The sequence below is a fragment of the Neomegalonema sp. genome (assembly GCF_028688855.1).
GTDB lineage: Bacteria > Pseudomonadota > Alphaproteobacteria > Rhodobacterales > Rhodobacteraceae > Neomegalonema.
The window spans coordinates 1-48,738 of sequence record NZ_JAQTXI010000025.1 but is presented as its reverse complement, the minus strand read 5'-3'; the positions used below and the strand labels follow the sequence as shown (position 1 = coordinate 48,738).

Annotated in this window: 43 protein-coding genes; 33 read left to right on the top strand and 10 right to left on the bottom strand. The window is 68.4% G+C overall.

Annotated features, from left to right (window positions below; all coding sequences use genetic code 11):
• From PHN62_RS15230 to PHN62_RS15215, 4 genes are all read right to left on the bottom strand, one after another.
• The coding region (locus PHN62_RS15230; RefSeq protein ID WP_300152121.1) for a S9 family peptidase at positions 1-1,378 on the bottom strand (1,378 nt) is incomplete at its 3' end.
• A gap of 88 nt (positions 1,379-1,466) precedes the next feature.
• Positions 1,467-3,614, bottom strand: coding sequence for a malate synthase G (locus tag PHN62_RS15225; protein ID WP_300152119.1), 2,148 nt, complete (start codon positions 3,612-3,614; stop codon positions 1,467-1,469).
• 97 nt (positions 3,615-3,711) lie between these two features.
• Positions 3,712-4,902, bottom strand: a complete 1,191-nt coding sequence (locus tag PHN62_RS15220) for a surface lipoprotein assembly modifier (RefSeq protein ID WP_300152117.1) — start codon at positions 4,900-4,902, stop codon at positions 3,712-3,714.
• 100 nt (positions 4,903-5,002) lie between these two features.
• Positions 5,003-6,784, bottom strand: coding sequence for an SLC13 family permease (locus PHN62_RS15215; protein ID WP_300152115.1), 1,782 nt, complete (start codon positions 6,782-6,784; stop codon positions 5,003-5,005).
• 831 nt (positions 6,785-7,615) lie between these two features.
• Here PHN62_RS15215 and gndA point away from each other — a divergent pair.
• The gene (gene gndA / locus PHN62_RS15210) at positions 7,616-9,022 is read left to right on the top strand and encodes an NADP-dependent phosphogluconate dehydrogenase (protein WP_300152113.1); all 1,407 of its coding nucleotides are present in this window, start codon (positions 7,616-7,618) and stop codon (positions 9,020-9,022) included.
• A 24-nt stretch (positions 9,023-9,046) separates the two neighbouring features.
• Here the strand turns inward: gndA and PHN62_RS15205 are convergent, their stop codons facing one another.
• On the bottom strand, positions 9,047-11,017 hold the full coding sequence (locus PHN62_RS15205) for a bifunctional 2',3'-cyclic-nucleotide 2'-phosphodiesterase/3'-nucleotidase (protein ID WP_300152111.1): 1,971 nt from the start codon (positions 11,015-11,017) through the stop codon (positions 9,047-9,049).
• A 258-nt stretch (positions 11,018-11,275) separates the two neighbouring features.
• Between PHN62_RS15205 and PHN62_RS15200 the strand changes: the two genes are divergently transcribed.
• The 30 genes from PHN62_RS15200 (at position 11,276) to PHN62_RS15055 (ending at position 42,523) form a co-directional block, all read left to right on the top strand.
• A complete protein-coding gene (locus PHN62_RS15200) occupies positions 11,276-12,274 on the top strand; it encodes a BMP family ABC transporter substrate-binding protein (protein WP_300152109.1) in 999 nt (332 codons plus the stop codon).
• A gap of 78 nt (positions 12,275-12,352) precedes the next feature.
• A complete protein-coding gene (locus PHN62_RS15195) occupies positions 12,353-13,903 on the top strand; it encodes an ABC transporter ATP-binding protein (protein ID WP_300152107.1) in 1,551 nt (516 codons plus the stop codon).
• A 178-nt stretch (positions 13,904-14,081) separates the two neighbouring features.
• The gene (locus tag PHN62_RS15190) at positions 14,082-15,185 is read left to right on the top strand and encodes an ABC transporter permease (protein WP_300152105.1); all 1,104 of its coding nucleotides are present in this window, start codon (positions 14,082-14,084) and stop codon (positions 15,183-15,185) included.
• A 16-nt stretch (positions 15,186-15,201) separates the two neighbouring features.
• Positions 15,202-16,170 (top strand): ABC transporter permease, encoded by a 969-nt coding sequence (locus PHN62_RS15185; RefSeq protein WP_300152103.1) that lies wholly within the window; start codon positions 15,202-15,204, stop codon positions 16,168-16,170.
• Between the two features lie 3 nt (positions 16,171-16,173).
• Positions 16,174-16,566: a cytidine deaminase gene (locus tag PHN62_RS15180; protein WP_300152101.1), complete on the top strand. Its 393-nt coding sequence runs from the start codon at positions 16,174-16,176 to the stop codon at positions 16,564-16,566.
• 25 nt (positions 16,567-16,591) lie between these two features.
• Entirely contained in the window at positions 16,592-17,362 is a 771-nt protein-coding gene (locus PHN62_RS15175; protein ID WP_300152126.1) for a purine-nucleoside phosphorylase, read from the top strand.
• A gap of 7 nt (positions 17,363-17,369) precedes the next feature.
• Positions 17,370-18,668 carry a thymidine phosphorylase gene (gene deoA / locus PHN62_RS15170; protein WP_300152099.1) on the top strand — a complete coding sequence of 433 codons (1,299 nt, stop codon included), beginning with the start codon at positions 17,370-17,372 and terminating at the stop codon, positions 18,666-18,668.
• Positions 18,669-19,859, top strand: a complete 1,191-nt coding sequence (locus PHN62_RS15165) for a phosphopentomutase (protein WP_300152097.1) — start codon at positions 18,669-18,671, stop codon at positions 19,857-19,859.
• Positions 19,860-19,869: 10 nt separating this feature from the next.
• Positions 19,870-20,865: an adenosine deaminase gene (locus PHN62_RS15160; RefSeq protein ID WP_367187039.1), complete on the top strand. Its 996-nt coding sequence runs from the start codon at positions 19,870-19,872 to the stop codon at positions 20,863-20,865.
• Positions 20,866-20,904: 39 nt separating this feature from the next.
• On the top strand, positions 20,905-21,534 hold the full coding sequence (gene upp, locus PHN62_RS15155; protein WP_300152095.1) for a uracil phosphoribosyltransferase: 630 nt from the start codon (positions 20,905-20,907) through the stop codon (positions 21,532-21,534).
• Between the two features lie 254 nt (positions 21,535-21,788).
• A complete protein-coding gene (locus PHN62_RS15150) occupies positions 21,789-22,154 on the top strand; it encodes an NADH-quinone oxidoreductase subunit A (RefSeq protein ID WP_018633533.1) in 366 nt (121 codons plus the stop codon).
• The gene (locus tag PHN62_RS15145; RefSeq protein WP_300152092.1) at positions 22,145-22,669 is read left to right on the top strand and encodes an NADH-quinone oxidoreductase subunit B family protein; all 525 of its coding nucleotides are present in this window, start codon (positions 22,145-22,147) and stop codon (positions 22,667-22,669) included. The genes PHN62_RS15150 and PHN62_RS15145 overlap by 10 nt, the downstream gene beginning before the upstream one ends.
• A gap of 12 nt (positions 22,670-22,681) precedes the next feature.
• Positions 22,682-23,281 (top strand): NADH-quinone oxidoreductase subunit C, encoded by a 600-nt coding sequence (locus PHN62_RS15140; protein ID WP_300152090.1) that lies wholly within the window; start codon positions 22,682-22,684, stop codon positions 23,279-23,281.
• Between the two features lie 3 nt (positions 23,282-23,284).
• Positions 23,285-24,517 (top strand): NADH-quinone oxidoreductase subunit D, encoded by a 1,233-nt coding sequence (locus PHN62_RS15135; RefSeq protein ID WP_300152089.1) that lies wholly within the window; start codon positions 23,285-23,287, stop codon positions 24,515-24,517.
• Positions 24,514-25,326: a hypothetical protein gene (locus PHN62_RS15130; protein ID WP_300152087.1), complete on the top strand. Its 813-nt coding sequence runs from the start codon at positions 24,514-24,516 to the stop codon at positions 25,324-25,326. Before PHN62_RS15135 ends, PHN62_RS15130 begins: the two co-directional genes overlap by 4 nt.
• Positions 25,327-25,411: 85 nt before the next feature.
• The gene (gene nuoE, locus PHN62_RS15125; RefSeq protein WP_300152085.1) at positions 25,412-26,107 is read left to right on the top strand and encodes an NADH-quinone oxidoreductase subunit NuoE; all 696 of its coding nucleotides are present in this window, start codon (positions 25,412-25,414) and stop codon (positions 26,105-26,107) included.
• Positions 26,104-26,682 carry a hypothetical protein gene (locus tag PHN62_RS15120; RefSeq protein ID WP_300152083.1) on the top strand — a complete coding sequence of 193 codons (579 nt, stop codon included), beginning with the start codon at positions 26,104-26,106 and terminating at the stop codon, positions 26,680-26,682. The genes nuoE and PHN62_RS15120 overlap by 4 nt, the downstream gene beginning before the upstream one ends.
• A 71-nt stretch (positions 26,683-26,753) precedes the next feature.
• Complete coding sequence (gene nuoF / locus PHN62_RS15115; protein ID WP_300152081.1) at positions 26,754-28,067, top strand: NADH-quinone oxidoreductase subunit NuoF; 1,314 nt, start codon at positions 26,754-26,756, stop codon at positions 28,065-28,067.
• Positions 28,068-28,086: 19 nt separating this feature from the next.
• Positions 28,087-30,171, top strand: a complete 2,085-nt coding sequence (gene nuoG, locus PHN62_RS15110; RefSeq protein ID WP_300152079.1) for an NADH-quinone oxidoreductase subunit NuoG — start codon at positions 28,087-28,089, stop codon at positions 30,169-30,171.
• A 97-nt stretch (positions 30,172-30,268) separates the two neighbouring features.
• Positions 30,269-31,339: an NADH-quinone oxidoreductase subunit NuoH gene (nuoH, locus tag PHN62_RS15105; RefSeq protein ID WP_300152077.1), complete on the top strand. Its 1,071-nt coding sequence runs from the start codon at positions 30,269-30,271 to the stop codon at positions 31,337-31,339.
• Positions 31,329-31,820 (top strand): NADH-quinone oxidoreductase subunit NuoI, encoded by a 492-nt coding sequence (gene nuoI / locus PHN62_RS15100; RefSeq protein WP_300152075.1) that lies wholly within the window; start codon positions 31,329-31,331, stop codon positions 31,818-31,820. The genes nuoH and nuoI overlap by 11 nt, the downstream gene beginning before the upstream one ends.
• Before the next feature lie 27 nt (positions 31,821-31,847).
• Complete coding sequence (locus tag PHN62_RS15095) at positions 31,848-32,471, top strand: NADH-quinone oxidoreductase subunit J (protein WP_300152074.1); 624 nt, start codon at positions 31,848-31,850, stop codon at positions 32,469-32,471.
• On the top strand, positions 32,468-32,776 hold the full coding sequence (gene nuoK, locus PHN62_RS15090) for an NADH-quinone oxidoreductase subunit NuoK (RefSeq protein ID WP_300152073.1): 309 nt from the start codon (positions 32,468-32,470) through the stop codon (positions 32,774-32,776). The genes PHN62_RS15095 and nuoK overlap by 4 nt, the downstream gene beginning before the upstream one ends.
• 4 nt (positions 32,777-32,780) lie before the next feature.
• Complete coding sequence (gene nuoL, locus PHN62_RS15085) at positions 32,781-34,778, top strand: NADH-quinone oxidoreductase subunit L (protein ID WP_300152072.1); 1,998 nt, start codon at positions 32,781-32,783, stop codon at positions 34,776-34,778.
• A gap of 13 nt (positions 34,779-34,791) precedes the next feature.
• The gene (locus tag PHN62_RS15080; protein ID WP_300152071.1) at positions 34,792-36,354 is read left to right on the top strand and encodes an NADH-quinone oxidoreductase subunit M; all 1,563 of its coding nucleotides are present in this window, start codon (positions 34,792-34,794) and stop codon (positions 36,352-36,354) included.
• Positions 36,355-36,369: 15 nt separating this feature from the next.
• The gene (gene nuoN, locus PHN62_RS15075; protein WP_300152070.1) at positions 36,370-37,872 is read left to right on the top strand and encodes an NADH-quinone oxidoreductase subunit NuoN; all 1,503 of its coding nucleotides are present in this window, start codon (positions 36,370-36,372) and stop codon (positions 37,870-37,872) included.
• Entirely contained in the window at positions 37,869-38,657 is a 789-nt protein-coding gene (locus PHN62_RS15070) for a biotin--[acetyl-CoA-carboxylase] ligase (RefSeq protein ID WP_300152068.1), read from the top strand. The genes nuoN and PHN62_RS15070 overlap by 4 nt, the downstream gene beginning before the upstream one ends.
• A 1-nt stretch (position 38,658) precedes the next feature.
• The gene (locus PHN62_RS15065) at positions 38,659-39,444 is read left to right on the top strand and encodes a type III pantothenate kinase (RefSeq protein ID WP_300152066.1); all 786 of its coding nucleotides are present in this window, start codon (positions 38,659-38,661) and stop codon (positions 39,442-39,444) included.
• A 78-nt stretch (positions 39,445-39,522) separates the two neighbouring features.
• Positions 39,523-41,208 carry a ribonuclease J gene (locus PHN62_RS15060; RefSeq protein WP_300152064.1) on the top strand — a complete coding sequence of 562 codons (1,686 nt, stop codon included), beginning with the start codon at positions 39,523-39,525 and terminating at the stop codon, positions 41,206-41,208.
• 109 nt (positions 41,209-41,317) lie between these two features.
• On the top strand, positions 41,318-42,523 hold the full coding sequence (locus PHN62_RS15055) for an MFS transporter (protein ID WP_300152062.1): 1,206 nt from the start codon (positions 41,318-41,320) through the stop codon (positions 42,521-42,523).
• Here the strand turns inward: PHN62_RS15055 and PHN62_RS15050 are convergent.
• Positions 42,514-43,707: a hypothetical protein gene (locus PHN62_RS15050; protein WP_300152060.1), complete on the bottom strand. Its 1,194-nt coding sequence runs from the start codon at positions 43,705-43,707 to the stop codon at positions 42,514-42,516. The two genes, PHN62_RS15055 and PHN62_RS15050, sit on opposite strands and share 10 nt — an antisense overlap.
• Positions 43,708-43,752: 45 nt before the next feature.
• Complete coding sequence (locus PHN62_RS15045; protein WP_300152058.1) at positions 43,753-44,646, bottom strand: UTP--glucose-1-phosphate uridylyltransferase; 894 nt, start codon at positions 44,644-44,646, stop codon at positions 43,753-43,755.
• A 279-nt stretch (positions 44,647-44,925) separates the two neighbouring features.
• On the opposite strand from PHN62_RS15045, the gene PHN62_RS15040 reads away from it, so the two are divergent.
• A complete protein-coding gene (locus tag PHN62_RS15040) occupies positions 44,926-45,399 on the top strand; it encodes an SRPBCC family protein (protein WP_300152056.1) in 474 nt (157 codons plus the stop codon).
• A 12-nt stretch (positions 45,400-45,411) separates the two neighbouring features.
• Here PHN62_RS15040 and PHN62_RS15035 read toward each other — a convergent pair whose 3' ends face one another.
• From PHN62_RS15035 to PHN62_RS15025, 3 genes are read right to left on the bottom strand one after another with little or no spacing between them, the layout of a single operon-like run.
• Positions 45,412-45,912, bottom strand: a complete 501-nt coding sequence (locus PHN62_RS15035; RefSeq protein WP_300152054.1) for a CinA family protein — start codon at positions 45,910-45,912, stop codon at positions 45,412-45,414.
• A complete protein-coding gene (locus PHN62_RS15030) occupies positions 45,909-46,409 on the bottom strand; it encodes a phosphatidylglycerophosphatase A (protein WP_300152052.1) in 501 nt (166 codons plus the stop codon). Before PHN62_RS15030 ends, PHN62_RS15035 begins: the two co-directional genes overlap by 4 nt.
• On the bottom strand, positions 46,406-47,578 hold the full coding sequence (locus PHN62_RS15025; RefSeq protein ID WP_300152050.1) for a bifunctional 2-C-methyl-D-erythritol 4-phosphate cytidylyltransferase/2-C-methyl-D-erythritol 2,4-cyclodiphosphate synthase: 1,173 nt from the start codon (positions 47,576-47,578) through the stop codon (positions 46,406-46,408). The genes PHN62_RS15030 and PHN62_RS15025 overlap by 4 nt, the downstream gene beginning before the upstream one ends.
• Before the next feature lie 152 nt (positions 47,579-47,730).
• Between PHN62_RS15025 and dusB the strand changes: the two genes are divergently transcribed.
• Positions 47,731-48,738: tRNA dihydrouridine synthase DusB (gene dusB, locus PHN62_RS15020; RefSeq protein WP_300152048.1), on the top strand; the 1,008-nt coding region annotated here is incomplete at its 3' end.

Genomic DNA, 48,738 nt, shown 5'->3' with positions numbered 1-48,738 from the left:
AGCCGCCGTAGCCGTAGAGCAGGGTGGGATTCGAGCCGTCCATGGGGGCCTCGGCCCGGCGGATGACGCAATAGGGGATCAGGGTTCCATCCCTGGAGGGCGCTTCGAGCTGCTCGACGATCAGGCGCGAGGCGTCGAAGCGCTCCGGAGCGGTCTTGAGCTTCTCGACCTCGCCCGTGGCGGCGTCGGCCAGCCAGAGGCTGGAGGGCGTCAGATAGCCCGTGACATGCGCGAGCAGCCGGTCGTCCAGATCGGAGGCCGAGACCACGCTCGTCGAGATGTTTTCGGGCAGGGCGAGGCGGACATGGCTCCAGCCGCCGCCGGGCGTCGGGCGCCAGACCTCCACCGCGCCGCGCACCTCCACGAAGCGCGTGAGGATCAGGGCGTTGCGGGTCGCGGAGACTCCGACCGCCATTTCGCGCGGGCCCGGACGCAGCACCAGTTCGGCGGGCGTCGCGGGATCGGCGAGCCAGCGGTCGAAATCCCAGGCGAAGAGGTCGCCGGTCTCGAAGCGCTGGCCCGAGGGCGCGGTCCAGTCCTCGTTGGTGGAGAGGATCAGGCGGCCCTCCAGCAGAGCCTGAACGCTCGACTTCAGGGGCAGGGGCAGCTTGCGCGGCGCTTCGCCGGGCGTCCAGAGCCAGGTCTCGCTTTCGTAAAAGGTGATCGAGCGATGGATGAGGATCGCCTTGAGGGCGCCTTCGGCGGCGCGCGGGGCGTAGGGCTGGATGAGCATGTCCGTCCGCTCGCCCTCGAAGACGGGCTCGGCCTGGTCGAGGCTCCAGCCGCGCCGCAGGAGCCGCACGCACCGCGGATAGCCGGAGGCGGTGAGGCTCTCCGGGCCGAAGTCGTGGGAGATCAGCAGGCTGTCGGCGTCCAGCCAGAGGGCGGCGCATTTGGCTTCCGGCAGATCGAAGCCGCCCTCGACGAAGGCTTTCGTCTCCAGGTCGAATTCGCGCAGGACCACGGCGTCCTTGCCGCCGTCCGAGAGCGAGAGCAGGCAACGGCGGTCTTCGGGAGGCAGGTAGTTGGCGCCGCGCATCACCCAGTTGCGTCCTTCGCGGGCGGCGAGGGCGTCCAGATCGAGGATGGTCTCCCATTCCGGTTCGGGTCGGCGGTAGCTCTCCAGGGTGGTCCGCCGCCAGAGGCCCCGGACGTTCTGCGCGTCCTGCCAGAAATTCGTGAGGATCTCGACGCCGTTGCGGCGGCGGAAGGTCGGGAAGGGGATGCGGTCGCGGGCCTCGGCGATGGCCAGAGCCTCCTGATGCATCTGCTCGTAACAGGAGACGCCCTGCAGGGTCGTCAGGGCGCGGTCGTTCTGCGCGCGCACCCAGGCCAGGGCTTCCTCGCTTTCGATCTCTTCAAGATCCGGCTGCGTCATGGGATGGGGTCTCCTGGATGCGGGGCGGCGTCGGGCCGCCCGAAAGGCGCGGGCGGCCGGAAGGATGTGTCGGGCCGGAGCCTTCCGGTCAAGCCCCTCGGGAGGCGTGCAGGCGCTTGGCCGCGCGGCGGGCGGCGTGGAGCAGGGGCTCGGTGTAGCCCGAAGGCTGCCCGGCGCCCTTGAAGATCAGATCCCGCGCCGCCTGGAAGGCGGGGCCGTCGAAGGCGGGCGCCATGGGGCGCCAGGCGGGATCTCCGGCGTTCTGGCCGTCCACGCGCAGGGCCATGCGCCGGAGCGAGTCCTCGACCTCCTCGGGGCGGCAGAGCCCGTGCAGCAGCCAGTTCGCCAGAAGCTGCGAGGAGATGCGCAGGGTGGCGCGATCCTCCATCAGCGGGACGTCGTCGATGTCCGGCACCTTGGAGCAGCCCACGCCCTGATCCACCCAGCGCGCCACATAGCCGAGGATCGACTGACAGGCGTCGTCCAGCTCATGGCGCACGGCCTCCGGCGGGAGGTTGCGTCCGGCGAGCAGGGGCGGCGTCAGCAGGGCCTCCCGCGAGGCTCCGGCGCGGGATTTCAGCCCCTCCTGAACCTGATGGACGTCCACCTGATGATAATGCGTGGCGTGGAGCGTCGCGGCGGTGGGCGAGGGCGTCCAGGCGGTGTTGGCGCCCGCCTTGGGATGTCCGATCTTGGTCTTGAGCATTTCGGCCATGGCGTCGGGTTTGGCCCACATGCCCTTGCCGATCTGGCCATGGCCGTCGAGCCCCGCCGCCAGCCCCGCGTCGACGTTGCCGTCCTCATAGGCCGAGAGCCAGGCCGCGCCGCGCATCTCGCTGCGCGGGATCACGGGGCCGAGGCGCATGGAGCTGTGGATTTCATCGCCGGTGCGGTCGAGGAAGCCGGTGTTGATGAAGACGCAGCGCTCCTTCACCGCCGCGATGCAGGCCGCGAGATTGGCCGAAGTCCGGCGCTCTTCGTCCATCACCCCGAGCTTGACCGTGTTCTTCGGCAGGCCGAGGATCTCCTCGACCCGGCCGTAAAGCTCGTTGGCGAAGGCGACTTCTTCAGGGCCGTGCATCTTGGGTTTCACGACATAGACGGATCCCGTGCGGGAGTTGCGCGGACCCTCTCCGATCTTCCGGAGGTCGTGCAGGGCGGCGGCCACGGTGACCATGGCGTCCATGATCCCCTCGGGAGTCTCCTTCCCGTCGAGCAGCACGGCGTCGGTGGTCATGAGATGCCCGACGTTGCGCACCAGCATCACGGCGCGGCCCGGATGGACCACCGGGCGTCCCTGAGGATCGAGAAACTCCACGTCGGGATTCAGGCGGCGGGTCAGAGTCTCGCCGCCCTTCTCGAAGCTCTCCGCGAGGTCGCCCCGCATGAGCGCCAGCCAGTTCCCGTAGACGAGGGTCTTGTCCTCGGCGTCCACGGCGGCGACGGCGTCCTCGCAATCCTGAATCGCGGTGAGGGCGCTCTCCAGCCGGATGTCGGAGATTCCGGCGCGGTCGTCCCGGCCGACGCGGCTGGTCGGATCCATCAGGATCTCGATGAGCAGGCCGTTGACGCGCAAGAGCACGTCGCCCGTCGCGCGATGGCCCGCGAACCGGGCGGGATCGCGCAGGCCGGTTTCGGCGCCCGCGACCTTCGCCACGAGCGCGCCCTCCCGCACGGAGAGCTTGTCGAGATCGGCCCAGGAGCCCGAGGCCAGAGGCGCCACCCGATCCAGATGCGCCCGCGCCCAGGCGACGGCCTGAGCCCCCCGCGCCGGATCATAGCCGCCCGAGGGAATGGGGCCGGGCAGGGCGTCGGTGCCGTAAAGCGCGTCGTAGAGCGAGCCCCAACGCGCATTGGCGGCGTTGAGCGCGAAGCGGGCGTTCATCACCGGCGTCACGAGCTGCGGCCCGGCGATCAGCGCCAGTTCGGGATCCACGTTCGCCGTCGAGACCTTGAAGGGAGCGGGTTCGGGCTGGAGATAGCCGATTTCGGTCAGGAAGGCGCGATAGGCCGCAGGATCGAAGGGGACGCGGCGTTCGCTCCAGGCGTCGATCTTCGCCTGAAGCTCGGCGCGTTTGTCGAGCAGGCGGGCGTTCTTCGGCGCCAGATCGCGCAACAGAGCCTCATAGCCGCTCCAGAAGGCTTCGGGCGAAACTCCGGTCAGCACCTCCTCCTCGATCAGGCGCGCGAGGGGGGCGGCGACGGAAAGACCGCCGCGGGCGACATGACTGGTCATCTGGGCCTCCTGAACGGGGGAGAAGCTGAAAGCCTTCCGTTTGATGCGGAATCTTCATGCCACGCCCGATCAGGCTTGGGAAGCTTCACAGGTTTGCTCAGTAGACGCGCCGCAGATTGAGGAAGGCGCCGAACTGGTCGTATTCCTCGATCCCGACGTTGCTGTCCCGGCGCTCGTGGAACAGCGTGAGTTCGGGCCGGAATCCGCCCCAGGAGAGCCCTTCATGCGCCAGAGTCAGCATGGGCCGCCATGTGACGTCGCGGCGAGGCGCGCCGATCAGGAGATGCGGCTCGTCGTAACGGGTCAGGGTCGCGGAGAGGCGCGGCGTCGCCTCGAAGCCGCCCGCCTCGAAGCTCAGGCCCAGCTCCAGACGCGGCGCCGTATAGGCGTGAAAGCCGTTGCGGCTGTCGCGCCGCTCAAGGGAGGCCTGAGCGAAGAGCGTCGCCTGAGGCGCGAGGCTCCAGTCGCCCATGACGTAGCCGCGATAGAAGCCGCCGGAGAGGTCCGCGCGCTCGGCGCCCAGATAGCCGATCTGTCCGCCGAACCCGAGCCGCGCGCTCTCGGAGAGCCGGAACCGCCGCCAGGCCTCGACCGAAGGCAGCAGGAAGGAGCCCTCGTTCTTCGCCCATTCCCCCGCGAGGCTCGCCTGAAGGAAGACGCCTCGCGCGAAGCCCAGCTCCCGGCCGATGGCGAGATCGGCGCGGGCCGAATTCAGATCGGAGTCCTCGAAGAGGCTCGCCGAGGCGTGCAGCTTGGTCAGGAGGTCGCTCTCCCAGAGCTTTTCAAGCGAGACCCAGGGCTCGACGCCGGTGACGGTCTTCTTCTCGGCGGGGGGCTGATACTCCAGCGGGACGCCGTTGAAGAAGATCGTTCCGCCCTCGGAGACCCTGGAGGGATTGGAATCGGTGGTCAGCCGCGCGCCGTAGCGCAGGCGCAGGCTGCGCAGTTCGGCGGCCTCCAGATAGGGCAGGATGTTGCGTCTGACGCTCCGGGGCGTCTCGGGGGCGTCGTGGACCTCGCGGAAGAGCCGCAGGGCCTCGCCATGGCGGCCCGCGAAGAGCAGCGCCCGCGCCCGCTCCAGCTTGATGCGCGGCGTGACGGACTCGGGCGGCAGGGCGCCGAAGATCTCCGCCGCCTGTTCGGGTCGGCCCTCGGCCATGGCCTCCAGAGCCTCCAGGAAGCGCGCCTCCACCTCTGCGGGGCTCAGGGCGCGCGCCGGAGCGCCGAGGCCGAGGCTCAGGAGCGCGAGCGCCGCCGCGCAGGCCCTTCGGGATGGGAGAAGCCTCATGCCGACGCGCTCCGGAGACAGGCGCCGGCTCGGCGCTCCGGAGAAGGAATAGGGCGAAAAGACTTGAGGATCCCTTGATGCGCCCTCCCGGGCCCGGCCCTCAGAAGCCGTAGAAGACCGCGATGGCCCAGCAGGTCGCCAGCCCGACGACGAGGTTCATCGGAATCCCCACCTTGAGGAAATCGGCGAAGCGGTAGTCTCCCGCGCCGTAGACCAGCGTATTGGTCTGATAGCCGATGGGCGTCGCGAAGCTGGCGCTGGCGGCGAACATCACCGCCACCAGAAAGGGACGCGCCTCCAGCCCCAGCTGCGCGGCCAGACCGATCACGATGGGCGACATCACCACCGCCACGGCGTTGTTGGTGATCATCTCGGTCAGCAGCGAGGTGAGCAGATAGACCACGATCAGGGTCGTCAGCGGCGAAAGCCCCGCCAGACCCGGCGCGATCCCCGAGACGATCAGATCCACGGCGCCGCTGCGCTGGAGACCCGTCCCGATGATCAGCATCGAGAAGATCAGCACCAGAATCGAGCCGTCCACCGCGCCCCAGGCCTCGTCGCCGTCGAGGCAGCGCAGCAGCAGGATCGCCGCCACCGCGATCATCGCCAGGACGGCGATCTCCATCACGCCCAGCGCCGCCAGAGCCACCACCGACAGCAAGGCCAGAATCGCGATGGGCGCCTTCGCGCGCCGGAAGGCCCGGCCGCTCGTGCGGGTGACGGAGACCAGAAAGCCCTGTTGCGAGAGGGCGTCGAGCCCGGCGGGAGGGCCCTCCAGCAACAGGCGGTCGGCGGGGCGCAGGAGCACGCTCTCCAGATCCTTCCCCGGCTGATGCTGATGCCGGTGCGCCCCGAGCACCCACACGCCGAAGCGTCCGCCGAGGCCCAGCTCCGAAATGGGCCGCCCGATGCCCGCATGGGCGGGCGCCACCACGGCTTCGGCCGCCACCGCCTCGCCGGAGGTTCCGGCCGGACGGCGCAGACCCACGCGCAGGGTCTTGTCGGCGGCGAGGGTCAGCAGCTCCGAGGCGCTGGCGGAGAGGATCAGCCGGTCTCCCTTGCGCGGGACGAAGCCGTCGAGATCCTCGCGGAAGGTCTCCTGGCCGCGCCGGACTCCGAGAACCCGCACCCCCAGAGGCTTGAGCGCCCTGGCCTCGCCGAGCGGCCCGCCGGTCAGGGGGCCTTCCTCCAGGATCGCGGCCTCGGAGAGGAATTCCTGCTGGTCCTCCTCTCCGGGCCGGGCGAAGGACCCGCGCCGGTCGGGCAGCAGACGGCGCCCGAAAAGCCCCAGCAGCGCCGCGCCCGACAGCGCCGTCACGATCCCGACCGGGGTGATCTCGAAGATGGAGAAGGGTTCGAGCCCATGCTCGCGCGCCACCCCGTCCACGAGCAGGTTGGTGGAGGTGCCGATCAGCGTGCAGGCGCCCCCGAGGATGGTCAGATAGGACACGGGGATCAGCAGCCGCGTCGAGGCGATGTCGAATTTCCGCGCGATGCGGATCGCGATGGGGATCAGGATCAGCACGAGAGGCGTGTTGTTGACGAAGCCCGCGATGAGCATCGTTCCGGCCATCAGCAGGACCACCGCCTTGACCGCGCTGTCTCCGGCGAGCTCGATGATCGCCCCGGCGACGCGCTCCAGCACTCCGGCGCGCACGAGGGCCCCGGTCAGCACGAACATCGCCGCGATGGTCAGAGGCGCCGGATTGGAGAAGACCGCCATGGCCTCGGCGGGCGTCACCAGCCCGAGGATCACGAAGGCGGCGGCGCCTCCGGCGGCGGTGACTTCGGGCGGATGGCGTTCGAAGAGGAAGGCGGCGAAGGTGAGCAGCATGACGGCGAGCGCCACATAAGGCGCATGTTCGGCGATCAGGCTTTGCATGGCGTCTTGCATCCTCCTTCCGGGCTGCGATCCCGGAGGGTTTTCACACTGCGCGAGGGCGCGCCATGATTTTCTTCGGCCGGGCGCATTTTCCGGACTCCGCACGCCGATCCCGAAGCGCGCTCGGGGCTTCGCAGGGCGGATGCGCAGGGCGGCTTCCGGCGCGCGGAGAAGGGGGGAGGGGACGGGAGAGGCGGGGCGTGTCCGGCCGCCCCGCCTCCCGTCGTCCGGCGGCCTTGCGGCGGCCGGACGCGCACCCGACGGAGCCCTGGAACGGACCGGCCGCAGCCGCGCCGTCCCGCGAGGGTCGGGATCTTCCGGGCGAAGCCGTCCGGGGCTTCGCGAAATCGAGAATTCGCCCGAAGGGCGGGCGCGCCGGTCCGTCTCGAACGCCCTGGGGCCCGCGAGCCTCCGGCGTCCTTCGCTCCAGCCGGAGAGTCAGGCGGCCTGGCCCGGGGTCTCCCTGAGGCCTCCTGCGCGCGCTCGCGTGGAAGGCCCTCGGCCTGCGCCCGTTTGCGACGTCTCGGGACCGGAAACTCGCCTGTGCGGAGAGTGACCATGATCCGTCGTATGGTCAAGCGCCTCCGCGCGGAAAACGCCTAAATTTGTAATGTTTTTTTACAGGAAGCCGCCGCGCGGGGAATCGCCTGCGGGCGAAGGGCCCGAAGAGGGCGCCCGAGGCCGCTCCGGAGGCCGCTAAACGGGCTCCCGTCGCGCGACTCGCGGTCCGGATTCCTGTCCGGGCGCAGGTTCGCGACGCGAAGCCCTTCCGGCTCGCCTGAAAATGCTCCAGGCTCTGCGCCGGAGCAGGGGAGCTTGAGGAGTCCGGACATGTCTTCTGCGAAGATCGGATTGATCGGCCTTGGAACCATGGGTTCGGCGCTGGCGCTGAACATCGCGGAGAAAGGCTTTCCCGTCGCGGTCTGGAACCGCACCACGGCCCGCACGCGCGCATTCCACGCCGAGGCGGGCGAGCTCGCCGCGCGGATCCTCCCGACGGAAAGCCTCGCGGAGCTGGTCGCCGCCCTCGAGAAGCCGCGCGCGATCATCCTGATGGTCCCCGCCGGAGCGGCGGTCGATCAGCAGATCGCGGCCCTCGCGCCCCTGCTCGATCCCGAGGATCTCGTCATCGACGCGGGCAACGCCGATTTCCACGACACCAACCGTCGGGCGTCCGGCCTGCCGATGCGCTTTCTCGGCATGGGCGTCTCGGGCGGAGAGGAGGGCGCGCGACATGGCCCCTCGATCATGGGCGGCGGCGACAAGGCCGACTGGGACCGCGTCGCGCCGATCCTGACCGCCATCGCGGCCCGCGCGCCCGACGGCTCTCCCTGCGCGGCCTGGCTCGGCGCGGCGGGGGCGGGGCATTTCGTCAAGGCTGTGCATAATGGAATCGAATACGCCGACATGCAGATGATCGCCGAAATCTACGGGATCCTGCGCGACGGATTCGAGATGACCGCCGACGAGATCGCCGAAGTCTTCCGTCAATGGAACGAGGGGCCGCTGAAATCCTATCTCGTCGAGATCACGGGGGCGGTGGCCGCCGCGAAGGATCCGCGCACGGGCGCGCCCATGCTGGACGTGATCCTCGACAGCGCGGGCCAGAAGGGCACCGGCCGCTGGACGGTCGTGGAGGGGGCGCGTCTGGGGGCGCCGATCCCGGTCGTGGAGGCGGCGGTGATGGCGCGCAACGTCTCGGCGCGGCTGGAGGAGCGCGCGGCCGGAGAAGCCCGCTTCGGACCTGCGCCGCAGCCCTTCTCCGGCGATGTCTCGGTGCTGGAGCAGGCGCTGGTCGCGGGGAAGATCCTCTGTTACGCGCAGGGCTTCGCGATGATCTCGGCGGCTTCGGCGGATTTCGGCTGGAGTTTGCCCTCGGCGGAGATCGCGCGGATCTGGCGGGCGGGCTGCATCATCCGCTCGGCGATGCTCGACGACATGGCCGCCGCCCTCGACCGCGATCCGGAGCGCAATCTGATCCTTGACGCGGTCTTCGCCAGACGTCTCGAAGCGGAGGCTCCGGCGTTGCGCCGGGTGGTCGCGAGCGCGACGCTGCATGGTCTTGCGGTCCCGGCTCTGGGGGGCGGGCTCTTCTGGTTCGACCTGATGCGCACCAGGCGCGGGACGGCCAACCTCATCCAGGCCCAGCGCGACCATTTCGGCGCCCATGGCTTCCAGCGCCTCGACGGCGGGCCCGAGACGCATGGACCCTGGGCGAAGCCGGCGCACGAGATCTGACGCGCGCCGGATGCGTCCCCGACCTCACAGCCGGATGCGGTAGCGCGCGAAGCCGTTCTCGCCTTCGCCCGCCTCCTCGATCTCCAGACCCCGGGCGCGGACCTCCTCCAGATGGGCGGCGGCGCCCGGCCCGGTCTCGAAGACCACGCTCGCGCCCGGCTGGGCCCTGAAGCGCCAGTTGGCGTCCGCCGAGGGCTTCACCTCGCCCTCTTCGTGGATGTAGCGCACCAGAACGTCGCGATTGGCGTCGGGCGCCTCGATCACGATGGTCGAGCCGTCGGCGCCGGGGAAGCTCCCCCCGCCCGAAGCGCGGTAATTGTTCGTCGCCACGAGGAAGAGCCGCGCCTCGTCGATGGGCTCGCCCTGATGGGTCAGATTCACGATGCGCCGCGCCTCCGGATCGGCCAGGGCGCCGTCGGCGGCGTAGCGCGAAGGCTGGCTCAGGTCGATCTCGTAGGCCACGCCGTCGATGGCGTCGAAATTGAAGCTCGGGAAATCGGGGTCGAGCAAGGGCGCGTCTTCGGCTTCTGCGGCGACCTGATTGAAGATCCCCGCCGAGCGCTCCAGCCATTCCCGGACCTGGGCGCCCGTGATCTTCACCACCTGAAGCGTGTTCGGATAGAGATAGAGGTCCGCCACGTTCCGGAGCGCCACGGGGCCCGCCGGGACGTCGGTGTAATATTCGGGTCCGCCGCGTCCGCCCGCCTTGAAGGGCGCCGCCGCCGAGATCAGAGGAAGATCCGCGTTCTCCGTCCCCTGGACGAGATCCTTCACATACCACATCTGGGCCAGATTGACGATCTGCACCGAGGGGTCGTCGGCGACGAGGGCGAAGTAGCTGTGCAGCGGCGAGGCCGTGCGCCCGACCTCGGCGCGGACGTACTCCAGAGCGTCTGCGTGGTCCTCCTGAGTGGCGTCGACGACCGGAGCGTAATCCTCGACCAGCGGCTTGATGGAGCGATCCGCCTGACGCTCGAAGATGGGCCGCGCCTCCGAGCTTCCGTCGACGGCGCGCCAGCCTTCGCCGTCCTTCTCCAGCAGCAGGTCGATGAGCCCCATGTGCGAGCCCCAGAATCCGGCCATCACGGCGGGTTTGCCGCGGATCTTGCCGGTTTCGCGGTCGAGGCCCTCGCCTTCGTAATCGCCCGAGGGCCAGACGCGATGCGCATGACCCATCACGATGGCGTCGATCCCCTCGACGCCCGCCAGATGCCAGGACGCGTTCTCCATGCCCGGCTCATGGGGTTCCAGGCTGATCCCCGAATGGCTGAGCGCCACCACGATCTGAGCCCCCATCTCGCGGAGCTTGGGCACCCAGACGCGCGCGGATTCGACGATGTCGCGCGCGGCGTAATTCGCGAGATGCCGGGCGTCCCATCGCAGGATCTGGGGCGGGACGAAGCCGATCACGCCGATCCGGATCACATGGCGTTCGCCCGCGCCGTCGATCAGCCAGCGGTCGAAGATGCCGTAAGGCTGCCAGGGTAGGCGGTCCTTGAGCGGATTGGTCGCCAGAGGCGCTTCGGCGAAATTGGCGCAGAACACCGGATGTTGCAGCCCGGAGTTCACTTCCTGGAGATATTTCAGGCCGTAATTGAACTCGTGGTTGCCGAGGCCTCCGGCGTCGTAGCCGAGGGCGTTCATGGCGGCGGCGATGGGGTGCGGCCCCTGACGCACCGAAGCCGAGCCATAGGCCATGAAGTCGCCGAGCGGATTGCCCTGGAGATAATCGCCGTTGTCCACGAGGAAGCTGTTGCGGGCTTCGTCGCGGGCGGCCTCGATCAGCGAGGCCGTGCGGGCGAGGCCCACCCTGTCGTCGGGCTTGTCGGCGTAATAGTCGTAGGCGTGGATGTGATAATGGAGGTCGGTGGTCGAGAGGATGCGCAGATGCGCCTGTCCGGCGGCGGCCCGCGCCGAGAAGGGATGCAGCGCCGCCAGACCGCCCAGGGCGGCCCCCTGGACGAGAAGGCTGCGGCGGGTGATGTTCCTCGACATGGTCTTCCTCCCCGGGGGCCGGCGGGGCCTCGCCCCTGATCCTGATCGCCTGAACGTCAGGTTCGGTCCTTCCGGGCCCGGGAGCAAGCCTTCTGGTGAGGCGCCAGGACGTTTTGACGAAGCCCCTCCGCCTGCGGAGCCCGATCCGATCCCTGTAGACCGCCCATGTGAAATCGGCATATCCTCATCCGCACAAGGTCAGGCCGGGCCCGTCTTCAAGGCGTCGGAAGCGCGGCCCTTCAGTCGGGAGACCCTTCAATGATCCGTTCCACGCTGTTCGCCGTCGCGGTCTCCGCCCTCGCCGCAGGGGGCGCCTCCGCCGCCGGGTTCAAGCCGGCCATCGTCTATGATCTGGGGGGCAAGTTCGACAAATCCTTCAACGAATCCGCCTTCACCGGCGCGACGAAGTTCAAGGAGGACACGAGCGTCGACTTCCGCGATTTCGAGATCCAGAACGACAGCCAGCGCGAACAGGCGCTCAGCCGCTTCGCGCGTCAGGGCTTCTCGCCGATCGTCTCGGTGGGCTTCAGCCATGAGGGCGCGGTCTCGAAGGTGGCGCCGCAGTTCCCCGACACCCAGTTCGTGATCGTGGATTCCGTGGTGGATCTGCCGAACGTGCGCAGCATCGTGTTCAAGGAGCATGAAGGCTCCTATCTGGCGGGCGTCGCGGCCACCCTGGCCTCGCAGACGAAGAAGGTCGGATTCGTGGGCGGCATGGACATCGCGCTGATCCGCAAGTTCGCCTGCGGCTACGTGCAGGGCGTCAAGGCGACCGATCCCGCCGCCGAGGTCTTCCAGAACATGACCGGCACCACCGGCGCCGCCTGGGCCGATCCGGTGCGCGGCGGCGAGCTGGCCAAGTCGCAGATGGCGCGCGGCGCCGACGTGGTCTATCACGCGGCGGGCGGCACCGGCGAAGGCGTGCTCCAGGCCGTGGCCGACGCGGGCAAGCTCGGCATCGGCGTCGACAAGAACCAGAACGCCCTGCATCCGGGCCATGTGCTGACCTCGATGGTCAAGCGCGTGGACACCGCCGTCTACGACACCTTCAAGGAGGCTCAGGCGGGCGAATGGACGCCGGGTCTGCGCGTCTTCGGCCTCGCGGAGGACGGCGTGGCCCTCGCCGTGGACGAGAACAACCAGGCCCTCATCACCGAGGAGATCGCCGCCGCCATCGACGCCGCCCGCGAAGGCATCATCAGCGGCGAGATCGCGGTCCACGACTACATGACGGACAGCGCCTGTCCGGTTCAGTAAGCCCGCGTCGGGCCGCGGGGCCTGGCGCCGCGCGGCCCTTCTGAATCAGAAGCCTGGAAGGCGCAGGGGGGATTCCGGATGAACCTGGACAAGACGGAGCCGACAGCGGTCCCGGCGGCCATCGAACTGATCGGGGTCAGCAAGAGCTTCGGCCCGGTCAAGGCGAATTCGGACATCCACCTGCGCGTCGCGAAGGGCGCGATCCACGGAATCGTCGGCGAGAACGGCGCGGGGAAATCGACGCTCATGTCGATCCTCTACGGCTTCTATCAGGCCGATTCCGGCGAGATCCGCGTGAACGGCCAGCCGGTCAGGATCCGCGACAGCCAGGAGGCCATCCGGCTCGGGATCGGCATGGTGCATCAGCACTTCATGCTGGTGGAGAACTTCACCGTCCTTGAAAACGTGCTGCTCGGCGCCGAGGGCGGCGCCCTGCTCGGCAAGGGCAAGGCCGAGGCTCGCGCGAAACTGGCGGAGCTCGCCCGCGAACACGGGCTTGAGGTGGATCCCGACGCCCTGATCTCGGATCTGCCCGTGGGGGCGCAGCAGCGCGTCGAGATCCTCAAGGCCCTGACGCGCGGCGCCGAGATCCTCATCCTCGACGAGCCGACCGGCGTGCTCACCCCCGACGAGGCGGACCAGCTCTTCGAGGTGCTCAGGCAATTGCGCGCCGAGGGCAAGACGGTCCTGATCATCACGCACAAGCTCCGCGAGATCATGGCCATCACCGACGCGGTTTCGGTGATGCGTCAGGGCAGGATGGTCGGCACGGTGCGCACCGCCGAGACCAGTCCCGAGCAGCTCGCCGAGATGATGGTCGGGCGGCGGGTGCTGCTGAAGGTCGAGAAGGGCCCGGCGAATCCCGGACCTGCGGCGCTGACGGTCGAGAACCTCACCCTGCGCGACGGCGCCGGCGTCGAGCGGCTGAAGAACGTCTCCCTGACGGTGCGGCGCGGCGAGATCGTCGGCATCGCGGGCGTGGCGGGCAACGGGCAATCGGAGCTGCTGGAGGCCATCGCGGGCCTGCGCAGGCCGACTTCGGGGCGGATCCTGCTCGACGGGACGCCGATCCCGCATGATCCGCGGGCGCTCCGCGAAATGCGGCTGGCGCATATCCCCGAGGATCGCCACAAGATGGGCCTCGTGCTGAAGTTCGAGACCCGCGAGAATTCGATCCTCGGCTATCACCTCGATCATCGCTATGGCGGGGCGCTCTTCGACCGGGCGGCCATCGAGGCGGAATGTCAGAGCCAGATGGAGGCCTATGACGTGCGGCCTCCGAACAGCCGTCTGAAGACGGCGAACTTCTCGGGCGGCAATCAGCAGAAGATCGTCCTGGCGCGGGAGTTCGAGCGCGGGCCTCATGCGCTGCTCATCGGCCAGCCGACGCGCGGCGTGGACATCGGCGCCATCGAGTTCATCCACCGGCGCATCATCGAGATGCGCGACGCGGGCAAGGCGATCCTTCTGGTCTCGGTGGAGCTGGACGAGATCCGGTCCCTGTCCGACCGGGTGCTGGTGATGTTCGACGGCCGGATCGTCGGCGAACGCTCGCCGGAGGCCGACGAACGCGAACTCGGCCTGCTGATGGCGGGCGTGACGGGGGCGGGCGAAAGAGGCGCGGCGTGAGCCCCGCCTCAGGCGCGGCGCGCCCGAGGGCCGACGTGGAGATCTCCGCGCGTTCCCGCTTGTCTTCAGGCGGTCGTTCTGAAAGCTTCATGCGGGGCCTGACGTCCTCTCCGGACGCCTCGCCCTCTTCCGCCCAGGATTCCCCCGCTTCAGGCGCTCGCATGATGGAGCCCGGACCATGAGCCAACCGGCCGCCAGACTGCCTTTATGGGTCGATTTCGGCCTGATCCCCTTGTTGAATCTCGTCGCGGCCTTCGCGGTGGCGGGACTGGTGGTCGCGCTGATCGGCGAGAATCCGCTCGATGTGGCGCGGATCATCCTGTACGGGGCCTTCGGCTATGGCGAAGGCGTCGGATTCACGCTGTTCTACGCCACGAACTTCATCTTCACCGGGCTGGCGGTGGCGGTGGCCTTTCATGCGGGGCTGTTCAACATCGGCGGCGAGGGACAGGCCTACATCGGGGGTCTGGGGGTGGCGCTGGTCGCGCTGGGCCTCGACCCATATCTGCCCTGGTGGCTTCTGGCGCCTCTGGCGGTGATCGGGGCGGCGCTCTTCGGGGCGCTCTGGGCCTGGATCCCGGCGGTGCTGCAGGCGAAGCGCGGCAGCCACATCGTCATCACGACGATCATGTTCAACTTCATCGCCGCCTCGCTGATGGCCTGGCTGCTGGTCGATGTGCTGAACCCCGGCGCGGGCAGCATGTCGCCGGGGACGCGCTTCTTCGACGCCGAGGCCGTGCCGCCCCGGTTGTCGGAGATCCTCGCGCCTTTCGGGGTGGATCTGGGCGGGTCTCCGGCGAATCTTGCGCTGGTGGCGGCGGTTCTGGCGGCTCTGGGGGTCTGGCTGCTGCTCTGGCGGACGCGGCTCGGCTACGAGATCCGGGCGCTGGGGCATAATTCTTCGGCGGCGGCCTATGCGGGCGTGCCCATCGCGCGGGTGATCATCATCGCCATGCTGATTTCGGGCGCTCTGGCGGGCATGATGGCGCTGAATCCGGTGCTGGGCGATCAGGGACGGCTCCTGCTGGAGTTCCCCGGAGGCGCAGGCTTCGTGGGGATCGCGGTGGCGCTGATGGGCCGTTCGCATCCTCTGGGGGTGATCTTCGCGGCCCTGCTCTTCGGGATGCTCTATCAGGGCGGCAGCGAGCTGGCCTTCGAGAAGCCCAGCATCAGCCGCGACATGCTGATCCTGATCCAGGGCCTCGTGATCCTCTTTTCGGGCGCTCTGGAGAATCTGTTCCGTCCGGCTCTGGCGCGGATCTTCGCGCCGCGCGCGGCCTGAGGGGAGGAAAGACCCAATGGACTGGCTGACCTTCCTCAACGTTCTGGATTCCGCGGTGCGGCTCTCGACACCGCTTCTGCTGGCCTGTCTGGCGGGGCTCTTCACCGAGCGCGCGGGCGTGGTGGACATCGGGCTCGAAGGCAAGATGATCGCGGGGGCCTTCGCGGCCGGAGCGGTGGCGGTCTTCACCGGCTCGGCCTGGATCGCGCTGCTGGCGGCCATCGGAGCCTCGGTCTTCTTCGGACTGGTCCACGCCTTCGCCTGCGTGACCCAGCGCGGCAATCAGATCGTCTCGGGCGTGGCGATCAACTTCATCGCTCTGGGACTGGCGGCGGTGCTCGGGCACAGCTGGTTCGAGCAGGGCGGCAAGACTCCGGCGCCGCCGGTTTCGGGACGCTTCACCTCCATCGATCTGCCTTACGCCGCCGAAGCCGCCCAGATGGGGCCCGTCGGGCGCTTCTATGCGGATGTGGTTTCCGGCCACAACATCCTCGTCTATTTCGCCTTTCTGGCGCCTTTCCTCGCCTGGTGGCTGCTGAGCCGCACGCGCTTCGGTCTGCGCCTGCGGGCGGTGGGCGAGAATCCGGCGGCGGTGGACACCGCAGGCGTTTCGGTCGCGCGGCTGCGCTATTCCGGACAGATCATCTGCGGCGCGCTCTGTGGAGTGGCGGGGGCCTATCTCGCCATCGGCCTGAACGCGGGCTACCTCAACAACATGACCGCCGGACGCGGCTACATCGCCCTTGCGGCGCTGATCTTCGCGAAATGGCGTCCGGTTCCGGCGTTGTTCGTCTGCCTGCTCTTCGGCTTCCTCGACGCTTCGGCCAACCGGCTTCAGGGAGTCTCGCTGCCGAGCGTCGGCGTGGTGCCGGTGCAGTTCATCCAGGCCCTGCCCTACATCCTGACGGTGATCCTGCTGGCGGGCTTCATCGGCAAGGCCGTTCCGCCCAAGGCGGGCGGCGTGCCTTACGTCAAGGAGCGTTGAGCGATGCAGGATCTTCTGAAGGCGGCGCTCGAAGTCCGCGAGAAGGCTTATGCGCCCTATTCGCGTTTTGCGGTGGGCGTGGCGATCCGCAGCGCCTCGGGACGGATCTACGTCGGGGCGAACGTCGAGAACGCCAGCTTCCCCGAAGGCTGGTGCGCCGAGACCTCGGCCATCGGCGCGATGATCGCGGCGGGCGAGCGCCGCATCGCGGAGGTCTGCGTGGCCGGAGATTCCCCCGCGCCCCTGACGCCCTGCGGCGGTTGCCGTCAGCGTCTGGCGGAGTTCGGCGCCGCCGCGACTCCGGTGCATTCGGTCGGGCCGGAGGGCCTGCGCCGCAGCTTCACGCTGGGCGAGCTTCTGCCCGCCGCCTTTTCCCTGGAGTCCTCCGATGACTGAAGCCGCCGAATTCATCCGCCGCGCAATGGGCGGCGCCTGGGGAACAGACCCCGTGGCGGTGGTCCTGGGCTCGGGCCTCGGGGCTCTGGCCGAGGAGGTGGAGGGCGCGCGGCGCTTTCCCTTCAAGGATCTGCCGGGATTTCCTCGCTCGGGGGTTTCATCTCACAAGGGCGAGCTGATCCTCGGCCGCCTCTCGGGGCGCGACGTGGCCCTGCTGGCCGGACGGGCGCATTATTACGAACATGGCGACCCCAAGATCATGCGCGTCCCGCTGGAGACCTTCAAGGCGCTCGGCGTCTCCAGGCTGCTGCTGACCAATGCGGCGGGCTCTCTGCGCGAGGATGCGCCTCCGGGCTCGCTGCTGGTCCTCAACGACCATATTTCCTGGTCGGGGCTGAATCCGCTGATCGGCGAGCAGGGCGATTCCCGCTTCGTCAACATGGTGGACGCCTATGATCCCGAGCTTCGGGCGACTTTGCTGGCGGCTCTGAAGGCCGAGGGCCAGCCGGAGCTTCAGGGCGTCTACATGTGGTTCTCCGGCCCCTCCTTCGAGACTCCCGCCGAGATCCGCATGGCGCGGCTTCTGGGCGCCGACGCCGTGGGCATGTCCACCGTGCCCGAGGTGATCCTCGCGCGGCATCTCGGCTTGCGGGTGGGGGCGGTTTCGGCGATCTCCAATTTCGGCGCGGGCATGACCGGCCTTCCCCTCAGCCATGAGGAGACGAAGGAGGAGGGCGCCAAACTCGCCGGACGCTTCATCGCCGTGGTGAGGCGTTTCCTTCAAGATCTCGCGTGAGGCCCTTATGCTTCCTCAGGAAATCATCCGCCGCAAGCGCGACGGACAGACGCTCTCCGCCGCGGAGATCAAGGAGTTCATCGGAGGCCTGACCCGCGACGAGGTCTCCGAGGGTCAGGCGGCGGCCTTCGCCATGGCGGTCTTCTTCCGGAAGATGGAGGTCGCCGAGCGCGTCGCCCTCACCGAGGCCATGCGCGATTCCGGCGAAGTCCTCGACTGGTCGGACCTCCCCGGCCCGACCGTGGACAAGCATTCCACCGGCGGCGTCGGCGACAACGTCTCGCTCATGCTCGCGCCGATCCTGGCGGCCTGCGGAGCCTATGTGCCGATGATCTCGGGGCGCGGCCTCGGCCATACGGGCGGCACCCTGGACAAGCTCGACGCCGTGCCGGGCTACGTCACGCAGCCGGATCTTCCCCTGCTGCGCAAGGTGGTCCGCGAGGCGGGCTGCGCGATCATCGGCCAGACGGGCGAGCTGGCGCCTGCGGACAAGCGCCTCTACGCCATCCGCGACGTGACCGGCACCGTGGAATCGGTGGATCTCATCACGGCCTCGATCCTCTCGAAGAAGCTGGCGGCGGGTCTGGACGCCCTGGTCCTCGACGTCAAGACCGGCTCGGGCGCCTTCATGGCCGAGCGCTCCCAGGCCGAGGAGCTGGTGAAGAGCCTGCTTCTGGTCGGGCGGGGCGCGGGCATGCAGACCGGCGCGCTCATCACCGACATGGGCGAGTCCCTCGCCAGCGCGGCGGGCAACGCCCTGGAGACCCTCAACGCCGTGGAGTTCCTCACCGGCGCCCGCCGCGACCCGCGTCTGCTGGAGGTCACGCTCGCGCTCTGCGCCGAGGCCCTGCGGCTGGCGAAGCTCGCCCCCGACTTCAAGACCGGGCTGGAGATGTCTGAAAAGGCTCTGGACTCCGGCGCGGCGGCGGAACGCTTCGCGCGGATGGTGGCGGCTCTGGGCGGCCCGAAGGATTTCCTCGAAAATCCGCGGCGGCATCTTGCGCAAGCCCCGGTCAGACGCGAAATCTTCGCGCAGGAGCAAGGCTTCGTGCGGAGCGTCCGGGCCCGCGAGATCGGCCTCGCCGTGATCGAGCTGGGCGGCGGTCGGCGGCGGCCCGAGGACGCCATAGATTTCGCGGTGGGCTTCACCGAACTCGCCGGAGTGGGCGCGGCGGCCGGTCTTCTGGGCGTCGTGCACGCGCGCAGCGAGGCTCAGGCCGAAGCCGCCGAACGCGCCTTGCGCGCCGCCTGCCGGATCGCCCCCGAGGCCGAGCCGGTCGCGGCGATTTTGGAGAGGATCGTCTGAATGGCCCGCGCCTTCTTGCTGGTGATGGATTCGGTGGGGATCGGGGGCGCGCCCGACGCCGCCGCCTTCGGAGACGACGGCGCCGACACGCTCGGCCATATCGCCGAAGCCCGGGCGGAGGCGGGACGGCCTCTGAATCTGCCCAATCTCGACGCGCTGGGCCTGGGCCGGGCCTGCGAACTGGCGACGGGGCGCGTTCCGCCCGGCCTGGGCGCCGAGCCTCGGGGAATCTGGGGCTGCGCCCGCGAGGTCAGCAAGGGCAAGGACACACCCTCGGGCCATTGGGAGATCGCGGGTCTGCCGGTGCCCTTCCAGTGGGGCTATTTCCCCGAGCGCGTCCCGGCCTTCCCGCCGGAGGTGCTCAAGGCCCTGCACAAGGCCGCCGGGACGGAAGGCTCTCTGGCCAATCGCCACGCCTCCGGCACCGAGGTCATCGAGGATTTCGGCGAGGAGCATATCCGCACCGGCTGGCCGATCTTCTACACCTCGGTGGATTCGGTGCTCCAGATCGCGGCCCATGAGGAGCGTTTCGGGCTGGAGCGCCTGCTGAAGCTCTGCGAGACGGGGCGCAGGATCCTCGACCCCCTGATGATCGGACGGGTGATCGCGCGGCCCTTCCTCGGCGAGCGCCGCGGCGAGTTCAAGCGCACGCCCAATCGGCGCGACTACGCCATTCCGCCTCCGGAGCCCACCCTCCTGGACCGCGTCCAGGCGGCGGGCGGGCGCACCTGGACCATCGGCAAGATCGCCGACATCTTCGCCCATCACGGAGTTTCGGAGATCCTCAAGGGCAAGGACGACATGGAGCTCTTCGACCGGCTGCTGGAGGCGACGGATTCGGCGCAGCCGGGCGATCTGGTCTTCGCGAATTTCGTGCAGTTCGATTCGGATTTCGGCCATCGCCGCGATCCCATGGGCTACGCCGCGCAGCTCGAATCGTTCGACGCGCGCCTCCCGGAGTTTCTGGCGAAGCTGCGTCCGGGCGATCTGGCCCTCGTCAGCGCCGATCACGGCAATGATCCGACCTGGCACGGCACCGACCACACCCGCGAGCAGGTTCCGATTCTCGCGACGGGTCCGGGGCGCATGGCGCGCTCCGTCGGGGCGCGGGCGAGCTTCGCCGACATGGGCGAGACGCTGGCGGCTCATCTGGGGCTGGCGCCGGGCCGTCATGGAATTTCTTTCCTGTAAGGATATTCAAGTGTTGAACGTGGATTCGATTCCGAAGGCCGAAATTCATCTCCATCTGGAGGGCGCCGCGCCGCCGGAGCTCGTGGCGGCTCTGGCCGCGAAGAAGGGCGTCGATCTGAAGGGCTTGGTCCAGGACGGGCGCTATGTCTGGCGCGGCTTCTCGGAGTTCCTCGCGGCCTATGACGCGGCGGCGGCGGTCTTCACCACCCCCGAGGATTACGAGGCCCTGACGCGCTCGGTCCTCGAAGGTCTGGCCGCGCAGAACACGCTTTACGCCGAATTCTTCGTCTCGCCCGATCACGCCGAGGCCACGGGCGTCTCGTGGGCGGAGTATCTCGCCGCCGTGGTCCGGGCCATCGAGGGCGCCGAGAAGAGCCATGGAATCACGGCGCGTCTGATTCCGCTCTGCGTGCGCGGCTACGGCCCGGAGAACGCGAAGCGCGTCGCGGGCCTCGTGGCGAAGACGGCGCATCCCTATGTGACCGGCTTCGGCATGGCCGGAGACGAGCGCATGCATCATCCGCGCGACTTCGCCCCCGCCTTCGACCTCGCCCGCGAGGCCGGTCTGAAGCTGACCGCCCATGCGGGCGAATTCGGCGGGCCGGAGAGCGTCGCGGCGGCTCTGGACCATCTGAAGATCCAGCGGGTGGGCCATGGCGTGCGCGCCTCGGAGGATCCGGAGCTTGTCCGCCGCCTCGTCGCGGAAGGAATCGCGCTGGAGGTCTGCCCGATCTCGAATGTGGTGCTGGAGGTCTATCCGGATCTCGCGGCCCATCCCTTCGGGAGGCTCCGCGACGCGGGCGTGAAGGTCACGATCTCCACGGATGACCCGCCCTTCTTCGGCACGACCCTGACGCGCGACTACCGCGAGGCCGCCGCGGCCTTCGGCCTGAGCGCCGAAGATCTGCGGGGAATCACGCGCGCCGCGCTGGAGGCCGCCTTCTGCGACGAGCCGACCCGCGCGCGGCTGATCAAGCGTCTGGACGAGGCGTCTCTGTCGTCGTAAACCGCTGGCCTGACCGAAAGCAGGGGAGCGGAGCAGGCCATGAGAGACGTGCGGATCATCGACCACCCGCTCATCCAGCACAAGCTGACGATCATGCGCGACCGGGCCACCTCCACGGCGAGCTTCCGGCGTCTGCTTCAGGAGATCTCGCATCTGCTCTGCTACGAGCTGACGCGGGATCTCGAACTCGAGATGGTCCCGATCATCACGCCGGTCGCGATGATGATGGCGCCGCGCCTGGCGGGCAAGAAGCTGGTCTTCGCCTCGGTGCTGCGCGCCGGAGACGGCCTGCTTCAGGGCATGATGGATCTGGTCCCTTCGGCGCGGGTGGCGCATATCGGGCTCTACCGCGATCCGGAGACCCTTCAGCCGGTCTCCTATTACTTCAAGTCGCCGGAGGATCTGGACGACCGACTCGTGGTGATCGTGGATCCCATGCTCGCCACGGGCCATTCGGCCGCCGCCGCCGTGACCGCCATGAAGGCGCATGGCGCGCAGCGTCTGCGCTTCCTGTCGCTGCTGGCGGCTCCCGAGGGGCTGAAGAATTTCCACGACGTCCACCCCGACGTCCCGGTCTATGTCGCGGCGGTGGACGAGAAGCTGGACGAGAAGGGCTACATCGTGCCTGGCCTCGGAGACGCGGGCGACCGCCTGTTTGGTACGAAATAGGGAATATTACGGTTTTGCAAGAGATTAATTCCCCTTCCGGGGGCGGCTCTTCTCCTGCGTCCGTAAATCCGACGATTTTCCTCGGTTTTTCTGGGGCTTCCCTCCGCCTCCTGCTGCGGCGAAAAGGCTTTGGACGCCTCATTTCGCGCCGCACATGATTGACGCCAGCCGCGTCGGGGGCTATCCACTAGCTGCGTTCGGACGGCGCGCCGCGCCGCTTCGCGGATGGATCGGACAGGATCGGGAGAGGGCGCATGAACGATCTTTTGCGGGAATATCTTCCCATCGTCGTCTTCCTCGCTCTGGCGGTCGGGCTTGGCCTCGCCTTCATTCTGGCGGCGGTGTTCCTCGCCCCCAGCCGCCCCGACGCCGAGAAGCTTTCGGCCTATGAATGCGGCTTCAACGCCTTCGACGACGCGCGCATGAAATTCGACGTGCGGTTCTATCTGGTGGCCATCCTCTTCATCATCTTCGATCTGGAGGCGGCCTTCCTCTTCCCCTGGGCGGCGAGCTTCGGGTTCATCGGGTCCTTCGGCTTCTGGTCGATGATGGTCTTCCTCGCCGTGCTGACCATCGGCTTCGTGTATGAATGGCGCAAAGGAGCCCTCGAATGGGAGTGATCGCTTCGGCCGGTCCCGACAGGGAGCACGCGACGCGCCTTCTGTCCGACGAACTGGCGGACAAGGGCTTCATCCTCACCACCGCCGACGACCTCATCGCCTGGGCGCGCACCGGCTCGCTGATGTGGATGACCTTCGGCCTGGCCTGCTGCGCCGTCGAGATGATGCAGGCCTCCATGCCGCGCTACGACATGGAGCGCTTCGGCGCCGCGCCGCGCGCTTCGCCGCGTCAGTCGGACGTGATGATCGTCGCGGGCACCCTGACCAACAAGATGGCTCCGGCGCTGCGCAAGGTCTACGACCAGATGCCCGAGCCGCGTTACGTCATCTCGATGGGTTCTTGCGCCAATGGCGGCGGCTATTACCATTACAGCTATTCGGTGGTGCGCGGCTGCGACCGCGTGGTTCCGGTGGACATCTACGTTCCCGGCTGCCCGCCCACCGCCGAGGCCCTGATCTACGGCATCCTGCAATTGCAGCGGAAGATCCGCCGCACCAGCTCCATCGCCCGCTGAGGAGATGCGCCCATGGCGGATCTGAACGCTCTGGCCGAACAGCTCGGCGCCGCCTTCCCCGAGGGATCGACCGGGATCCGCTTCGGCGAACTCACCCTGGTCCTGCCTCTGGAGGGGCTGCATGAGGCGATCCGTCGTCTGCGCGACGAGCCGGATCTGGGCTTCGACCAGCTCACCGATCTCTGCGCCCTCGACTGGCCGGGCCGCGAGGCGCGCACCGAACTGGTCTATCACTTCCTCTCGATGCGCAGGAACCTGCGCCTGCGGGTGAAGGTGGGCGTGCGCGAGGACGAAGCCGCGCCGAGCGTGGTGGATCTGCATCCCTGCGCCGACTGGCTGGAGCGCGAGGTCTTCGACATGAACGGGGTGATCTTCGCGGGCCACCCGGACCTCCGCCGCATCCTGACCGACTACGGATTCCGGGGCCATCCCCTGCGCAAGGACTTCCCGACGACGGGTTACGTCGAGGTGCGTTACGACGAAGAGCGCAAGCGCGTGGTCTACGAGCCGGTGAAGCTGATCCAGGAATACCGGCAATTCGACTTCCTCAGCCCCTGGGAGGGCGCGCCCCACATCCTGCCGGGCGACGACAAGGCGAAAGCGGGGGGCTGACGCATGACCGAAGTCACGCATGACGAGGCGACGAACGAGGCGATCCTGACGCCCGAGCGCGAGATCCGCAACTTCACCATGAATTTCGGCCCGCAGCATCCTGCGGCCCATGGCGTGTTGCGCATGGTGGTGGAGCTGGACGGCGAGATCGTCGAGCGCGTGGACCCGCATATCGGCCTGCTGCATCGCGGCACCGAGAAGCTGGCCGAAAGCCGCACCTATCTGCAGAACCTGCCCTATTACGACCGGCTCGACTATGTGGCTCCGATGAATCAGGAGCACGCCTATTGTCTGGCCATCGAGAAGCTGCTCGGGATCGGGGTTCCGCGTCGGGGCAGCTACATCCGGGTGCTCTATTCCGAGATCGGGCGCATCCTGAACCATCTGCTGAACGTCACGACCCAGGCCATGGACGTGGGCGCCCTGACGCCGCCGCTCTGGGGCTTCGAGGAGCGCGAGAAGCTCATGGTCTTCTATGAGCGGGCCTGCGGCGCGCGGCTGCATGCGGCCTATTTCCGGCCCGGCGGCGTGCATCAGGATCTGCCTCAGAAGCTCGTGGACGACATCCGCGCCTGGTGCCATGCGTTCCCGGAGCTCGTGGACGACCTCGACGGGCTGCTGACCGACAACCGCATCTTCAAGCAGCGCAACGTCGACATCGGAATCGTGACCGAGGAGAACGTCTACGCCTGGGGCTTCACCGGCGTGGTGGCCCGCAGCGTGGGCCTGCGCTGGGATCTGCGCCGCGCGCAGCCCTACGAGCGTTACGAGGAATTCGACTTCCGCATCCCCGTGGGCAAGACCGGCGACTGCTACAGCCGCTATCTCATGCGCATGGAGGAGATGCGGGAATCCGTGAAGATCATGCTCCAGGCCTGCGACAAGCTCGACCAATGCGCGGGCGAGCCGGTGCTGACCACGGACAACAAGGTGGCCCCGCCGCGCCGCGCCGACATGAAGACCTCCATGGAGGCCCTCATCCATCACTTCAAGCTCTACACCGAGGGCTTCAGGATCCCCGCCGGCGAGGTCTACGCCGCCGTCGAGGCGCCCAAGGGCGAATTCGGCGTCTATCTCGTGGCCGACGGCACCAACAAGCCTTACCGCATGCGCATCCGGGCTCCGGGCTTCGCGCATCTCCAGGCGATGGACCATCTCTGCCGCGGGCATCAGCTGGCGGACGTCTCGGCCATCCTCGGCTCGCAGGACATCGTCTTCGGCGAGGTGGACAGATGAGCCGCGCCCTTCCTCTCGCGGCCCTCCTGCTCGGAGGCCTCGCGGCCTTCGGGGCGGCGGCGCGCGCCGAGGAGCAGCGCAGCCCCTATGAAGCCGCCGTGCTGAAGGCGCTGAAGGCGGCCGACGACTGCACGCTCATCAACTCCCGTCTGCGCGGCGTCCTGCGCGACGAGGGGCTGAGCGAAAGCCTGAAGGTCGAGAACGCCGTCTTCTCCCTGACGCGTCAGGGTCTGACGCGGCTGCATCTGAGCCGCCCCGAGCGGGTGAGCCTTCTGGATCCGGCCTGTCCGGCTGATCCCAAGCCTCCTCTGGAGCAGGGCGCCTCCGACATGCGGGGCGAACTCGCGCATCTGCTCGAAACGCATGATTGCGTCATCGAGACGCGCAATCCCGACCTCACCGCCCTGCTCGACGCGCGGCGCGACGAATTCGTCGCGGCGATGGGCGACCTCTTCTCCGAGGGCGACTTCACGCAGATCGGCGGCTTCGGCCCGACCCGCATCGTCTATCGCACGGGCGAATTCTGCGCGGCGCTGAATCCGGCCGACAGCCGCGAGGAGGAGATCCTCCGCCTCGATCCGGCGGAGGCGCCGAATCTTCTGCGTCAGGCGCTGCTGAGCCGGGCCGAGGCGGGCGAATGCGCGCTCTCCGGCGAGGAGTTCGCCCGTCTGGCCGGAAATGCGGAAGGCCTCTGGGATGAAGCCGTCGATGCGGCGCTTCTGGACCTCGCCGCCACCAGGGACGCCGGACGTCAGACCGCCGAGGGCGAGACGACGATCCTTCTGAACATCGGAGCGCCCTGCCGATGAGCGCCCCGCAAACCGCATTCGATGTCCGCGCGCCGCTGTGGGGAGCAAGCCCCGCCGCGACGGCCGCAAGTCCGAGAGGTCGCGCATGTCCACCCGTCGTCTGAGCCAGGCCGCCCTTCAGGCCGGCCCCTTCGCCTTCAACGCGGAGAACGAGGCCTGGGCCGAGCGCCAGATCCGCAAATATCCCGTCGGGCGTCAGGCTTCGGCGGTGATTCCGCTGCTCTGGCGCGCCCAGGAGCAGAACGGCGGCTGGCTGACCCGCGCCTCCATCGAACATGTCGCGGACAAGCTCTCCATGCCCTACATCCGGGCTCTGGAGGTCGCGACCTTCTACTTCATGTTCCAGCTCGGTCCGGTGGGACGCAGGGCCCATGTCCAGATCTGCGGGACCACGCCCTGCATGCTGCGCGGCTCCGAGGAGCTGACCGAAGTCTGCAAGCGTCATATCTCGGCGCATCACAACACGCCCTCCGCGGATGGAAACCTCTCCTGGGAGGAGGTGGAGTGCCTCGGCGCCTGCACCAACGCGCCCATGGCCCAGATCCATTCCCAGGTGAAGGGCGGCGCCCATTCCGATTATTACGAGGATCTCACGCCGGAGAGCCTGGAGAAGATCCTCGAAGCCTTCCGCAAGGGCGAATATCCGAAGCCGGGCCCGCAGAACGGCCGCTTCGCCTCCGAGCCCCTCGGCGGCGCGACTTCGCTGACCCAGGGCGACCAGAGCCGCGAGGCGGTCAACTCCTCGGTGGCGCTGGCTCAGGCGCAGGGAGCGGCCGGATGACCGTGGTCGGGCGAGGCGAACGCGACCGCAGGGCGGTCTATGAGGATGCGGCGAGGCTGGTGCGCGGCTGGGCGCCGGTCGCCTGCGCGATCGGTCTGCTGACCTTCGCCGCGACGAGCTTCGTGATCTTCATGTTCGAAGGCGCCTCGCCGGAAGCGCGGAGTCTGGTGTCGCGGGGCGCGGTGGCGGTGGGCGCCCTCGCGCAGATCTTCCTCGTCTGGGGCGTGCTCTGGCCGCGTTCGGCGGAGCTGCGGCGTCGGGTGAAGCTCTTTTCGAGGTCCATGGCCTCGCCGCAGAGCCGGCGGGTCGCGGGTCCTGCGCCCGGCGGCGTGAATCCCGTGCGCGAGGTGATCTGGGCGCAGCTGTTCAGCGCGGGCCCGCTCTTCGTCTTCGTGAGCGCCCTTCTGCTGATCTTCGTGGCGCCGGAGATTTCGGGCGTCCGGCCGGATCTGGCGATTCCCTACATGGTCGCGGCGCTGATCTTCCTGCTGATCACCGAGATCGTCTTCATGATCGCGATCTTCGTGCGCATGCTGGCGCTGTCGAACGAGATCAACGCGGAGATCGCATCATGACCGCGCATTCTGAAATCCCGCGCCTTGCGGCGCTTCACGAGTCAAACCCTTCGGATCGGGGAGCTTAGATCATGGCGTTCGATTTCCTGAAGGACGAAGACCGGATCTTCACCAACCTTTACGGTTTCCACGACCGCTCCCTCGCAGGGGCGCGGGCGCGCGGCCATTGGGACGGCACCGCCGGACTCATCGGCAAGGGCAAGGACTGGATCGTCAACGAGATGAAGGCCTCGGGCCTTCGCGGACGCGGCGGCGCGGGCTTCCCGACGGGCCTGAAATGGTCCTTCATGCCCAAGGAGGAGACGGACGGGCGTCCGCATTACCTCGTGGTCAACGCCGACGAATCCGAGCCGGGCACCTGCAAGGACCGCGAGATCATGCGGCATGATCCGCATACGCTCATCGAGGGCTGTCTGATCGCCAGCTTCGCGATGAACGCCCATGCGGCCTACATCTATCTGCGCGGCGAATACGTCCGCGAGCGCGAGGCGCTCCAGGCCGCCATCGACGAATGCTACGACGCGGGGCTTCTGGGCAAGAACGCCGCGGGCTCCGGCTGGGATTTCGACCTCTATCTGCATCACGGCGCGGGCGCCTACATCTGCGGCGAGGAAACCGCCCTGCTGGAGAGCCTCGAAGGCAAGAAGGGCATGCCGCGGCTCAAGCCGCCTTTCCCGGCCAACGCGGGCCTCTACGGCTGCCCGACCACGGTGAACAACGTGGAGTCCATCGCGGTGGCCCCGACCATCCTGCGCCGGGGCGCCTCGTGGTTCTCCTCCTTCGGGCGCGACAACAACAAGGGCACCAAGATCTTCGGCATCTCGGGCCATGTGAACAAGCCCTGCGTGGTCGAGGAGGCGATGTCCATTCCTCTGCGCGAGCTGATCGACCGTCATTGCGGCGGCGTGCGCGGCGGCTGGGACAACGTCAAGGCGGTGATTCCGGGCGGCTCTTCGGTGCGCTGCCTGCCGAAGTCGATCTGCGACGACGTGCTGATGGATTTCGACGATCTGTCGAAGCACAAGTCGGGCCTCGGCACGGCGGCGGTGATCGTCATGGACAAGTCCACCGACGTCATCAAGGCGATCTGGCGGCTCTCGAAGTTCTACAAGCATGAATCCTGCGGGCAATGCACCCCCTGCCGCGAAGGCACGGGCTGGATGATGCGCGTGATGGACCGCCTCGTGCGCGGAGACGCCGAGATCGAGGAGATCGACATGCTGCTCTCGGTGACGAAGCAGGTCGAGGGCCATACGATCTGCGCTCTGGGCGATGCGGCGGCCTGGCCGATCCAGGGCCTCATCACGCATTTCCGCGACGAGATCGAAGACCGCATCAAGGCGAAGCGCAGAGGCCGCGTCACGGCGGCCGTGGCGGCCGAGTGAGGGGCGCGAGGAGACGGCGATGAACAAGACGCTGAAACTGGTCGTCGACGGCGCCGAAATGGACGTCGACGGGAACATGACCATCCTCCAGGCCTGCGAGCAGGCCGGGGCGGAGATCCCGCGCTTCTGCTATCACGAGCGCCTGAGCATCGCGGGCAACTGCCGCATGTGTCTGGTCGAGGTGGCGGGCATGCCCAAGCCGGTGGCCTCCTGCGCCATGCAGATCAAGGATCTGCGGCCCGGACGCAACGGAGAGCCGCCTGAAGTCAAGACCTTCTCGCCTCTGGTGAAGAAGGCGCGCGAAGGCGTGATGGAGTTCCTGCTGATCAATCATCCGCTGGATTGCCCGATCTGCGATCAGGGCGGCGAATGCGATCTTCAGGATCAGGCCATGGCCTATGGCGAGGCGGGCAGCCGCTATCACGAGCCCAAGCGCGCTCATGACGAGATCAACCTCGGGCCTCTGGTCAAGACCGCGATGACCCGCTGCATCCATTGCACGCGTTGCGTCCGCTTCACGACCGAGGTCTGCGGCGTCACCGAAATGGGCTCGACGGGGCGCGGCGAGGACGCCGAGATCATCTCCTATCTGGATCAGGCGCTGACCAGCGAGCTTTCGGGCAATGTGGTGGACCTCTGCCCGGTGGGGGCTCTGACGAGCCGTCCCTACGCCTTCGCGGCCCGGCCCTGGGAATTGCGCAAGACCGAGACCATCGACGCCATGGACGCGCTCGGCTCGAACATCCGCGCCGACGTGCGGGGCAGGGCGGTTCTGCGCGTGCTGCCGCGCAACCATGACGACGTCAACGAGGAATGGATCTCCGACAAGACCCGCCACGCCATCGACGGCCTGGGGCGTCAGCGTCTGGACCGGCCCTACATCCGCCATGAGGGCAAGCTCCGCCCGGCGACCTGGGACGAAGCCTTCGCCCATGTCGTCGCGAAGCTGCACGGGCTGAAGGGCGAGGAGATCGCCGCCGTCGCCGGAGACCTCGTCTCCGTCGAGGCGATGTATTCGCTGAAGGATCTGCTCGGGCGTCTCGGCTCGACGCGGGTGGAGTGCCGTCAGGAGGGCGCCGCCCTGCCGCCGGAGAACCGCGCCGCCTGGCTCTTCAATCCGGGGATCGCCGGGATCGACCAGGCCGACGCCATCCTGATCATCGGCGCCAATCCGCGCAAGGAGGCGGCGGTGCTCAACGCCCGCTTGCGCCGCGCCTGGCTCAACGGCGCCGAGATCGCGGCCATCGGCCCCGACGTCGATCTGACCTATCCCGTCGTGCGGCTGGGCGCGGGTCCGGAGACCCTCGCCGATGCGGCGAATCTGGACTGGGTGCGCGAGACCCTCGCCAGGGCGAAGAACCCGCTGATCATCCTCGGCGTCGGCGCGGTTTCGCGTCCCGACGGCGCGGCGGTGCTTTCGGCGGCCATGGGCCTCGCGGAGAGCGTCGGCGCCGTCCGCGAGGACTGGACCGGCTTCGCCCTGCTGCATCAGGCGGCTTCGCGGGTCGGCGGTCTGGAGATCGGCTTCGCCTCGGAAGGCGGAATCGCGAAGATTTACGACGACGCGGCTTCGGGCGCGCTCAAGGCGGTCTGGCTGCTGGGGGCGGATGAACTCGATCCGTCGCGGCTGGGTTCGGCCTTCGTGGTCTATCAGGGCCATCACGGCGACAAGGGCGCCCATCGCGCCGACGTGATCCTGCCGACCGGCGCCTGGCTGGAGCAGCCGGGCCTTTACGTGAACATGGAAGGCCGCCCGCAGCTGGCCCTGACGGCGGCTCTGCCGCCGGGCGAGGCCCGCGAGGACTGGGCGGCTCTGCGCGCCTTGTCGGCGGCTCTGGGCGCGGCTCAGCCCTTCGACGATCTCGCCGGGCTGCGCAAGGCGCTCTTCGCCGAGTTCCCGAGGCTGGCGGCCGTCGACGCGCGCGAGGCGGCGGTCTGGAGCGGCGTTCCGGCGGCCGAGGGCGGGCTCTCCGGCGCGCCCTTCGCCGAGAGCGTGCCCGATTTCTTCATGACCAACGCCGTGGCCCGCGCCAGCGCGACCATGGCCGAGCTGTCGAAGCTGGCCAGGGAGCGTCGCGGAACGACGCTCGCGGCGGCGGAGTGAAGAGCATGGCGAACCCGAGGGACGGACGCCTTGAAGAGCCGCTTTCGCGCCGGAAAGGCGCGGGGGCAGGAATGACGCGAATGGGGGAGCGCGGGTGATGGAGGTTGGTCTCTGGTCCGGCTATGTGTGGCCCGGCCTCGTGATCCTGGGGCAGACCCTGCTCCTGACGATCGTGCTGCTGATCGCGCTGGCCTTTCTGCTCTACATGGACCGCAAGGTCTGGGCGGCGGTGCAGATCCGGCGCGGCCCGAACGTGGTGGGCCCCTTCGGCCTGCTGCAGAGCTTCGCCGACTTCCTGAAATTCGTGCTCAAGGAGATCGTGGTTCCGGCGGGCGCCGACAAGCCGATCTTCCTTCTTGCGCCTCTGCTGAGCTTCATCTTCGCGCTGATCGCCTGGGCGGTGATTCCGTTCAACTTCGGCTGGGTGATCTCGGATCTGAACGTGGGCGTGCTCTACGTTCTGGCGATCTCGAGCCTGGGCGTCTACGGCATCATCATGGGAGGCTGGGCCTCCAACTCGAAATATCCCTTCCTCGGGAGCATGCGCTCGGCGGCGCAGATGGTGAGCTACGAGGTCTCCATCGGCTTCGTGATCGTCTGCGTGCTGCTGATGGTCGGCTCGCTGAACATGACCGACATCGTCATGGCGCAGCAGGGCTTCGGCCTGATGGGCTGGTTCTTCTGGAAGCAGCCGGTGATGTTCGTGGTGTTCTTCATCTCGGCGCTGGCCGAGACGAACCGTCCGCCCTTCGACCTTCCGGAAGCGGAATCGGAGCTGGTGGCGGGCTATCAGGTCGAATATTCCTCGACGCCCTATCTGCTCTTCATGGTGGGCGAATATCTCAACATCGTGCTGATGTGCGCGATGACGAGCATCCTCTTCCTCGGCGGCTGGCTGTCGCCGATCCCGGGCCTGCCCGACGGCGTGCTCTGGATGGCCGGGAAGATGGTCTTCGTGTTCTTCATGTTCGCGATGGTGAAGGCGATCGTGCCGCGCTATCGCTATGATCAGCTGATGCGTCTGGGCTGGAAGATCTTCCTGCCGCTGTCCCTCGCCTTCGTGGTGCTGACGGCCGGCTTCATGAAGACGTTCGACATCCAGCCCTGGACGATGAGCGACGAGGCGCGCGAGATCGGCCGCGCCGTGGAGGTGAGCCATGGGCGTTAACTGGTCGAGGACGGCGAAAGCCTTTCTGCTCGCCGATTTCGTGGGGGGCTTCAGGCTGGGCATGAAGTATTTCTTCAAGCCCAAGCCGACGCTGAACTATCCCTTCGAGAAAGGCCCGCTCAGCCCGCGCTTCCGCGGCGAGCACGCCTTGCGCCGCTATCCCAACGGCGAAGAGCGCTGCATCGCCTGCAAGCTCTGCGAGGCGATCTGTCCGGCTCAGGCGATCACCATCGAGGCCGAGCCGCGCGAAGACGGCTCGCGGCGCACCACGCGCTACGACATCGACATGACGAAATGCATCTACTGCGGCTTCTGTCAGGAAGCCTGCCCGGTGGACGCCATCGTCGAGGGGCCGAATTTCGAATTCGCCACCGAGACCCGCGAAGAGCTGTTCTACAACAAGGACCGCCTGCTCGCGAACGGCGACCGCTGGGAGCGGGAGATCGCCAGGAATCTGGAGCTGGACGCGCCTTATCGTTGAGGCCGGTCCCAGGGGGAGCGAGAGACCATGGCGCTGCAAGCCGTCGCCTTCTACCTATTCGCCCTTGTGGCCGTCGTCGCGGCTTTGCTGGTGGTCTTCGCCCGCAATCCGGTGCATTCGGTCCTCTGGCTGATCCTGACCTTCTTTTCGGCCGCGGGGCTCTTCGTGCTGATGGGCGCGGAGTTCCTCGCGATGCTGCTGGTCATCGTCTACGTGGGGGCGGTGATGGTGCTGTTCCTCTTCGTGGTGATGATGCTCGACGTCGATTTCGCCGCGCTGAGGGGCCGCGTCGCGGAGTATTTCCCCATCGGGGCGCTGATCGGCGTGATCCTGCTGGTGCAGTTCGTCATGGGCTTCGCCGCCTGGAGCGAGGGCGCCGCGCATCGCGCCGCCGCCGCCACGCCGACCCCCGCCGATCTGCCCAACGCCCACGCCATCGGCATGGTGCTCTACACGCAATACGTCTACGCCTTCCAGGCGGCGGGTCTGGTGCTGCTGGTGGCCATGATCGGCGCCATCGCCCTGACGCTCCGTCATCGTGAAGGCATCAAGCGGCAGGATCCGCTCGCGCAGATCCACCGCACCCGCGAGGAAGCCATGGAGATTCTGGACGTCAAGTCCGGCGAGGGCCTTCAGGAGACGCGTTCATGACCATCGGGCTGGAGCATTATCTGATCGTCGCGGCGATGCTCTTCGTCGTCGGGATCTTCGGGGTCTTTCTCAACCGCAAGAACGTGATCGTCATCCTGATGTCGATCGAGCTGATGCTGCTGGCGGTGAACATCAACTTCGTCGCCTTCTCGACGCATCTGCAGGATCTGACGGGGCAGATCTTCACGATCTTCGTGCTGACCGTGGCGGCTGCGGAAGCGGCCATCGGCCTCGCCATCCTCGTCTGCTTCTTCCGCAACCGCGGGACCATCGCGGTGGACGACGTCAACATGATGAAGGGCTGAGGGCATGCTGACCGCGATCGTCTTTCTGCCCCTGATCGGTTCGCTGATCTCGGGCTTCTTCGGGAAGCGCCTGGGCGAGACCCTGGCGCAATGGATCCCGACGGGTCTGCTCTTCGCTTCGGCGCTGCTGTCGTGGATCGTCTTCGCGCAGACTCTCGGCGGAGAGGACCGCCTCGTGCGGCTCTTCACCTGGATCTCCTCGGGCGAGCTCCAGGCGGACTGGGCCCTGCGCGCCGATCCGCTGACCGCCGTGATGCTGGTGGTGGTGACCACGGTTTCGGCTCTGGTGCATCTCTATTCCGTCGGCTACATGGCGGAGGACCCGTCCAAGGCGCGGTTCTTCAGCTATCTCTCCTTCTTCACCTTCGCCATGCTGATGCTGGTGACGGCCGACAACTTCCTGCAGATGTTCTTCGGCTGGGAAGGCGTGGGCGTCGCGTCCTATCTGCTCATCGGCTTCTGGCACCAGAAGGACAGCGCCAACGCCGCCTCGATGAAGGCCTTCATCGTCAACCGCGTCGGCGACTTCGGCTTCCTGCTCGGCATGTTCGGGGTCTTCGCGGTCTTCCGCAGCCTGGATTTCGACACCGTCTTCGCCGCCGCGCCGCAATACGCCGAGTCCACCTTCCACTTCCTCTGGATGGAGGTGAAGGTTCTGGAGGCGATCTGCTTCCTGCTCTTCATCGGCGCGATGGGCAAGTCGGCGCAGTTCTTCCTGCACACCTGGCTGCCCGACGCCATGGAGGGCCCCACGCCCGTCTCGGCGCTGATCCACGCCGCCACCATGGTGACCGCGGGCGTGGTGATGATCTGCCGTCTCTCGCCGCTCTTCGAGTGGGCGCCGGGCGCTCTGGCCTTCGTGACCTTCATCGGCGCGACAACGGCGCTCTTCGCGGCCACGGTCGGGCTGGTGCAGAACGACATCAAGCGCATCATCGCCTATTCGACCTGCTCGCAGCTCGGCTACATGTTCTTCGCGGCGGGGCTGGGGGCCTATCCGGTGGCGATGTTCCACCTCTTCACCCACGCCTTCTTCAAGGCCCTGCTCTTCCTGGGCGCCGGCGCGGTCATCCACGCGATGCACCACGAGCAGGACATCCGCAAGATGGGCGGCCTCTGGCGCTACATCCCGCTGACCTTCGTCATGATGGTGGTGGGCACTCTGGCGATCACCGGCCTGCCGCTGCTTTCGGGCTTCTACTCGAAGGACGCGATCATCGAGGTGGCCTTCGTCGGCAAGGGCTGGGTGGCGCAATACGCCTTCTTCGTGAGCCTTCTGGTCGCGGCCATGACCTCCTTCTACTCCTGGCGCCTGATCTTCAAGGTCTTCTTCGGACCCCGCGTCTGGAAGCACGACCCTGATCCTCATGCGGCCCACGTCGAGGAGGCCCATGACGACCACGGCGCCCATGCCCACGACGATCACGGCCACGGCCATCACGAGCTGCATCCGCACGAGAGCCCCAAGACCATGCTCATCCCCATCGGGGTGCTGACGGTCGGGGCGATCCTAGCGGGCGCGGTCTTCGCGCCGGGCTTCATCGGGAGCGGCTACGAGGAGTTCTGGCGCGGCTCGATCTTCTTCGGCCCGGACAACCACATCATGCATGATTTCCATGACGTGCCGCTCTGGGTGAAGTTCGCGCCTTTCGTGATGATGCTGACCGGCTTCTTCATCGCCTGGACGCTCTACGAGCGCCGCCGCGACCTGCCTGCGAAGATCGCCAGCTCCCAGGAGGCGCTCTACACGTTCTTCCTGAACCGCTGGTGGTTCGATCAGGCCTACGACTTCCTCTTCGTGAAGCCCGCCCAGGCTCTGGGACGGTTCCTCTGGAAGAAGGGCGACGGCGCGACCATCGACGGCGCCATCGACGGGGCTTCGATGAAGATCGCCCCCGCCATCGCCGGTTTGCTGCGCCGGGCGCAATCCGGATATGTGTTCCACTACGCCTTCGCGATGATCCTTGGGGTCGTGGTGCTGGTCGGTCTGGCGGTGGTTTGAGGGGGCCGCAAGCATGGGCTATGTGTTGAACGCCGTTTTATGGCTGCCGCTGATCGGCGGCTTGATCCTGCTGCTTCTGAAGGGCGACGGCCCGGCGGAGCGGCTGCTGGTCAAGCGCTGGTCCCTCGGGATTTCGATCCTCACCTTCCTGCTTTCGCTGATCCTGCTGTTCAGCTTCGACTCCGGCTCTCCGGCCTTCCAGTTCGTGGTGGACCGGCCCTGGCTCGCGGGTCTGAACTACAAGCTCGGCGTGGACGGCTTCTCCTTCCCGTTCCTCATGCTGACGACGGCGCTGATGCCCATCGTCTTCCTGGCGAGCTGGAACGTCGAGACGCGGGTGCGCGAATACTTCATCGCCTTCCTCGCGCTGGAGACGCTGATGATCGGCGTGTTCTGCGCGCTGGACATGGTGCTCTTCTATCTGTTCTTCGAGGCCGGCCTGATCCCGATGTTCCTGATCATCGGCGTCTGGGGCGGCAAGCGGCGCATCTACGCGAGCTTCAAGTTCTTCCTCTACACGCTGCTCGGCTCTCTGCTGATGCTGGTGGCGATGATCTGGATGTGGAGCTACGCGGGCACCACCGACATCGAGAAGCTGCTCGTCACGGATTTCCCCCACGAGGGCTTCCGGATCTTCGGCTTCATGATCACGGGCGGCGCGCAGACCCTGCTCTGGCTGGCCTTCTTCGCGAGCTTCGCGGTGAAGATGCCCATGTGGCCGGTCCACACCTGGCTCCCGGACGCCCACGTCGAGGCGCCCACGGCCGGTTCGGTGGTCCTGGCCGCCATCCTGCTGAAGATGGGCGGCTACGGCTTCGTGCGCTTCAACCTGCCGATGTTCCCGGTGGCCTCGGACCTCATGGCGAATTTCGTCTTCACGCTCAGCGTGATCGCGATCATCTACGCCTCGCTGGTCGCGCTGGTGCAGGAGGACATGAAGAAGCTCGTGGCCTACAGCTCGGTGGCGCACATGGGCTTCGTGACCATGGGGCTCTTCTCGGGCAATCAGCAGGGCATCGACGGCGCCATGTTCCAGATGCTCAGCCACGGCTTCATCTCGGGCGCGCTGTTCCTCTGCGTGGGCGTGGTCTACGACCGCCTCCACACCCGAGAGATCGCGGCCTATGGCGGCGTGGTCAACGTCATGCCGGTCTTCGCGGTGATCTTCCTGTTCTTCACCATGGGCAACGTGGGGCTTCCGGGCACCTCGGGCTTCGTGGGCGAGTTCCTGACCATGGCCGGCGCCTTCGAGGCCAACACCTGGGTGGCCTTCTTCGCGGCGACGGGCGTGATCCTCTCGGCGGGCTACGCGCTCTGGCTCTATCGCCGGGTGGCCTTCGGGACGATCGTCAATCCGCATGTCGCCGAGATGCAGGAGATGGGTCGTCGCGAGATCGCGCTCTTCGTGCCGCTGGTCATCGCCACGCTCTATTTCGGCCTCTATCCGAAGCCCGCCCTTGACGCCTTCGGCACCTCGACCGCTCATCTGCTGACCCGCTACGAAGCGGCGGTGGGCGAGCGGCCGCCCATGGCCCTGCCGGGCGCGGCTCCCGCCGCGGCCGAAGCGCATCACTGATCCGGAGGGCGCAAGATGAGCCTGAATCTCGCGGCCGCCGCGCCGGAACTGATCCTCGCCCTTGCGGCGCTCGCCATCCTGATGTTCGGGGTGCTGCGGGCTCCGGCTCCGGCCTATCTGCTGGCGGCGGGCGACAAGCCCGCGGCCGCCCTCTCCGAGCGCCGCAACGCCGAATGGGCCTTGTGGTTCGCGGTGGCGGCTCTGGTGCTGGCGGCGCTCTGGGCGGCCTTCTGGGCGCCGGCGGGACGCGCCTTCTCGGACGCCTTCATCCTCGACGGGCTGTCGCGCTTCGCGAAGGTCGCGGCCTTCCTGACGGCGGCGGCGGCTCTGGCGCTCTCGCGCGACCTCATGGGGCGGCTCTCGGCGCTGAGCTACGAATACGCCGTGCTGGTGGTCCTGGCGGCCCTCGGCATGGGCATGATGGCCTCGGCGAACGACCTGATCTCGCTCTACATGGGGCTGGAGCTCCAGTCGCTGGCGCTCTACGTGCTGGCCGCGCTCCGCCGCGACGACGCCCGCGCCACCGAGGCCGGTCTGAAGTATTTCGTGCTGGGAGCGCTGTCTTCGGGCCTGCTGCTCTTCGGCGCGAGCTTCGTCTACGGCTACACCGGCTCGGTGAACTTCGACGCCATCCGCGCGGTCACGGCGGTCGAGGACGGGCACAACCTGTCGGTCGGCCTGCTGATCGGCATTTCGCTGATGGCCTGCGGCATCGGCTTCAAGCTCTCGGCGGCGCCCTTCCACATGTGGACGCCCGACGTCTATCAGGGCGCGCCCCTGCCGATCACGGCCTTCTTCGCCTCTGCGGCGAAGATCGCGGCGGCGGCTCTGCTGATCCGCCTCTTCTACGGGGCTTTCGGCGATGCGGGCGGCCAGTGGCGCGACATCCTCGCGGTTCTGGCGGCGGCCTCGATGCTGGTCGGCGGCTTCGGCGCGCTGGTCCAGACCAACGTCGTGCGGCTGCTGGCCTATTCCTCCATCGGCAACGTCGGCTTCGCCCTGACGGGCATGGCGGCGGGCACGGCGGAAGGCATCTCCAGCGGCCTGCTCTACATGGTCATCTATGCGATCACGACGCTGGGCGTCTTCGCCTTCCTCTTCGGGATGCGCCGGGGCGACAAGCCCACGCTCGCCATTTCGGATCTGGCGGGGCTGGCCCGGCGCGACATGGCTTCGGCGCTCTGCCTCGGCGCGCTGATGTTCAGTCTGGCGGGCGTTCCGCCTCTGGCGGGCTTCTTCGCCAAGCTCTACGCCTTCCAGGCCGCCTGGACGGCGGGTCTGGGCTTCCTGCTGGTGATCGCGGCCCTCGCGGCGGTGGTCAGCGCCTTCTACTACATCCGCGTCGTCAAGATCATGTTCTTCGACGAGCCCGCGGAGGCCTTCGATCCGCAGCCCTTCGGGCAGAGGCTGGCGCTTTACGCGGCGGCGGCCTTCAGCCTGATCTTCGTCCTCGGCGGCTTCGGCCTGCCGGAGGCCGCGCAGAGGGCCGCGACGGCGCTGATCGGCGGCGGCGCGTGAGTCTCGGCCTCGGTCTCGACTCCGCGCGGGTTCTCCGCTTCGACAGCCTCGACAGCACCAACGCCGAGGCGGCGCGTCGCGCCGCTTCGGGCGAGCGGGGGCCGCTCTGGATCCTCGCGAAACGCCAGACGGCGGGACGCGGGCGCTCGGGACGCGCCTGGTCCACGCCGGAAGGCAACCTCGCCGCCACCCTGCTCTTCGCGCCCGAGGCGCCGCCCGCTCAGGCGGCGCTTCACGCTTTCGCGGCGGGGCTGGCTCTGGCGGAGGGGACGCTTCAGGCTCTGCCCGGTCTGAAGCGCGAAGAGGTCCGGCTGAAATGGCCCAATGATCTTCTGGTCAAGGGCGGCAAGGCCTCCGGGCTTCTGCTGGAGGCCTCGGGCGGAGGGCTCGGGCGCAGCGTGGACTGGCTGGCGGTGGGCATGGGCGTGAATCTCGCGACCGCCCCCGAAGCCGCCGATGCGCGTTGGGTGCCGATCAGGCTCGGCGGATTCGCCTCCGCGCCTCTGGATCCCGAAGCCTATCTGACCCTTGTGGCGGCGCGCTTCGACCATTGGGCCCTGCGCCTGGCGACCGAGGGTTTCGCGCCTTTGCGTCAGGCCTGGCTGAGCCTGGCGGCGGGTCTGGGCGGACCGATCATCGCGCGGACGGGGGCCGAAAGCTTCGAGGGGATCTTCGAGGATCTTGACGCGCAGGGCGCTCTGATGCTCCGTCAGGGGAGCGGCCTGCTCCGCATCGCGGCGGCCGACGTGCATCTTCCTGAACCGGACCGCCGGGGGGCCCCCTAGAATGCTGCTCGCCATCGACGTCGGCAACACCAACACGCTCTTCGCCCTGCATGACGGCGAGGGCTTCCGCGCGCAATGGCGCATCTCCACCGACGGCCGACGCACCGCCGACGAATATTACGTCTGGCTGCGCAACCTCATGGCGCTGGAGGGGATCGACCCCGAAGCCGTCGCGGACGCCATCGTGGCGCAGGTCGCGCCCCAGACGCTCTTCAACCTGCGCAGCCTCTGCCGGAAGTATTTCAAGGTGGAGCCTCTGGTGGTGGGCGAGCCGGGCTGCGCGCTCGGCATCGAGGTGCGCATGCCCAATCCGGGCGAGGTGGGCGCCGACCGCCTCGTCAACGTGGCGGCGGGCCTGCGCGACTACGGCCCGAACCTGATCATCATCGACTTCGGCACCGCCACCACCTTCGACGTCTGCGACGAGGACGGCGCCTATGCGGGCGGCGCGATCTCTCCGGGGATCAACCTCTCTCTGGAGGCGCTGCATCAGGCCGCCGCCAAGCTGCCGCGCATCGACGTGGCGCGTCCGGCGCGGGTGATCGGCAAGGGCACCGTCGACGCCATGCGCAGCGGCGTCTACTGGGGCTACGTCGGGCTCATCGAGGGGCTCTGCGACCGCATCGAGGCCGAGCACGGACGCCCCATGACCGTCATCGCGACGGGCGGCCTCGCGCCGCTGTTCTCGAAGGCCACCCCCCGCATCGATCACGGAGATCCGGATCTGACCATGCGGGGTCTGGCCTACATCCATGCGCTGAACCGGGCGAAGCCCGGATCCGCATGACGCCATAGGGCCGCGCCGCGGGGCCCTTTCCGACCGCGGCTTCGCCCCTTTCGGGCGACATCAACATGGGAGGGACGCATGGCGCGTCAGGAAGGGCTTTACTACGTCGCCTTGGGCGGCGCAGGCGAGATCGGCATGAATCTCTATCTCTACGGCTACGGCTCGCAGAACGACCGCCGCTGGATCGCCGTGGATTGCGGCATCGGCTTCCCCGACGAAGCCCATGCGCCGGGCGTCGAGGTGATGACGCCGGACATCTCCTTCCTCAAGCGCGAGGCGGGGCGTCTGGACGCGCTGTTCATCACCCACGCCCACGAAGACCACATCGGCGCGCTGGAATATCTCTGGCCCGAGCTGAAATGCCCGATCTACGCGGGCAAGTTCGCGGCGGCCATCGGACGCGGCAAGCTCTCCGAGGCGCGGATCGACCCCAAGGCCATCCGCGAGATGGCCCCCGGCGAGCGCGTGACGGTCGGCGCCTTCAGCGTCGAGACCTTCGCCATGACCCATTCCGCCCCCGAGACCAACGCCCTGATCATCCGCACGCCGGTGGGGACCATCTTCCACAGCGCGGATTTCAAGATCGACCGCACGCCCATGCCGGGGCAGGGCGCGCCCATCGACGAGGAGGCGCTGAGGCGCCTCGGCGACGAGGGGATCCTCGCCCTCTCCTGCGATTCGACCAACGTCTTCAGCGACGGCTGGTCGCGTTCGGAATCGAGCCTCAAGGACAGCGTCCGCGAGATCATCGCGGCCCGCAAGGGACGCATCGCGGCCACGAGCTTCGCCTCCAACGTCGCGCGGGTGAAGATGCTGGCCGAAGCCGCCGTGGACGCCGGGCGTCAGGTGGCGGTGGCGGGCCGCGCCATGCGCCGCATGATCGAGGCCGCGCTCGAAACCGGCGTGATCGACAGCTTCCCCTCGGTCCTCTCCGAGGAGCAGATGCGCGACCGCCCCGATCATGAGGCCTTCTATCTGGTCACGGGCAGCCAGGGCGAATCGCGGGCGGCTCTGGCGCGCATCGCCGAGGGACAGTTCTCGGGCGTGGACCTCGGCGACGGCGACACGGTGATCTTCTCCTCGCGGATCATCCCCGGCAACGAGAACGGCGTCCACCGCATCTACAACAAGCTCGCGGAGCGCGGCGTGGAGGTGGTCGACGTCGAGCGTCACCACGTCCATGTCTCGGGCCACGCCCGCCGCGACGAGATCGCCCGTCTCTACGAGCTGCTGCGCCCGAAGATCGCCATCCCCATGCACGGCGAGTTCCGCCACCTGCTGGAGCACGCCCGCATGGCCGGGGAATGGGGCGCCGATCAGGCGGTGCTCGCGCCCAACGGACGCCTTGCGCGGCTGGGTCCGGGCGGGCCCAAGGTGCTGGAGACGGTCGAGTCGGGCCGCATGTATGTGGACGGGCACCAGCTCATCGGCGCCATGGACGGCGTGGTGCGCGCCCGGCGCAAGATGGCCATGAACGGCCATGTCTCGGTGACGCTGGTCGTCGACAAGGCGGGCGAGCTCATCGCCGATCCCGAGGCCCGCGCCATGGGCGCGCCGGAGGAGTCCTCGTCCTGGCGGGGCAGCTTCGAGGACCAGATCGTGGCGGGCGTGGAATCGGCGGTCGAGGCCATGAGCGCCAAGGCCCGCCGCTCCGACGGCTCGCTGGAGGAGGTCGCGGTTCTGGCGACGCGCCGGGTCGCGGCGGCGCTCTGGGGCAAGAAGCCGGAGGTCTCGGTGACGGTGGTCCGGCTTGACGAAAACTGAGCCTCTGCGGCGAAAAGCATAAGCTTGTTCGGCTCCCGAATGATCTAGGAGGGGAGGCGGCTCCGCGCGGCGGGGCCGCCTCTTCGCCTTTTCAGAAAGACCGCGCCCCATGTCCCTTCAGGCTTCCGATCCGGCTACGGCCCGCCGCAACATCGTCGCGCTCACGATGGCGGCGGCTCTGGGTTCGGCGAGTCCGCCGATCCTGATTTCTCTGGGCGGTCTGGTGGGGCAGAGGCTGGCTTCGGATCCCGCCCTCGCGACCTTGCCGGTGAGTCTGTTCAATCTGGGTCTGGCGATGGGGACTCTGCCCGCCGCCTGGCTGATGCGTCGTTACGGACGCCGCAGCGCCTATGTCTTCGGGGCCTGTTTCGGGATCGTCTCCGGGCTGATCGCGGCTTTCGGCGTGATCTCGGCGGTTTTCGCGGTCTTCTGCGCGGGGGCGACTCTGGCGGGCTTCTACGCCGCTCATGTCCAGAGCTATCGCTTCGCCGCCGCCGACGGCGTCGAGGGGCCGCAGAAGGCGCAGGCCATCTCCTGGGTGATGCTCGGGGGTCTGGCGGCGGCGATCATCGGGCCGCAACTGGTGATCCACACCCGCGACGCCATCCCCGAGGCGCCTTTCGCGGGCGCCTTCTTCAGTCAGGCGGCTCTGGCGCTTCTGGCGATTCCGGTTCTGCTGATGCTCCGGACGCCGAGGCCCGCCGCGATGGGCGCGGGCGCCGCCGAAGGCGGGCGCAGCCTCGGCGAGCTTCTGTCCTCGCCGCGCTATCTGCTGGCGGTGGCGACGGGGATCGTCTCCTACGGGCTGATGACCTTCGTGATGACCGCCGCGCCCATGGCCATGGTGGGACATGGCCATGGGATCGACCATGCGGCCCAGGGGATTCAATGGCATGTGCTGGCCATGTTCGCCCCGAGCTTCGTGACCGGACGCCTCATCGCGCGTTTCGGCGCCGAGCGCGTGGCGGCCGCCGGACTCGTGATCACGGCGCTCTCGGGCGCGGTGGCTCTGGGCGGGATGGACCTCAGCCATTTCTGGATCTCGCTGATCCTGCTGGGCGTGGGCTGGAACTTCGGCTTCATCGGCGCGAGCGCCATGGTGGCCGCCGCCCATGGTCCCGCCGAACGCGGCAAGGCTCAGGGCCTCAACGACTTCCTCGTCTTCGGAGTGGTGGCGGCGGCTTCGTTCTTCTCGGGAGCCCTGCTGAACGCCTCGGGCTGGCGGACGATCAACTGGATGATCTTCCCCGCCGTGGCCCTGATCCTCGCGCCTCTGGTCTGGCGGACGGCGCGGAGGCCGCAGGCTCAGGCCTGATCCGCGACGAGTCCCGGCAGCAGGTCGAGGATCGCGCGCGGCCCGGCTTCGGGGCTCACGCCCGCATAGCGCGGATAGAGCAGATAGGCGCCCGCCAGAATCTGGAGGGCGGTCAGCCTGCGGGTCCGGCGCGGGATGGGCAGGCGGTCTTCGGTGATTCCCCATCCGGCGTAGAAGGGCGCGCCGAGCGTCACGACCGGCTTGCCGCGCAAGGCGGCCTCGAAGCCCGCCAGCGAGGTCGCCGTATAGACGAGATCCGCCTGATCGAGGCAATCGGCGATGCCGAACTCCGGCCCGAGGGTCGTGCAGAGATCCGCCACCAGGGCCGGGTCGGAATATTGCGGCCGCGCATGCGAGGTCACGTCCGGATGGGGGCGATAGAGGATCTGGGCGTCCGGATTCTCGCGCGCGGCCAGCATGACCAGCTGGTTGCCGGTGATGGGCGTCTCCGCGCCGTAGCGGATGGAGAGGTCGTCCTCGACCTGCCCGAGCGCCAGCACCCGCCGACGCCCCGGCGTCAGCACCTCCTCGACGCGCCGCGCCGCGGAGATGTTGTATTTCGAGAGCCCCCTCCCGCGCATGAGCCCCGCCAGATCCTCCGCGGCCCGCATGAGTCCGGGATCGGCGTCGAAGTCATGGGCGGCGAGCAGCTCCTCCAGCCGCGAGGGGCGCAGGCGGTCGAAATGCATGGCGCGGTCGTCGAAGACGAGGCTCGCCGGAGCGCTCCGCGCCACGCCCAGCCCCAGCGACCGCAGGAAGCCGTCCTCGACATGGGTCAGCGGCAGGCCATGGCGCGCGCAGAACAGCGCGAGATCCGGGGCGAAATTGTAGCTCCAGGTGAAGACATGCGGCCGGGAGAGCTTCCGGACGGCCTCCATGGCCGCCAGAGGCGCCGCGCCGTCATGCGAGAGCGTCACCACGTTGTGATCGGGCAGGAAGTCGAGGATGAAGGTCTTCCAGCGCGAGAAGCCGACCAGAACCGCCGTGGGCGCATCCGGGCCGCGCCGGGTCCGGGCGGCGCGCCAGACCGGATCCGTGCGCCACCTCAGGGCGAATTGCGCGGGGGCCCGGCGCCAGAGAGCGAAGAAGGCGGAGATGTCCAGAAGCTTGATTCCTCGGGTTTCGCGCGGCGGCGTCTTTCCGGCCTGCGCCCCTGAGGCGCGAAGCTTCGCCTCCTGCGACATGGCCCCTGCGCAGGCCCGGAACAAGGACCGGGCCGCCGGAGGCCCTCAGACGGCCAGAGCGGGACGCTCCCGCGTCGCGGTTTCGGCGAGGATCTCCAGCACCGCCTCGCGCAGGTCCGGGCGCTGGAGCGCGAAGGCGATGGTCGCCTGGACGAAGCCCGCCTTGGATCCGCAATCGAAGCGCCGCCCCTCGAAGGCGAAGCCGTGCACCGGACGCCGCCCGATCTCGGAGGCGATGGCGTCGGTGAGCTGGATTTCTCCGCCCGAGCCCGGCGCGGCGCGGCCTATGGCGTCCAGCACGCTGGGCGAGAGGATGTAGCGCCCGATGATCGCCATGTCGGAAGGCGCCTTGCCAGCGGGCGGCTTCTCGACCATGCCGCGCACGGTCCTCAGAGGGCCCGATCCCGGCGTCAGATCCAGCACGCCGTAGGAGGAGGTCCGTTCCGGCGCCACCTCCATCATGGCGAGCATGTTGCCGCCCGTTTCGGCGTAGGCCTCGACCATCTGCCGCAGACAGGGCGTCTCGGCGGCGATCACGTCGTCGGGCAGGATCACCGCGAAGGGCTCTCCGGCGACGAGGTGCCGCGCGCACCAGACCGCATGTCCGAGCCCGAGGGCGCGGTTCTGCCGCACATAGGCGATGGCGCCGCTCTTCATGCAGGTGGATTCGAGGATCTGGAGCAGATCCGCCTTGCCGCCGCGCGCGAGTTCGGCGGCGAGATGGGGAGCGTCGTCGAAATAATCCTCGAGCGAGCTCTTCCCGCGCGAGGTCACGAAGATGAACTGCTCGATTCCGGCGGCGCGCGCCTCGTCGATGGCGTACTGGATCAGGGGCCGGTCGACGAGGGTGAGGATCTCCTTGGGAATGGATTTCGTGGCGGGCAGGAAGCGCGTCCCCAGCCCGGCGACGGGGAAGACGGCTTTGCGGACTCGATGCAAGAAGACCTCCCATGCGTCAGGAGCGGGCGGATGATCCGGGGCACCATAAGTCTCCCCTCCCCGGGCCGCAAGCGCCGCCCGATCCTCTCCGCAAGCGCGAAAGATGGGGCCAGGGCGCCTTGCGGTCGAATTTTCTTGATCGGAGAGGCAAACCCGTTTCTCTGTCGGCGGCGCATCGGGCCTCGCGGCGGGCGGCTTCTTCTGTCCGGCCTGCGCAGGGCGGGGTCCGGCGTCGGCGAGCGCCGATGTTCCGGAAAAGCCTGAGGAGACGAGGGAACCATGAAGCTGTCGCAGAGCTTGGTCGTGGAGGCGCCGGCGGCGTTCTGTTTCGAATGTCTGGCGCGGATCGAGGATGCGCCCAAGCACATGTCGATCCTGAAGTCCCTGCGCATGCTGACGCCCGGAGGCCCGAAGGTCGGGGCGCGCTGGCGCGAGACGGTGGAGGTCTTCGGCCGCCGCATCAATCTGGAGGCGACCATGGTCGAGATGGATCCTCCCAGAGGCTACAGGTTCGAGACGAACCATCGCGGCGTGCGCATGAGCATGGGATTCGAGCTGACCCCGAAAGGCGACCGTCAGACCCTGGTGGATCTGAAGCTCGAGGGCGTCGGCTCGACTCTGGTGGGCAAGCTGGCGCTCGCCAGCGCGACGCCCTTCCTCGGGCGCGTCCGGGCGACGGCGGCTCAGGAGCTGAACGGGCTCAAGCTGGCCATCGAGAACGAATACAGGAGCGTGAGCCAGCTCCAGGGCTGAAGGCCCGCGCCTTCAGCCGCGCGCGGCCGCCTCCAGGGCGCCCAGAGCCTCCAGCGCGGCCCGGCGGCGGACTTCGCCGCGGCCAAGGGCGCCGAAATCCACGGTCCATGCGCGGGTCGGCGCCTCCGCGCGGGCGAGGCCGAAGCAGACCCGACCCTCGGGCTTGAACTCCGAGCCGCCGGGCCCGGCGATCCCGGTGATCGAGACCGCGGCCTCCACCCCCATGCGGGCGCGGATTCCCTCGGCCATGGCGACCGCCACGGGCTCGCTCACGGCGCCATGGGCGGCGATCAGGGCGGGATCCACCCCGAGGAGCTGCGTCTTGGCGGCGTTGGAGTAGGAGACCACCCCCGCCTCCACCACCCGCGAGGAGCCCGGAACCGCCGTCAGGGCGGCGGCGGCGAGTCCGCCCGTGCAGCTCTCCGCCAGAGCCAGCCGCCAGCCGCGCGACTCGAAGGCTTTCAGGGCCTTGCGGGCGGCTTCTTCAAGCTCCGGATCGAGATCGGCGCTCATCGGCCAAGGTATCCGTGATAGAAGCCCGCCGCCGCCATGGTGACGACCGCCGCCAGAAGTCCCGCGATCACGTCGTCGAGCATCACGCCGGTCGCGCCGGGCTTGCGGTCGGCCCAGCCGACGGGCCCGGGCTTCCAGATGTCGAAGAGCCGGAAGAACACGAAGGCGCAGACCCAGCCCGGCCAGGGGAAGCTCGTCACGCCGTGAGACCAGAGCCCCCAGGACACCGCGCCGAGCGGAATCCATTGCCCCACGATCTCGTCGATCACCACCTCGGAGGGATCGGGATCGGCGGAGGTCCGGAGATAGACCCCGACCGCGATCCAGCCGAGGACCGCCGCCAGAACCGTCGCCGCCGCGAGCAGCGGGAAGCCGCCGAGGCGATGCAGCAGATATCCGGCCGGAATCGCCGCCGCCGAAGCCCAGGTGCCCGGCGCCCCGGGCAGCAGCCCCAGCCCGAAGCCCTGCGAGATCAGCCGCGCGAGGGAGGCGTTCATGACCGGGCTCCCCGGATCAGGCTGGCGACCGCCAGAGCGGCCAGTCCTTCGCCGCGTCCGGCGAATCCCATGCCTTCGTTGGTGGTGGCCTTGACGCTGACGCGCTCGGGCGTGGAGCCGCAGATCTCCGCGATGCGCGCCCGCATGGCCGCGGCGTGAGGCGCGATCTTCGGGCGCTCGCAGACGACGGTCACGTCGGCGTTGTTGAGCCGCCAGCCCTCGCGGGCGGCCAGCTCGACGGCGTGGGCGAGGAAGCGGTCGCTCGAAGCGCCCTTCCACTGCGGGTCCGAAGGCGGGAAATGCCGCCCGATGTCGCCCAGAGCCAGAGCGCCGAGAATCGCGTCCGTGAGGGCGTGCAGCACGACGTCGCCGTCGGAATGGGCCTCGACTCCCTGGTCGTGAGGCGCCCGCACGCCGCCGAGCATGACATGGTCGCCGGAGGCGAAGCGGTGGACGTCGTAGCCCTGGCCGAACCGGAACTCCATGGGCGCCTCCTTCTGGGCGAGCCGCGCTTCTGCGGCTGCGAAATCCTGGGGATGGGTGATCTTGCCGTTGGCCTCCTCGCCCGCGACGAGCCGCACGGCGAGTCCCGCCCGACGGGCGGCCTCCGCGTCGTCGAGGAGTCCGAGGCCCCGCGCCGCGCGATGGGCGGCGAGGATCGCGGGCAGGCGGAAGCCCTGAGGCGTCTGCGCCCGCCAGAGCCCCGCGCGCGGGACGGGTTCGCCGCAGCCTCCGGCGCCGTCCTCGCGCCAGAGGGCGTCCGCGACGGGCAGGGCGGGCAGGGCGCCGTCCTCTCCGGCCTCCAGAGCCCCGATCACGCGGGTGATCAGCGCCTCGGAGACGAAGGGGCGGGCGGCGTCGTGAATCAGCACGAGGTCGAAGCCCAGGGGCTCCAGAGCCTCCAGTCCGGCCAGAACCGAATCCTGACGCTCGGCGCCTCCGGCCGCGAAGGGGAGGATCTTCGGCAGGCCCTCGGCTTCGGCCCTGACGCGGGCTTCGTCGCCGGGGCGGATCGCGAGCTGGACGCCCGAAACCCGGGGATGGGCCGCGAAGGCCTCCAGAGCGCGGCGGAGCAGGCTGCTTCCGCCGAGGCGGAGATATTGCTTGGGCTCATCGACGCCCATGCGGGCTCCGCGTCCCGCCGCCACGATCAACGCCGCGATCCTCAAGCCCGACTCCACCCTGTCCCGGAAGCTGCGCGCTTCTTGTGGACCTTTTCGCGGGCCGATCCAAGAGAAACCTCGTCCTGCGCATAGGCCCTTGCGGGAGGGCCGCCCCCGGGAGTATCAGGACGATGAAAGCCCAAAAATTAGGCAACTCCATGCAAGCTCTTCCGCCTCCCCTGACGCTCGGCGCCCTGCGGATCGATCCGCCGGTCCTGCTCGCGCCCATGGCCGGGATCACCGACGCGCCCTTGCGCCGTCAGGTCGCGCGCTTCGGGGCGGGGCTGACCGCCTCGGAGATGATCGCCGGAGAGGAACTGCTCCAGGAGCGTCCGGAGGCGGAGGCGCGGGCCTCCATCTCGGCGGACGACCCGCCCACCGCCGCCCAGATCGCCGGACGCGAGCCCGCCCTCATGGCCGAGGCCGCCCGCATCGCCGAAGCGCGCGGGGCGGCGCTCATCGACATCAACATGGGTTGTCCCTGCAAGCGGGTGACCAATGGTCTGGCGGGGGCGGGGCTGCTCTGCGACCTCGACCTCGCCCTGCGGGTCTTCGAGGCGGTCAGGGAGGCCGTGAGCCTGCCCGTGACCGTCAAGACCCGGCTCGGCTGGGACGAGAAGACCCTCACCGCCCCGACCCTCGCCCGCAGGCTGGAGGCGGCGGGCGTCGCCATGCTGACCCTCCATGGCCGCACCCGGAGCCAGTTCTACAAGGGCTCCGCCGACTGGGCCGCCGTGCGCGAGACCGTCGAGGCGGTGAAGATCCCGGTCCTCGTCAACGGCGACATTCACGACGCCGCGCAAGCCCGCAGGGCGCTTGAGCTTTCCGGCGCGGCGGGGATCATGGTGGGTCGGGCGGTCCAGGGCGCGCCCTGGCGTCTGGCGGAGATTTCGGCGGGTCTGGCGGGGGAGGCCTTCGCGCCCCCCGGCCCGGAGGCGCGTCTTGAGCTTGTGCTCGAACAACATGAGGGCATGCTTGAAGTCTACGGGATCAGGATCGGCGTGAAGGCGGCGCGCAAACATCTGGGCTGGGCGCTCGCCGAGGCCGGAGAGCCCGGCGAGGCCCTGCGCCGCAAGCTCATGGCGACCGAGGAGACCGCCGAAGTGCGGCGTCTGCTGCGGGCGGAGTTCGTCGCGGCCTTCGAGGCTCAGGCTCATGGACAGGGA

Bases quoted from the DNA above. Each gene is read 5' to 3' on its own strand.
- PHN62_RS15135 (WP_300152089.1), top strand. From the start codon at position 23,285: ATGACCGAAGTCACGCATGACGAGGCGACGAACGAGGCGATCCTGACG.
- PHN62_RS15140 (WP_300152090.1), top strand. From the start codon at position 22,682: ATGGCGGATCTGAACGCTCTGGCCGAACAGCTCGGCGCCGCCTTCCCC.
- PHN62_RS15215 (WP_300152115.1), bottom strand. From the start codon at position 6,784: ATGCAAAGCCTGATCGCCGAACATGCGCCTTATGTGGCGCTCGCCGTC.
- PHN62_RS15200 (WP_300152109.1), top strand. From the start codon at position 11,276: ATGATCCGTTCCACGCTGTTCGCCGTCGCGGTCTCCGCCCTCGCCGCA.
- nuoF (WP_300152081.1), top strand. From the start codon at position 26,754: ATGGCGTTCGATTTCCTGAAGGACGAAGACCGGATCTTCACCAACCTT.
- PHN62_RS15080 (WP_300152071.1), top strand. From the start codon at position 34,792: ATGGGCTATGTGTTGAACGCCGTTTTATGGCTGCCGCTGATCGGCGGC.
- PHN62_RS15220 (WP_300152117.1), bottom strand. From the start codon at position 4,902: ATGAGGCTTCTCCCATCCCGAAGGGCCTGCGCGGCGGCGCTCGCGCTC.
- PHN62_RS15060 (WP_300152064.1), top strand. From the start codon at position 39,523: ATGGCGCGTCAGGAAGGGCTTTACTACGTCGCCTTGGGCGGCGCAGGC.
- PHN62_RS15035 (WP_300152054.1), bottom strand. From the start codon at position 45,912: ATGAGCGCCGATCTCGATCCGGAGCTTGAAGAAGCCGCCCGCAAGGCC.
- PHN62_RS15030 (WP_300152052.1), bottom strand. From the start codon at position 46,409: ATGAACGCCTCCCTCGCGCGGCTGATCTCGCAGGGCTTCGGGCTGGGG.
- upp (WP_300152095.1), top strand. From the start codon at position 20,905: ATGAGAGACGTGCGGATCATCGACCACCCGCTCATCCAGCACAAGCTG.
- PHN62_RS15165 (WP_300152097.1), top strand. From the start codon at position 18,669: ATGGCCCGCGCCTTCTTGCTGGTGATGGATTCGGTGGGGATCGGGGGC.
- PHN62_RS15040 (WP_300152056.1), top strand. From the start codon at position 44,926: ATGAAGCTGTCGCAGAGCTTGGTCGTGGAGGCGCCGGCGGCGTTCTGT.
- PHN62_RS15205 (WP_300152111.1), bottom strand. From the start codon at position 11,017: ATGTCGAGGAACATCACCCGCCGCAGCCTTCTCGTCCAGGGGGCCGCC.
- nuoH (WP_300152077.1), top strand. From the start codon at position 30,269: ATGGAGGTTGGTCTCTGGTCCGGCTATGTGTGGCCCGGCCTCGTGATC.
- PHN62_RS15145 (WP_300152092.1), top strand. From the start codon at position 22,145: ATGGGAGTGATCGCTTCGGCCGGTCCCGACAGGGAGCACGCGACGCGC.
- nuoK (WP_300152073.1), top strand. From the start codon at position 32,468: ATGACCATCGGGCTGGAGCATTATCTGATCGTCGCGGCGATGCTCTTC.
- deoA (WP_300152099.1), top strand. From the start codon at position 17,370: ATGCTTCCTCAGGAAATCATCCGCCGCAAGCGCGACGGACAGACGCTC.
- nuoN (WP_300152070.1), top strand. From the start codon at position 36,370: ATGAGCCTGAATCTCGCGGCCGCCGCGCCGGAACTGATCCTCGCCCTT.
- nuoE (WP_300152085.1), top strand. From the start codon at position 25,412: ATGTCCACCCGTCGTCTGAGCCAGGCCGCCCTTCAGGCCGGCCCCTTC.
- PHN62_RS15195 (WP_300152107.1), top strand. From the start codon at position 12,353: ATGAACCTGGACAAGACGGAGCCGACAGCGGTCCCGGCGGCCATCGAA.
- PHN62_RS15185 (WP_300152103.1), top strand. From the start codon at position 15,202: ATGGACTGGCTGACCTTCCTCAACGTTCTGGATTCCGCGGTGCGGCTC.
- nuoG (WP_300152079.1), top strand. From the start codon at position 28,087: ATGAACAAGACGCTGAAACTGGTCGTCGACGGCGCCGAAATGGACGTC.
- PHN62_RS15095 (WP_300152074.1), top strand. From the start codon at position 31,848: ATGGCGCTGCAAGCCGTCGCCTTCTACCTATTCGCCCTTGTGGCCGTC.
- PHN62_RS15130 (WP_300152087.1), top strand. From the start codon at position 24,514: ATGAGCCGCGCCCTTCCTCTCGCGGCCCTCCTGCTCGGAGGCCTCGCG.
- PHN62_RS15190 (WP_300152105.1), top strand. From the start codon at position 14,082: ATGAGCCAACCGGCCGCCAGACTGCCTTTATGGGTCGATTTCGGCCTG.
- PHN62_RS15180 (WP_300152101.1), top strand. From the start codon at position 16,174: ATGCAGGATCTTCTGAAGGCGGCGCTCGAAGTCCGCGAGAAGGCTTAT.
- gndA (WP_300152113.1), top strand. From the start codon at position 7,616: ATGTCTTCTGCGAAGATCGGATTGATCGGCCTTGGAACCATGGGTTCG.
- PHN62_RS15175 (WP_300152126.1), top strand. From the start codon at position 16,592: ATGGGCGGCGCCTGGGGAACAGACCCCGTGGCGGTGGTCCTGGGCTCG.
- PHN62_RS15055 (WP_300152062.1), top strand. From the start codon at position 41,318: ATGTCCCTTCAGGCTTCCGATCCGGCTACGGCCCGCCGCAACATCGTC.
- nuoL (WP_300152072.1), top strand. From the start codon at position 32,781: ATGCTGACCGCGATCGTCTTTCTGCCCCTGATCGGTTCGCTGATCTCG.
- PHN62_RS15065 (WP_300152066.1), top strand. From the start codon at position 38,659: ATGCTGCTCGCCATCGACGTCGGCAACACCAACACGCTCTTCGCCCTG.
- PHN62_RS15150 (WP_018633533.1), top strand. From the start codon at position 21,789: ATGAACGATCTTTTGCGGGAATATCTTCCCATCGTCGTCTTCCTCGCT.
- PHN62_RS15120 (WP_300152083.1), top strand. From the start codon at position 26,104: ATGACCGTGGTCGGGCGAGGCGAACGCGACCGCAGGGCGGTCTATGAG.
- PHN62_RS15225 (WP_300152119.1), bottom strand. From the start codon at position 3,614: ATGACCAGTCATGTCGCCCGCGGCGGTCTTTCCGTCGCCGCCCCCCTC.
- PHN62_RS15050 (WP_300152060.1), bottom strand. From the start codon at position 43,707: ATGTCGCAGGAGGCGAAGCTTCGCGCCTCAGGGGCGCAGGCCGGAAAG.
- nuoI (WP_300152075.1), top strand. From the start codon at position 31,329: ATGGGCGTTAACTGGTCGAGGACGGCGAAAGCCTTTCTGCTCGCCGAT.